The sequence below is a fragment of the Lentzea sp. genome, from assembly GCF_035525475.1.
In the GTDB taxonomy this organism is placed as follows: domain Bacteria; phylum Actinomycetota; class Actinomycetes; order Mycobacteriales; family Pseudonocardiaceae; genus Lentzea.
The window spans coordinates 1-55,938 of the sequence record NZ_DATLEC010000035.1; the positions used below are offsets into that span (position 1 = coordinate 1).

Genomic DNA, 55,938 nt, shown 5'->3' on the forward strand with positions numbered 1-55,938 from the left:
GACCCGGAGGAGGTGCTGGCGAACGCCGCCGACCACCTGGTCCGGCTGCACGCCGAGCAGTTCCCGGGACGCGTCCCGCTCGGCCTGGGCGTGGCCACCGGCGGCTGGGTCGACACCGAGCCGGGCGTGCTGGTCGAGCACACCTCGCTCGGCTGGCGCGACGTGCCCGTGCGCGACCTGCTCTCCGCCCGGACCGGGCTGCCGGTGCTGGTGGACAGCCACGCGCGGGCCCTGGCGCGGGCCGAGCAGCTGTTCGGCGCGGCCGGCCACCACGAGTCCCTGGTCCACCTGTTCGTCGGCAACGTGGTGGACGCCGCGATCATCACCGGCGGCGGCACGCACCGGGGCGCGCGCTCGGCGGCCGGCGGGGTGGCGCACCTGGCGCTGGGCGACCCGGCGATCCGCTGCCACTGCGGCCGGAACGGCTGCCTGGAGGCCACCGTGTCGGACCGCGCCTGGGCCTGGCGGGCCCACCGGGAGGGCGTGATCGACCGACCGTCCATCGTGGACCTGACCGACGCCGCCGTCGGCGGTGACGAGGCGGCCACCGCGCTGCTGGTCGAACGCGCCAAGGTCGTCGCCCGCGCGGCGGCGGCGCTGGTCGACATCATCAACCCGGACGTCGTCGTGGTCACCGAACTGGGCGTCATCCAGCTGCCCGAGTGCGCCGCCGCCCTGCGCGCGGAGGTGGCCGCGACCTCACGGGTGTGCCCCTCGGCGTCGGCCGTGCTGGCGAGCAGCTTCGGCACGGACGTGCTGGGCGTGGCGGCGGGCGCCGTGCAGCTGGACGCCGTGTACGCCGACCCCCTGAACATCCGCAACCCGATCCGATTGGGAGTCTGAAGTTGTCCGCACGCGAACTGCACCTCAACGCGTTCCTCATGGGCGTCGGCCACCACGAGGCGGCCTGGCGGCACCCGCGCACCGACCCCCGCGCGCTCGACGACGTGGCGCACTTCCAGAACCTGGCGCGGATCGCCGAGCGCGGCACGTTCGACTCGGTGTTCCTCGCCGACGGGGTGCAGATCTGGGGCGACGTGCGGCACAGCACGGCCAACCGGTTCGAGCCGATCACGCTGCTGACCGCGCTCGCCCAGGCCACCGAGCGGATCGGGCTGATCGCGACCGCCTCCACCGGGTTCAGCGAGCCGTACAACCTCGCGCGGCTGTTCTCCTCGCTCGACCACATCAGCGGCGGCCGCGCGGGCTGGAACATCGTCACCACCGCCCAGGACCGGTCGGCGCAGAACTTCAACCGCGAGGTCAACACCGAGCACGCCGAGCGCTACCGGCGTGCCGGTGAGTTCCTCGACGTCGTCACGGCGCTGTGGGACTCGTGGGAGGACGACGCCCTGGTCGTCGACCGGGAGTCCGGCGTCTTCGCCGACGAGACCAAGGTGCACGAGATCGGCCACAAAGGACAGTTCTTCTCGGTGCGCGGCCCGCTCAACGCCGTGCGCAGCCCGCAGGGACATCCGCTGCTCGTGCAGGCGGGGTCGAGCGAGGACGGCAAGGCGTTCGCCGCCGCGTGGGCCGAGGCCGTGTTCACCGCGCAGCAGACCCACGGCGAGGCCACCGCGTTCTACGCGGACCTCAAGCGCCGTGTGGCCGAGGCCGGACGACCGGCGGAGGGCCTCCAGGTGCTGCCCGGCATCGTCCCCGTGCTCGGCGGCACGGAGGCCGAGGCCGCCGCGCTCGCCGCCGAGCTGGACGACCTGATCATCCCCGCCCGCGCGGTGCGGCAGCTGACCGAGCTGATCGGCATCGACCTCACCGATCACCCGCTCGACCAGCGGCTGCCGCCGTTCCCGCCGGTCAGCCGCGTCAACGGCGCCAAGAGCCGGTTCGAGCTGGTCCGCGACCTGGCCGAACGGGAGCGGCTGACGTTGCGGCAGCTGCTCGGCAGGCTCGGCGGCGGCCGCGGGCACCAGGTCGTGGCCGGCACGCCCGAGCAGATCGCCGACCACATCGAGCTGTGGTTCACCACCGGCGCGGCCGACGGGTTCAACGTCATGGCGCCGCTGCTGCCGTCCGGGCTGGAGGACTTCGTCGACCACGTCGTGCCGCTGCTGCGGGCGCGCGGCCTGTTCCGCACCGAGTACACCGGCCGCACGCTGCGCGACCACTACGGCCTGCCCCGCCCGGCGAGCCGCTACAGCAGGGTCAGCGTCTGATCACCACCGGAACCCGGCGGGGCCGCGCACGGTCTCCGCGGCCAGGCGCTCGACCTCGGCCGCGGACACCGGCACCCCCGGCGCGGACTGGACCCAGGCGACCCACTCGGCCGGGGTGAGATCAGCCGTCGGCGCGCCCACGTAGGGCGTGGCGTACAGGGGTGTGCCGGGCTCGCTGCGCCAGCTCTCGGCCAGCGGGCCCAGGTCCACCGCGTCGAAGCCGAGCACGTCGAGGAGATCGGCGACCTCCTTCTTGGCCACGGCGTCGTCACCGGAGATCGGCAGCGCGCTGCGGTCGGCGGCGCCCTTGTCGCGGAAGAGCTGGGCGATCTGCGGAGAGCCGATCGAGTGGAACGCCTTCACGACCTTCGAGCCGGAGAGGTGCCGCTGGACGAGCTCGCTGGACGTCAGCTCGTCGCCGTCCAGCTCCGGCCTGCGCCAGGCGTCGGTCACCACGTAGTTCATCGGGTCGATGACGATCTTCCCGGCGAGCTCCTCGCGGGAAAGGCTTTCGTGCACGCCGAACGGCACGGCGGCGAGGATCACCTCGGTCGCGCGCGCGACTTCGGCAGGTGTGGCGGCACGGGCGTGGGAGCCCAACGACTCGACGAGGCCGGTGAGCGTCTCCGGGCCGCGCGAGTTGCTCAGCACGACGTCGAGGCCCGCGTCGACGGCGCGCCGCGCGACTCCGGCTCCGACGGTTCCGGTGCCGATGATGCCCAGGGTGGAGGTGGTCATGTCAGTTCTCCGTTCGGTGTTCTGCCTCCATCCCACCGGCGCCGGCCAGGACGAACAACGATCAAGCGGAGAACGCAGCGATCACATCGTGTGATAGATCTGGGAGCGTGGAGCTCAGAACGCTGCAGTACTTCGTGACGGTCGCCGAGGAGCTGCACTTCGGCAACGCGGCGAAGCGGCTGCGGATCGTGCAGTCCGCGGTCAGCCAGCAGATCGCCCGGTTCGAACGCGAGCTGGGCGTGCGGCTGCTGGACCGCACGTCCCGGACCGTGCGGCTGACCCCCGCGGGCGAACGGGTCCTCGCCGCGGCGAGGGACACTCTGTCGGCGGCGGCCAGGGTGCGGCTGGTGGCCGGTGAGCTGGACGCGAGCCTGCGGATCGGCGTGGCCTCCTGCGTCACGCCCCGCCTCGACCGCGCCCTCGCCCGGCTGCGCGAGGGCGACCGCGTCCTCGAACCGCACCTCGTCACCCTCCCGGTCAGCGCGCGCGTCGACGCCGTCCGCGCCGGGGAACTGGACGTCGCGCTCGTCCGCGGGGCGTTCAGCAGCACCACCGTGACGGCGGCGCACGCGTGGTCCGAACCGCTGCACGTCGTGGTGTCGCGCAAGCACCCCGCCGCCGGCGACGCGGCCGTCAGGCTCTGCGACCTGGACCCGGACGGTCTGCGCTTGCCCGCCCGCGAGGTCGACCCACCGCTGTTCGACGCGATCGTCGCCGCCCTTCCCCTGGCACCGGAACGGCTGCCGTCCGGTGACCTCCTCGCCGTGCTGTTCGAGGTCGGCAGCGACCCGCGCGGCTGGACGCTGATGCCCGCCGAACAGCTCGGCGGCGACTCGCCCCGGTTGCGGCAACTGCCGCTCGATCCCCCGCTGGAGGTCGACGGCCACGTCGTGACATCACTCGCCACACCCGAGGCATGTGTGGCGTCGTACGTCGCCGCGTTCGCCGACTGGCACTGACCCTTGATCGCCTGGCTTGAGGTCGGCGCCGCCGGGGTACTGAAGGGACGCCGTACACGCGCGTGTACGCACTGGAAGGCCCGCCTTCGGACGGGCGGCCGGCATCGGCGCGGGATGTTGAACACTCCAGCACCCCGTCGCCGGTGCCGGTTCTCACACCGGTTTACGCCCGCCGCTGTCCGGGTCGGAGTGGCCGGTGCCTTTAGTATGCGCTGTGCGAGCGTCAAGAAGTCGGCGTCGTGGACTCCACCGATGACTGAGGAGCACGGCGGTATGGCCGACTACGTGCAGACAGGTTCCGTGCGATCGCTGGACGGCGACCGCCCCGATCCGTTGGCACGCCTCGATGAGACAACCGAGGCACTGACGCACCTGCACGAAGCCGTCACCGGCGAGGAGTCGCTCGACGACGCCCTGACGCGGGTCGCGGAGACCGCGGCCAGAGCCATGCCCGACGCCGACGCGGTGACGGTGTCCGTCGTGACGTCCGAACACCCGCGCACCGCCGCGGCGACGGACCCGGACCTCGTCAAGCTCGTCGAGGTGCAGTACGAGGCCGGCCGCGGACCGTCCCTGGAGTCGGCGCGCGAGCTCGTCCCCGTGCGAGCGGTGATCGGCGAGCACCGCGAGCAGTGGCCCGAGTTCGAGGCCGCGGCCCTCGCCGCCGGCGTCTGCGCGTACCTGTCGGTGCCGGTGGTCCTCCCGGAGTCGAACGACGCCGAGGTCCGCCACATCGGAACCCTCACCGTCTACAGCTACACCGCGACGGCGTTCGACCCGTTCGACGAGGGACTCATGCGCCTCCTGACCTCGGCGGCGTCCGCGACGATCACCAACGCACAGCGCTGGGCGCACTCACGCGACAAGGTCAAGCACCTGGAGCGGGCCATCGAGTCGCGCGCCGTGATCGACCAGGCCAAGGGGGTGCTGATGGCGGTGCACGCCTGCAGCGCGGACGAGGCGTTCAGAACGCTGGTGGAACAGTCACAACGGGCGAACACCAAACTCCGCGACGTGGCGGCACAGCTGCTGAAGTCAGTCGCGAAGTCCTGAGACCACACAACGAGAACCTCGTCACACACCCTCCGACTCGCGCCGCGTGAGCACCACGGGCCCGTCGTCGGTGATGGCCACGGTGTGCTCGGAATGAGCAGTGCGCGACCCGTCGGCAGACCGGATGGTCCACCCGTCCTCGTCGTAGACGATCCGGTCGGTCGTGCGGCAGAACCAGGGCTCGAGCGCGAGGGTCAGCCCAGTCCTGAGCACGAGACCACGCCCGGCCTTCCCCTTGTTGGACACGTGCACGTCCTCGTGCATGGTGCGCCCGATGCCGTGCCCACCGAACTCGGTGCTGACGGGATACCCGTAGTCCTGCGCCACAGCCCAGATCGCCGCAGAGATGTCACCGACACGGTTACCGGGCCGCGCGGCACCGATCGCCGCCTCCAACGCCTCCTCGGTGGCACGGATGAGCCGAAGATCCTCCTCGGCGGCACCCCCGACGACGAACGTCCGCGCCGAGTCGGCGGCCCACCCGTCGATCATGACCGCGAAGTCCGCGGACAACACGTCCCCGTCCCGCAACGAGTAGTCGTGCGGCAACCCGTGCAGCACGGCATCGTTGACGGACAAGCAGATGACGTTGCGGAACGGACCTTCACCGAACGAGGGCGCGTAGTCCCAGTAACACGACACGGCCCCGCGACGCTCGATCATGCCGCGCACGTGGTGCTCCAGGTCGAGCAGGTTGACCCCCACGTCGGCGATCCGGTGGACCTCGGTGAGCACCTCGGCCACGAAGCGCCCGGTCACGCGCATGCGCTCGATCTCGGCGGGCGACTTCAGTTCGATCACTTCGTACCTCACATCGGCGGAACCGGTATTTTTATACCGGCACCCTAGCTGGAGCGGTATAGAAATACCAGTCGGGTCTGCTTGCGGTGGCTGGCGTGGGTCGGCATGCCGTGGCTGGCACAGGTTTTAGCGGAGGGGTCACCGGCCGTGCGAGTGGTCGCCTTGCGTGGGTGGTCCCTCGGGCAGTGTCGACGAGTGGGTGTTCATCGCCGCCGCGCGACGATCCGCGATTGGGGCTTGACTTTGGGTGCGAGGTGCCACCTTGCCGGGATCGGGCGGGCGCGGAGCGTCCGACCTTGTCCGCCCGATGAAGCGCCTCGCAAGGGCCCCGAAGTCAAGCCCCACTCGCTATCGACGCGAAGCGGCGATGACCAACCCGGCGTCGACACTGCCCACGCAACCACGCTGGAACGCGACGAGTCACGACAAATGGCGACCCCTCCGCTGGAACCGACGCCAGCCGACCCACGCCAGCCACACACCAGCCCACGGTCCCGAGTGATCAAAACCTCCTCTCACCTCGACGGCCGAAGATTGACGATCTTGATCCGGGGGAACACGGCAGATAGCTGATCGACGACCGGAAGGCCACCATGCCCGCCCAAGACCTCGTGCTCGCGGACCGGTACGAGCTCGCCGACGTACTGGGCACAGGCGGCATGGCCGAGGTCCGCCGCGCCTGGGACAAGCGTTTGCACCGCCACGTCGCGGTCAAGCTGTTCCAAGCGGGGACGGAACTCTCGCACGAGCGCCGGTTCGACAACGAGATCAAGACGCTCGCCTCGCTCTCGCACCCGCGTCTGGTGCAGGTGCACGACGCCGGGACCAGTGACGGCACGCCGTTCGTCGTCCTGCAGCTCGTCGAGGGGTGCACGTTGCGCGACCGGATCGTCGAAGGTCCTCTCGGGGTCGACGACGTGAAGCGGATCGGTGCGGATCTCGCCGACGCGCTCGCCTACGTGCACGCGATGGGTGTCGTGCACCGCGACGTCAAGCCGTCCAACGTGCTGCTGGACCAGGACGACAACACGCACCTCGCCGACTTCGGGCTCGCCAGGGTCGTCGACACCACTCGCCTCACCCGGCCTGACCAGGTGGTCGGCACGGCCGCGTACCTCTCGCCGGAGCAGGTGCGCGGCGAGGAGCTCACGGGTGCGGTGGACGTCTACGCGCTCGGTCTGGTGTTGCTGGAATGCCTCACCGGGCACCGCGAGTACCAGGGCAGCGAGATCGAGGCCGCGGTCGCGCGCCTGCACCGCCGGCCCGCGATTCCCGCCGACCTGCCCGCGAACCTCCACCGGCTGCTGACCCTGATGACGTCGCTGTCGGCGCGCCGCCGCCCCTCCGCCGCCGAGTGCGCGCGGGCTCTGCGCGAGCCGAGCGAGTCGAGCGAGCCGCCCACGCGCGCCGTCGCGATCGCGCGCCGGCATCGTGCGGTGGTCGGCCCGATCGTGGTGGCGCTGTTCGCCGCCGTGGGCATCGCCGCCGTCGTGCTGCCCTCGCCACCACCCGCCGAGTCCGCGCCGACGCCGGCCGCGCCCGTCACTACGGGGGCTCCCGTCACGACGGGGGCTCCCGTCGTGAACTCACCGCAGACGCAGACCCAGGTCCAAGTCCAGGTCGAGACCCAGACGCAGGTCGTCACCGTGCCCGTCGAGGCCGTGAAGAAGGACGACGCCAGTCCGGAGATCGCGACGCCGAAGGACGAGAAGCAGAAGAACCCGAACAAGGGGCAGGGACCCGCGAAGGCGCCGGGCAAGGGATCGCACTAGGGCGACGACGGCTGACGTACGGGAGCGCGGCGAGTCCTTCGCCGAGGATGCGCCGGGCCACGTCGCGTCGGCGCACTCCCCACGCCACCAGCAGTCGCTCCAGCAGCATCGTGCCGCCGAAGCACGCCATGGCCACGACAACCGGCCACGCGACGTGCTCCAGCGCCGCGAGCGCGCTGTGCACCACCGCGATGGTCAGGAACAGAACCGCCAGACACCGGACCCGGACTGGCTCTTCCCACTCGACCTGCACTGCCCGTCGCCCCATACACAACGGATCGTGACGATCCCTCACATCGTTACCACGCCTGAAACCAGAATGAATTCAGTTTCGGAACGGTTCTGATTTAAAGTGTCGTCATGGCACCGGGGCGGCGCGACCGCAAGAAGGCGATGACGCGGAAGGCACTGGCCGACGCGGCCTTGGAGCTCTTCCTCGCCCGCGGCTACGACAACGTGACGGTGAAGGAGATCGCCGAGGCCGCCGACACCGCGGTCGCGACGCTGTTCGCGCACTTCCCCAACGGCAAGGAAGCCCTGGTCCTCGACGACAGCACCGAACGGGCGGCCTCTCTGACCACGGCGGTCCGCGAGCGCGCCGGCGGTGTCTCGGCCCTGGACGCACTGCACGCGTTCTTCGCGGCACGAGCCCCGTTCGCCGACGACCTTCCCGCCGAGTACCGGCGGCGCATGGACCTGATCATGGGAACTCCCGCCCTCCGGGCCTACGCGCGCACGGTCTGGATCGCCTGCCAGGACACCCTGGCGGTCCTGCTCGCCGAGGCCGCCGGGCGTGCGGAACCGGACGACTCCCTGCACGTGCTGGCCCGCTACGTCCTGGAGACGCCGGACCTCGCCTCCGCCAGACCCGACCGCCAAGCCGCGCTCGCGGAGGCGTTCGAGCACCTGAAGAAGGGATGGCCAGGGCTGTGAACGTCCTCGTGACCGGCGGCAACGCCGGAATCGGCTACTTCGTCGCCGAACAGCTCGCCGCGGCCGGCGCCACCGTCGCCCTGGGCTCTCGTGACGCGGCGAAAGCCGCGGCCGCCCGTGCCGCGATCCTCGCCGGCACGCCGGACGCGACCGTGCGGCACGTGCCGCTGGACCTCGCGGACCTGTCGTCGCTGAAGTCCTCGGCGGACGCCGTCGGGCTCGACCACCTCGACGCCGTGGTGCTCAACGCGGGCATCGCGCTCGACACACCGCCGCGCCGCGAGAGCGTCGACGGCCACGAGCTGATGTTCGCCACCAACCACCTCGGCCACTTCGCCCTCACGCACTGGCTGGCGCCGCTGCTCACCGGCGCGCGCATCATCACGACGGGCAGCTTCGCGGCGCGGTCGGAGCGCCTCGACCTCGACGACCTCCAGTCGATGGACGCCTACGACCCGAAGCGCACCTACGGCCGTTCCAAGCTCGCCCAGATGAGCTTCGGGTTCGAGCTGGACCGCCGCCTGCGCGCCGCGGGCAGCACCTGCCGCAGCATCGTGGTCCACCCCGGCGGCGCACTGGACTCGTTGACCCCGTCCCGCCCCGGCGTGCACTCGCGCTCCGCCGCGACGCGGTTGCTCGGCCTGCCCGCGGGACTTCTGCTGCACGGCAAGGACGCCGGAGCCCGGCCCGCGGTCCGCGCGGTCCTCGACCCCGGCGTCGAAGGCGGCCAGCTCCTGGGTCCACGGCAGTTCGGGCTGCGTGGCGCTCCCCGCGTCGAACAGCCGCACACGCACATGACGGACCCGCGGACGGGCGCGGCGCTGTGGGAGGCGAGCCGCGAGCTGACCGGGGTGGAACCGGTCCTGTCCTGAAGGGACGGATACTGGCGGGTATGACGATCCACGACACGGCCTGGCGGGCCTTCGCGAGCGACAACTACGCGGGCGTGCTGCCCGAGGCGATGGCCGCGATCGCCGCCGCGAACGGTGGCCACCAGGTCTCCTACGGCGAGGACGTGTACACCGCCCGTCTGCAGGAGGTCGTGCGCGAGCACTTCGGCGAGCGCGCCGAGGTCTTCCCCGTCTTCAACGGCACCGGCGCGAACGTCCTGTCGCTGACCAGCGTGCTGCCGCGCTGGGGCGCCGTCGTCGCGGCGTCGACCGCGCACGTCCACGTCGACGAGGGCGGCGCGCCGGAGCGGATGACCGGCCTCAAGCTGCTGCCGGTGCCGAGCCCGGACGGCAAGCTGACGCCGGACCTCGTCGCGCGCGAGGCGTGGGGCTGGGGCAACGAGCACCGCGCCCAGCCGCTGGCCGTGACGATCTCGCAGACCACCGAGATGGGCACGCTCTACACACCGGACGAGATCCGCGCGCTCGCCGAGTTCGCCCACGAGCGCGGGATGGCCCTGCACGTCGACGGCTCCCGGCTGTGGAACGCCGCCGCCGCGCTCGGCGTGCCGTTCCGCGAGTTCACCACCGGCGCGGGTGTGGACGTCCTCAGCCTCGGCGGCACCAAGATCGGCCTGCTCGGCGCGGAGGCGGTCGTGGTGCTCGACCCGGACCGCGCCACCGGTCTGCGGTACCTGCGCAAGGCCACCATGCAGCTCGCCAGCAAGATGCGGTTCGCCTCCGCGCAGCTGCTGTCGCTGTTCGAGGACGACCTGGGCGTGCGCACGGCCGCCCACGCGAACGCGATGGCCGCCCGGTTGCGCGCGGCCCTGGAGGCCGGGATCGCCGACGGGTCGCTGCCCGGACTCGCCTTCACCCAGGACACCGCCGCGAACGCGATCTTCGCGACGGTGCCGCCGGACGCCGCCGAGCGCATCCGCAAGCAGGTCCGCTTCTACGACTGGGACACCGCCAGGGGCGAGGTGCGGTGGATGACCTCGTGGGACACCACCGAGTCCGATGTGGACGGCTTCGCCGCCGTGATCCGCGAGGAGCTGGCAGGGCGCTAGCGGTGTGGCCCGGAACGTTGCCGGGTGAGTTCGCCAACGGGCCGGGTCGCCCAACTAGAGCTGGTTCTCGCCGCCGTCGACGTAGAGGTTGGCGCCGACGATGAAGCTGCTCTGGTCCGAGGCGAGGAACGCCACGGCGTCGGCGACCTCCTCCGCCGTCCCCACCCGCCCGATCGGCACCCCCGCCGCGAAGCCCGCCCTGGCCTCCTCGGACACGCCGGCGAGCGCGGGGGTGTCGATCGTGCCGGGTGAGATGGCGTTGACGCGGACGCCCCTGCCCTTGAGCTCGTTGGCCCAGGTGCGGACGTACGAGCGCAGCGCGGCCTTGGTCGCGGCGTACGTGCCGAACTCCGCGACGCCGTCGTCGGCGCGGACCGAGCAGTTCACGATCACCGCGGCACCCTCGTTGAGCAGCGGCAACGCCTTCTGCACGCTGAACAGCGTGCCGCGCACGTTGATGCCGAAGATCTGGTCGAAGTGCTCCTCGGTGGTCTCCTCCAGCGAGGCGAACCCGCCGATCCCCGCGTTCGCGAAGAGCGCGTCCACTCCCCTGCCCCTGGCGCGGACCGCGTCGTAGAGCCGGTCCAGGTCCGCCGGGTCGGCGATGTCTCCCCGCACGGCCGTGGCATCGCCGATGAGCTCCACCGCCGCGTCCAGCTCGCCCTGGCGCCTGCCGGTGATGAACACGTGCGCGCCCTCGGCGGCGAACCGCCGGGCGGCCGCCAGACCGATACCGCTGCTCCCACCGGTCACGACCGCCGTCTTGCCCTCGAACTGAGCCATTACCCCTCCACCTCTTCCGTACCGATCGGTACTGAAATCGACCGTAGCACTTCCAGACCGATCGGTACCGAAGGGGTAGACTGGGGGCGTGACGGCGATCGGCAGACCCAGGGGCTTCGACGCGGACGAGGCGTTGCAGGCCGCCATGCTGGTGTTCTGGCGACAGGGTTACGAAGGCGCGAGCCTCGCCGACCTCACCGACGCCATGGGCATCACCAAGACGAGCATGTACGCGGCGTTCGGCAACAAGGAGCAGCTCTTCCGCAAAGCGCTCGCACGCTACGACGAAGGCCCCGCCTCCTACGCGTTGCGCGCGGTCGAGAAACCGACCGCGCGCGAGGTGGCGACGGCGTTCCTCAACGGCGCGGTGCGCACGACGACCCAGCCGGACGGTCCGCCTGGATGCTTCGGCGTGCAGGCGTCGTTGGCGGCGGGCGAGTCCGGGGAGCCCGCGCGCGAGATCCTGTCGGAGTGGCGGAACAACGGCCGCCGGCTCCTCGAGACGCGGTTCCGGCGCGCTGTCGACGAGGGCGACCTGCCGCCGGAGACCGACGCGGGCGGGCTCGCGCTGTACGTCATGACGGTCGCGTTCGGCATCGCGGTCCAGGCCGCCAGCGGCGTGAGCCGTGCCGACCTCCAGGGGATCGCCGACACCGCTTTGCGCAACTGGCCGGCCTGACCAAAGGCCGCGTCCGCTCGACATGACCTCCTTGCCGGGATGACGTGACCCGGCCCACCAGCCGGACCGCGATAAAACGGGGTAGAGTCCGCTTATGAAAGCGGGGTACGGTCCGATTACCTCGCGGCCCGGCAAAGGACTGAGGACATGACGCACATCGGGATCATCATCGGCAGCACCCGCCCCGGCCGGAACGGCGAGCAGGTGGCCAGGTGGGTCCTCCAGCACGCGGAACAGCGCACGGACGCCACGTTCGAACTGGTCGACCTGAAGGACTTCCCGCTCCCCCACCTCGACGAGCCGATGCCGCCGATGATGCAGCAGTACCAGCACGACCACACCAAGGAGTGGTCGGCGAAGATCGCGGGCTTCGACGGGTTCGTCATGGTCACGCCCGAGTACAACCACTCGACGTCGGGCGTGCTCAAGAACGCGATCGACTACCTCTTCGCGGAGTGGAACAACAAGGCGGTCGGCTTCGTGTCCTACGGCGGTGTCGGCGGGGCGCGGGCCGTGGAGCACCTCCGGCTGATCGCGGGTGAGCTCAAGCTCGCCGACGTGCGCACCAGCGTGTCGCTGTCGATGCACCACGACTTCGAGGGCTACACCACGCTCACGCCGTCCGACGCCCAGGTGGCCACGCTGTCCACCCTGTTCGACGAGCTCATCGCGTGGAGCACCGCGCTCGCGCCGTTGCGGGGACGTCAGCTCGCGCCGCAGTCCTGAACCGTGGTGACCAGCGGGTAGCGTTCAGCCCGTGGACCCCGTCGCGCTGCCGCTGCACCCACCGCGTGAGGAGCGGGCCGACGCCGCGCGCAACCGCGCCCACCTGCTCGACGTGGCCAGGCAGATGGTCGAGGAGCTCGGCGTCGACAAGGTCACCATGGACGGCCTCGCCGAACGGGCCGGGCTGGGCAAGGGAACCGTCTTCCGCCGCTTCCGCACGCGTGCGGGCATCTTCTTCGCGCTCTTCGACGAGGAGGAGAAGCGGTTCCAGGAACAGCTGCTGAGCGGGCCTCCGCCGCTCGGCCCCGGCGCGCCGGCGGTCGAGCGGCTGGTCGCGTTCGGGCGGGCGCGGCTCGAGTTCCTCGTGGAGCGCACCGCCCTGGCCCGCGCCACGCTCGACCCGGCCCAGCCCACGCCGATCGAGCGCAGCCCGTCGCTGTTCCACGTGCAGATGCTGCTGAGCGAGGCGGTTCCGGACGCGGCGGCGAGCGGAACGCTGGCGTTGCAGCTGGTCGCGGCACTGGAAGGGCCGATCCTGCTGTACCTGCGGGCACCGGAGGACTCGGGAACGACCCATCCCGGCACCGTCGTGGAGGACCTGGTCGCGAGCTGGCGTGACCTGGTCGAGCGAGTCTGCGGCTGAGAATCGCGGGTATCCGCCTGGCATGGCGACTTACACGCACACGGCGGAAGCCGACATCCCGGCCGACACGCTGTTCGGTTTCCTGGCCGACCCGACGAACCTGCCCCGCTACTTCCCGCAGATGACCGCGGCCGAGCCCGGGGGCGGCGAGCAGGTGCACGTGGAGGCCGAGGTGCACGGCCACCACGTCGAGGGCGAGGCGTGGGTGCGGCCGGACACCGAGCGGCGCACGCTCGAGTGGGGCGCGGAGGGCCCCGACGACTACCACGGTGAGCTGCAGATCGAGGAGGTGGCGCCGGGGCGTTCGCGCATCACGGTGAGCCTGCACAGCGTGCGGGAGGCGTCGGGCGACGAGGTGCAGCGGGGGCTGGAGCAGACCGTCGCCGTGCTCACCCAGACGGCGGCCGCGGACGACCGCCACACCGGCTGAGCGTTCGGAGCAGGTCGGCCAGCAGGGCCGCCGCGCGGGAGCCGATCTCTTCGGCGACAGCGGCGGCCAGGACCTCGCGGCCGACGACGTCGTCCCAGGTCGTCTGCCTGCCGCAGTGAGAGCACCCGCCATCGCGCCGGTTGATCGCGTGCATGTCCACGCCGTCCCGGCGCTCCCGCCGGGTCAGGTCACCGGTCCCGGCGCCACCGTCCGCCGCGGCTCGCGGCGCAGGTCGTCGAGCCCCGCCTGGACGTCGTCGATCGCGATCCGTTCCGCGGCCACCAGGTCGCCCGCGCGCAGGGCTCGCACGAGCGCGCGGTGGGAGGCGTAGCGCTCTAGGTTGCGCTCGTGGTTCGCGAGGACGCGTTCGAGGGTCCTGGTCCTGCGCTCCGCCCTGGTGAACACCCTGGTCTGGTCGAGCAGCCTGACCAGGACGGCGTTGCCCGCGCACGCCGCGACCGCGTCGTTGAAGCGCTGCATCACGTCGAGCAGGCCGTTCAGGTGCTTCTCGACGGGACGGTCCTCGGCGGCGCGCTGCTTGATGACGATCAGCAGGTCGTCGGCCTCGTCGAGGATCGCGTCCAGTTCGTCGAGCTGGGCCGGGGTGGCGTGCCGGGCGGCGAACCGGGCGATGAGACCGCGCAGCGCGACCTCCACCTCGGCGAGGTCCTCGACGGCGGTGGCGCCGATGTCGGCGACCACGACCGTGCGCGGGCCGATCCGCTTGATCATGCCGTCCTGCTCCAGGCGGCGGATGGCCTCGCGGACCGGGGTCGGGCTCATCGACAGCCGCTCGGCGAGGCCCCGTTCGGTGATCTTCTCGTTGGGGGCGAGCTCACCCGCGGTGATCGCCTCCTGGACCGAGCGGTACGCCCGGCCGGCCAGCGTCTCACGGGGGTCCTCGTCGGCCGTCACGAGTCCGGATACTACGTCAGACCACCAGGCTATTGCTTGACCGTTTTGCTATAGCATCTTAGGGTGAGGGCGCCCACAGGCCAACGGAGGCTTATGTGTCCACACTCGCCACGCCGGCGGACCGGCGCACCACCCGGCGCATCACGTTCTACGTCGCGCTCGCCGTCTTCGCGCAGGAAGCCACCTGGGACTTCTACGACGCCCAGGTGCCGCCGCTGCTGCGCGAGCACATCGCCAGCACGGCGATCGTCGGCCTGCTCATGGGGATGGACAACCTGCTCGGCATCTTCGTCCAGCCCTGGATCGCCAACCGCTCCGACAACACCCGCACGCGGTGGGGGCGCCGGATCCCCTACCTCGCGGTCGGCATGCCGCTCGCGGCGGTGCTGTTCACGCTGATCCCGCTGGCGACCGCGTTGCCGGCGCTGATCGCGGTGATCTTCGTGTACTCGTTGGCGGGCAACAGCTTCAAGCCGATCGCGCAGGCACTGCTGCCCGACTTCATCGAGCCGGAACGGCGCGGCAGGGCCAACGCGTTCGTCAAGATCGCCTCCGGGCTCACCGTGCTGGTGTCCGCTCTCATCAGCGCGTTCCTCGTGGACGACCACCCGAAGCTCTCGTTCACCGTCCCGGCCGCGCTCATGCTGGTGTGCACGGCGGTGCTCGTCTCACGGGTGCGGGACAACAGGTCGCGGGGGTACCAGGCCGCGCTCGCCGAGGACACCGCCACGGGCGAACCGGAGGTCCGGCTCCTCGACCTGCTCAAGGACATCGTCCGCGATCCGGACCGCAGCCGGCTGCTCGTCATCGGCGTGGTCCTGCTGTTCGGGTCCGCCTGGTTCTCCTCACGCGCCCTGCTCACGCCCTACGGCATGGAGACGCTCGGCCTGACCCGCGGCGAGGCCGGCTCGCTGACGTTCCCCAGCGGCATCGCGTTCCTCGCCGCCGCCTACCCCGCGGCACTGCTCGCCGAACGCGTCGGACGCATCCGGACGATCACCATCGGCATCGTGGTCTTCGGCGTCTCACTCGCCTTCGGCGCGCTGGCGCCAAGTCCCACCACCACCGTGATCGCGTTCTGCGCCGGTGCCGTCGGCGCGGCCGGGTTCGTGATCAACGCCGCCGTGGTGCTGTGGAACCTCGCGCCGTCCGCCCGCGTGATCGGCGTGTACACGACGCTGTACACGGTCAGCTGGGCGACCGGCGGGTTCATCGGACCCGGCCTGGTCGGCGCGATGATCGACGTGACCGGGTGGCGCTACATGCTCCTCGACATCGCCCTGCTCTGCGCGCTGGCCACCGCGGTGGTCCTGCGCGTCGCCGTCGTGAACCGCCGGCACGCCACCTCTCTGTGACCATCGGAAGGACAACCGCTCATGAAATCCGTCCGCGTGCTGACGCCCACGGGCATGCTCGGCGCCGGGTTCGCGCAGTCCACAATGGACCGCGGGCTCGAGCTCGGCGCCGACGTCATCTCCGTCGACGCGGGCTCGACCGACTCGGGCCCGTACTACCTGGGATCGGGTACGGCCAAGACGACCGCCGCGGCCGTCAAGCGCGACCTGCGGATCATGCTCAGGGCCTCGGCCACGGCCCGCATCCCGCTCGTCATCGGGTCGTGCGGCACCAGCGGCACCGACTCGGGCGTCGAGTGGATCGCCGGGATCGTCGACGACCTCCTGGTGGAGGAGGAACTCGACCTCTCCGTCACCACGATCTTCAGCGAGCAGGACGCCGCGTTCGTCAAGGAACGGCTGCGCTCCGGCGCCGTGCACCCGCTGGCACCGGCCGGTGAGCTGGACGAGGCCACTGTGGACAGTTGCACTCACATCGTCGGCATGATGGGCCACGAGCCGATCGAGGAAGCCCTGCGCGCGGGAGCCGACGTGGTGCTCGCGGGCCGTGCGACCGACACCGCCGTCGCGGCGGCGTTCCCGCTGATGCACGGCATGCCGCCCGGCCCGGCGTGGCACGCGGCGAAGATCGTCGAATGCGGCGGCCAGTGCACGACGAACCCCCGCACGGGCGGAGTGCTCGCCACGATCGACCAGACCGGTTTCACCATCGAGCCGCTGGACCCCGACGCCGCGTGCACGCCGATCTCCGTAGCGGCGCACATGCTCTACGAGACGGTGAACCCGTTCCGGATGCGCGAGCCCGCCGGCGAGCTCGACGTCACCGACGCCACCTACACGGCGCTCGACGACCGGCGCGTCCGCGTCGAGGGCTCCCGGTTCCACCAGGCCGACCAGCACACGGTCAAGCTCGAGGGCGCCAGGATCACCGGCTACGAGACGATGTCGTTCACCGCCATCCGCGACGAGCACATCCTGGCGAACATCGAGGCCTGGGCGGACTTCTTCGTCGAGGTCTTCACCACACGCGTCACGCAGACCCTCGGCCTCGACGGCACCGAATACTCCTTCGACCTGCGCCGCTACGGCTACGACGCCGTGCTGGGCAACCTCGACCCCGCGACCCGCCCGCCCCGCGAGATCGGCGTCATGCTGCTGGTCCGCGCGGCGACCCAGGAGCTCGCCACCGCCGTCGCCAAGGTCGCGAACCCGCTGATGCTGCACCTGCCGACACCGGACATGGCCTACCTGCCCAGCCTGGCGTTCGCGACCTCCCCCGCCGAGACCGAACGCGGCGCGGTCTACGAGTTCGTGCTCCAGCACGTCGTCGACACCCGCTCCCCCACCGAGATGTTCCGCACCGACCACCGGAAGGCCCCGACCCATGACTGACCCCACGTTCGCGGATCTGGCGCTGGAGGTCCGGTCGAAGAACGCCGGTCCGTTCTGGGTCACGATGGAGCTGTTCATGCGCGACGAGGCGGGCTACGCGCTGGCCGCCGCACCCGAGATCATCGACGAGCGGGTCGTCGCCCGGCTCTACGGCGTGCGGGCGGAGGACGTGCAGATCTTCCGGATCCCGTCGCTGAACGTCGTCAAGATCTCGTTCCCCCGGCCGGTCTCCCAGGGAGGGCTGCGGGACCGCGACGTCCACGCGGGGCAGCACCACGTGCCGCTGGCGTCGCTGCGGGCGGTGCTACCGGGCTGACGCGGCAAGAGCGCGTGTGGAGTCGGCCTTGTGGTGCCACCGGGCCGGCTCGGCCTCTGCCGGAGGAACAGGCCGCCAAGATCGTGTCCCACTCCAGGCCGTGCGGGTTGTGCCGGTAGAAGAAGTGGTAGAGGCCGTTGGCGAACACCAGCCCGTTGGGGTCGTTCATCCACCCCGCCTGCGAGCTGAGGTGGAACCGGCCGCGGAACGGTTCCGAGTACGTCGTCGCCGGGTACGGGAACTCCGGGTGGTCCGGCACGGTGCCCGCGCGTGCGGGACCGCCGGGCACGAGCAGCGCCAAGGCGATGACGACCACGACCAGCACCGCGCGAACTCAACGTCTCACGAGACCTCCCGACATCGTTGTCGAGCGTCACCGTTCCGCAGATCCCTCCTGGACGCAGCCGCTCTCCAGGTGAGAGCGTTCCCACCGTTCACACGTCGAGGATGACTTCCGTCAGCGGGGCGCTGGTGCACGTGCGGACCCGGCCGCCGGGTTCCTCCTGGGTCACCTCGCCCGCGCGGAGCTTCACCACGCAGTCGCCGCAGCTGCCGACCGTGCAGGAGTACGGCAGCGGCAGGCCGGCCGCGAGCCCGGCGTCGAGCAACGTCTGACCCGGTTCGACGACCGCTGCGCCAATGGTTTCTCCTCTGCTTTCGACGAGCATCCGTTGCGGTGTGGTGGACCCCGTTGAGGTGAGCACGGTGGTGTAGCGCTCCGCGTGGACGCGGTCGTTCGGGACGCCGAGCTCGTCCAGCGCCTGCCGTGCGGCGTCCATCAGCGGTTCCGGGCCGCAGAGGTAGAACCGCGCGTCCGGCAACGCGAGATCACCGGCCCACTCGCGGATGCCGGTGACGTCGAGCCGTCCGTCGCGGGACGTCACCACGTGCGTGACGGAGAGGCGGTCGGGGTGTTGCTCCTCCAACCGGGCCAGCTCGGCGTCGAAGATGGTCTCGTCGGCGCTGCGGTTGCTGTAGAGCAGGGCGACGCGGTGGTCCGGTCCTGCGAGCAGTGCGCGGATCATGCTCATCATCGGCGTCACGCCGCTGCCCGCCGCGATCATCACCACGTCGCTTCCGGGCCGCAGGTGGAAAGCGCCGGACGGGCCGCGCACCGACACCCGGTCGCCGACCGCGAGCGAGTGCACGTGGGCGGAGAACCGGCCGGCCTGCTTGACCGTGACCTCCAGCCGGCGGGAGCCCGGCGCGGACGACGCCGAGTAGGGCCTGCGCAGGTCGTCGCTCACCAGCGTGAAGAACTGGCCGGGCAGGAAGTCGAACGGCTCGCCGTCCTCCAGCACCAGCGTGACGGCGCTCGGCGTCTCCCGGCGCACCTCGGCGACGCGCACCTCCCGCAGCGGCTCCTCCCGCGTGGCGCGAGGAGCGGTGGTGGCGAGCTCGTAGCCCTCCTTGCGCAGGCCCGAGCGGTAGGCGACGTTCATCACCGCCCTCAGCCACCGCGACGGCACCAGCTTCCCCGCCTTGACCAGGAATCCGGCCAGTCCGCGCTTCGGGAGGTTCGCGGCCAGGTGCTGCCCGGCCAGCGCCATCAGGTCCGGTACGTCCGCCGGTACCGTGGTCCACAACCGGGACCGCGTGACGGCGTCGCTGGTGGTCAGCTCGGCGGACTCGACGTCCACCAGGAGCGCGGCGTGCGGCGGGATCCCCCGCAGCGCCAACGGTTCCAGCACGGCCGGGTCCACGGTGATCGTCGCCCTGCCCCGCAGGTGCAGGACGCCGGTGCGGCCGGGCACGAGCGCGGCCAGCGAGAGCCGGTCGTCCTGCACCAGGTTGTGCAGCGAGTCGGTGCGCTTGTTGCCCTTGCGGTCCGCGATCACGAGCGTGCGGCCGTCGAGAACCCGCGCGACGGCCCCCTGCTCGCCACGCGGGCTGGTGTCGCCGCCACCGCTCAAGTCCCATGTGGACAGAGCAAGGAACGGCGCGGTGGCGAGGAAGTCCGCGACTCCAGGCTGCGCGAGCGGACCGTCACCGACGACCTCGGGAGCCGTCCGCGCCGGCACGGGCGGCTGCCACAGCCCGGACCGCAGCACGGCCTGGGCGCAGTGGATGAACACCTCCTCGACGTCGAAGGCGTGCCGCCGCACGACCCCGTTGACCCGCAACGTCTCCCCCACGCCCGGCAGGAGGAACACCATCGACGCCGGCCCCTCGGCGTTCTCGTCCATCGGGAAGGAGATCCGCGACGGCGAGTGCACCCGCGCGAAGCCAGGCTTGCCACCGACGAACGTCGTCCTGCTCGTGCCGCGCGCGTCCCGGTAGCCGAAGGCCGCGACGGGGCTGCGGGCCAGCAGCTCCACGCACCCGGCGTCGAGCGCGCCGAGCTGTTTGAGCATGATCATCGAAGCGGGCCTGCCGACGATCTCCTCCACTTTGTCGGCGGTGTCGATTATGTTCGCGTTTTCCCAGCTCATGGCACTATTATGAGCTTTTGCTCAGGTCTTGGGTACTCGCTTTCGCCCCGCCCCGGAGAGGACGCCATGCCGTCGGCCAGCCGCCCTGTCGAACCACGTCGCAAGCCCCGCCAGGTCCGCGCGGAGCTCACCCGCGACCGCATCCTCACCGCGGCTGCTCACGTTTTCACCGAGCACGGGTACGCCGCGGGCACCACGAACCGCATCGCCGAGCAGGCCCGCGTCTCGATCGGCTCGCTGTACCAGTACTTCCCGAACAAGGACGCGATCCTCGCCGAGCTGATGGTGCGGCACATCGACCGCGGCGCCTGGCACCAGGCCGACGAACTGGACCTCTCGCCGGGAACCCTGGAGGCGGTGGTGCGCGCACTCGTCCGCGACGCGGTCGACAACCACCGCGACGACCCGCGGCTGCTCCGCATCATGCTCGAGGAGGGCCAGGTCTCCACCGAGCTGCGCGAGACGATCGTCCGGCACGGCGAGCGGCGCGTGGCCGAGGTGCGCGACCTGTTCGCCCGCCACCCGGACGTCCGGGTGCGGGACCTCGACGCCGCGGCCGAGCTGATCGTGTTCACCGTGGAGATCAACACCCACCGGCTCGCGGCGTTCCCGCAGGGGCTCGCGATCGAGACGGTGGAGAGCGAGCTGGTCGACATGGTGACGCGCTACCTGCGGGGTTGACGCAGCCGGTGTTCGCCGGACGCGAGAACACGCCGGACCACGGCGGCCGTCTGCTCCACGTCGTGACCGCCGCTGTCGATCACGTGGCGTTCGAGATCTCCGAGCTGGGCGAAAGCGCCGTGCAGACCGGTGATCGCATCGACGTCCTTCAGTTCGCCGACCCGTCCCCTCGCCCGCGCCAGCGTCGTGTCCAGATCGGGCCGGAGAACGATGTACGACACCGGCAGGCCCTGCTCCGCGAGCGCGCGGAAGTGCGACAGGAACCACGGTCCGATGACGCCGTCGACCACGACGTCGTAGCCGCCGCGGGCGAACGTCGCGGTGGTCCTGACGATCGCGTCGAGCACCACTTCGTTCTGCCGGAAGGCCTCCGGCAGGAACGGCAGGACGAAACCGGTGCGGATCGAGCGGTAGAACTGGTCTGTCACGAGGTGCACTGCCGGGTTGCCGGCGCCGGTGGTGAGGAGCCCGGCCACCGCGGTCTTGCCCGCGGCGGGCGGGCCTGCCAGGACTGTCACTTGTCCGTTCACGACGGCGAAAGCTAGTACTGAAAACTCTTCAGAGACAGACTGTTCTTTTGCGGGGCGCTCAGCCGTCACGGCTCAGGCGGCGTTCCTCCCTGGCCTGGTCGATGCGTTCCTCCAGCTCCTCGAACCACTGCCGCCCCTGCGCGCCGCAGCTGTCGCGGATCTCGTGCTTGAGCTCGGACGTGCCGGCGTTCAGATCGCGGACGACGCCCAGTCCCTCCTCGACCTGGACGCTGAGCTCTCCGTGCGAGCGGGCCAGGTGCGTTGCCACGGCGTGCATCTCGGCGCGGGCCCGGCTCGGCATGACGATGCGGTGCGGCGCGAGCCGTGCCCGGCGCACGAGGTACGACATCGTGTGCAGCGAGGTCTGCGCGGACCGGTAGGCCATGTGCGCGGTGTCGGCGCACTGGTAGGACTCGCGGTGGAAGACGCGCAGGGAGTGGAAGTCGATGTCGGACCGGCCGGTGTCGCGCCCGGCCTGCCTCGGCCGGCTCCGCGGGTGGCCGGGCGGGCCGCTCGCCCGCAGCTTCGTCACCCGTGCCCGCACCTGCTCCGCCTGGCGCCGCACGCGGTCGTTGGCGGCGCGGACCTGGCGCAGTGCGCGGTCGGCTTCCGCCGCGGCGGCACGGACCTCCTCGACCGTGACCCGCCTCGGGCGGCGGTCCCACAGCGACATCACGACCAGCGCGCCGACACCGGCGGCCGCCGTGACGAGCAGCGGGCCCATGCCGTCGTCGATGACGTGCTCGCCGGGGTTCAGCTTCACGAACGCGACGGCGTTCACCACACCGAGCAGCGTCAGGCTCCGCGTGAGGAAACCCAGCCAGCGCTTCGGTCTCGTCGTGGACCGGCCGCGCAGCCTGCCGTTCCTGCTCAACGCCACCCGCACCAGCAACGCGGCCAGGGGCAGCGTTGCGGCCGACATCCACCCCCACTCCGGGAGGTGGACGGCCTGCGCCTCCGACCCGGTGACGACGATGTGCGCGGCGACGGCGGGGGCGACGAGCAGCATCGTCAACGGCAGGCCGAAGAACAGGGCGACCAGCGAGAGCGCGCACCCGCCGCAGCCGTTGCGCCTATCGGCCACGGTTGCGCGACTTCCCCTGGCGGACGGTGTTCAGCGCCTGCGCGCCCGAGCCGTTGAGCACCTTGTCGATCACCTTCGCCACGCCGCCGGTGAGGTCGGAGTGGTGCTGCACGAGCGCGGTGGTGAAGTGCTGGGTCAGCTCGACGTACGCGCGGCGTTCGGCCAGCGGCAGACCGGGCTTGACGGTCTCGCGCTGCATGGTGACCATGCACTCGCGCAGTGCCCCGGCACTCGCGTCCGCCCGGCCCAGGTGCTTGCGCATCTGCCGCAGGGACGCGCTCGACTCGCGTCTGCGCTGGTCCAGCAGCTTGAGCGTGATCTCCTTGTCGTCGGCGGCGCGCGTCTCCCTCAGCTTCAGCCGCTGCATCTCCGCGTTCAGGGCGTACGACTCGGCGACGTGCCTTCCCGCTTCTCCGAGCGGGCTCAACGACTTCGCGATGCGCGAGACCGAGTCGGTGAACTGCACGGACTCACCGGTCACGCGGACCAAACCGTTCGACATGGCCGATAAATCCGCCCGGCCGCGTCCTGTGTTACAGATTTCTTTGCGCTGTATGGAAATCCACGCGACAACGCATCATCGATCCTCGTATCCCTCAGCCGTAGCGCAGGGGTTTCCTCGCAGGTGCCTCCAGAACACGCGACGCGAGCCACGCGAGGCCGTCGGCGGTGCCGGCGGGAGTTCCGGTCGGCTGGATCACGTGGCTGAGCACCGCGCGGGCGACGAGGTCGACGAGGACGCCGACCTGCTCGCCGGTCAGCCCCGTCCGGTAGGCCGCGACACGGGCGACGAGCATCGCCTCGACCTCGGCGAGCAGCGTGTCGGCCTGCGTGGTGAGCAACGGCAGCAGCTCGGTGTCCGCGCCGTGCGTCGCGGAGGCGATGGCGCGGACCAGCAGGTTGCCCCGGGCCAGCTCCAGCACGTTGCGGACGGCGTCGTGGATCGCCTCGACGAGGTCGTCGCCGTGGCGGTCGAACGCGTCGCCGACCGCCGTGAGGAACCGGCCCAGCTCGTGGGCGAGCATGGCGTCGGCGAGCGCGTTCTTCGAGCCGATCTCGTTGTAGACGGTCTGGCGGCTCACGCCGACCTGCTCGGCGAGCCTGCCCATGGTGACCGCGGCCCAGCCGTTGCGGGCGGTCATCTCGATCGCCGCCTCGATGATCGGCAGGCGGCGACCGCCCGCAGAGGCCGCAGTTGTCTCGCCCATGGACTTGATCCTAGGCGGACGCCACCCGTCCCGGCGCGACGAAGTCGATCTTCTCCCGCACCCCGCAGTCGGGACAGCACCACGAGTCCGGGATGGACGACCACGGCGTGCCCGCCGGGAAGCCCTCGCGCGGGTCGCCGGTCCTCTCGTCGTACACGTACCCGCAACCGGGGCACATCCCGCCGGCGGTCGCGTCGCCGTGCGTGTCCACCAGGACGTCCTCGCTCGTGCCCGTGCCGCCGTAGCGCGCGAGCACCGCCGCGCGCTTGCCCGGCTGGATGTTGGCGCGGCCGATGTCGCCGCCGAAGTGGGCGCGCACCCGCGGGTCCATCACGCGGCGCCACAGCGGCGGCACCAGTGCCAGCAGGATCATCCCGGCGTACCCGGTCGGCAGCACCGGCGACTCGGCGAAGTCGCGCAGCGTCTGGTAGCGCCGGGTCGGGTTGGCGTGGTGGTCGCTGTGCCGCTGCAGGTGGTAGAGCAGGACGTTCGTGGCGATGTTGTTGGAGTTCCAGCTGTGGCTCGGATCGACGCGCTCGTACCGGCGGCGTCCCGGCGCGCCGACCTTCCGCCGGAGCATCCCGTAGTGCTCCATGTAGTTCACGACCTCCAGCAGCGAGAAGCCGATCACGGCCTGGACCAGGAGGTACGGAACGATGCCTGCGCCGAGCCAGACGATCATCGCCGCCCACAGCACCGCCGACATCAGCCACGCGTTGAGCACGTCGTTGCCCAGCCGGTACGGGTGCTGGTCGCGGCGCGCGCACCGCTTGCGTTCGAGCCGCCACGCCGAGGCGACCGAACCGGCGACGGTGCGCGGCCAGAAGCGGTAGAAGCTCTCCCCCACCCTGCTGCTCGCCGGGTCCTCCGGCGTCGCGACCCGCACGTGGTGGCCGCGGTTGTGCTCGATGTAGAAGTGGCCGTAGAAGCTCTGCGCGAGCGCGATCTTCGACAGCCACCGTTCGTGGCTCTCCTTCTTGTGCCCCAGCTCGTGCGCGGTGTTGATGCCGATGCCGCCGATGCACCCGATCGACACGGCGAGCCCGATCTTGTCCACGACGGACAGGTCGCCGCGCGCGATCGTCCAGAACGCCACGGCGAAGCCGACGTACTGGATCGGCAGGTAGAGGTAGGTGATCCAGCGGTAGTAGCGGTCGTTCTCCAGCCGTTCGATGACGTCGTCGGGCGGGTTGCCGCGGTCGAGCCCGGCGATGAGGTCGATGGCCGGGACGACCACCAGGACCACGACCGGGCCGATCCAGAACCACACGCCCCAGCCCGTGGCGGCGTGCAGCCCGATCGCCAGGAACGCCAGGGACGGCACGACCAGCCCCAGCAGCCACAGGTAGCGCTTGCCGTCCCTCCACCGCTCGGTTGAGCCGACGGGCACCGTTGCCTTCTTGTCGCTCATGCCACACTCCTTCAGGAGGTTGACAGAACGGTAAGCGACGTAAAGTTGTTTTGACAATAGTGCGCTATTTGTAAACCTCAGACCAGTGCGAGAAGTACCCGCCCACGCCTGCGGTGGGCCACCGCCGTCACCGTCAGGCGCACGCCGCCGGCCATCGTGCCGAGCGCCGCCTCGAGGTCGCGGACCACCTGCTCGCGAGGGCTCCGGTGCCACAGCACGACCTCGGCGTGGATGTCGCCGTCGACCTCGATCTCGACGCTGTGGACCGCCGGGTGGCACAGCACGGACTGCTCGACGAGCGACAGCCGCTCGTCCTCGGTCAACGGCTTGCGCAGCTGGACGACGCGGTGGCCGGCTCTGGACAACGGGACTCCTCTCACAGGGGGCACTGGGCCTGGACGCACGGAAGGTCTCGCCTGTCACGGTCGTTCACCGGATCGGTCAGGACACCTCGCGATCGCGTTCCCGCGAGGCGGTGCGCAGGTCCGCGAGCACCGCGTGGGCGGCCCGGCGGCCCGAGTGCAACGCGCCCTGGAGCGAACTGGTGTCGCGGTGGTCGCCGCACACGTAACGCCTGTCGCCCGCGCGCACGGACTGCTTGAGCCGGTGCGGCGCGTCCATCTTCGGGAGCGCCTGCGCGATCTCGTACCTCTGGAGCACCTCCCATCGCGCGGTGTCGGTGCCGTACAAGCGGTTCAGGTGATCGCGGACGTCCTTTTCGGACGCCTCCCGAAGAACGGTCGCCTGCACGAGCGGGGCGTGCGGCGAGTAGGGCCGCGAGACCTCCGACATCACGGCCGTGTTCACCACCGGGCCGCCGTTCGCGTCGACCACCAGGCACCCGTCGCGCAACGGGGACCGCGGCGGCCGGAAGTACCAGGTGGTGACGCTGTTCCAGCGCGGTTCGACCAGGCCGGGCAGCAACCGGGCCGCCGTCGTGCCGTCCGTCGCCACCACGACGGCCTCGGCTCCGAGGCGTTCTCCGCCTTCGAGGTCGACGCCGTCGTCGTGCACGGCGTGCACAGGGGTCTCCAGCCGCACGGTGCCCTCGGGCAGCTTCGCCGCCAGCGCCTTCGGCAGCTCGCCCATGCCGAGCGCGGGCACGGCCGCACCGCCGCGGGCGAAGCTGCGCCACACCAGGTGGAAGAACCGCGACGACGTCCTCAGTTCGCTCTCCAGGAACACGCCGGAGAGGAACGGCCGGAACACCGCCTCCACCGCGCGGTCGGTGACGCCGAGGCCGCGCAGTTCTTCTCGCGTCGTGCGGTCCGGCGCGGTGAGCAACGGCCTGGCGGGCCCGAGAACGTCCCGTGCGGAGAACCCGGACAGCGCGGCGAGGTCGCGCGCGCCCAGGACGTGCTGGCGCAGCAGCCCGTCCCACGCGGACGGTCCGCTCCGCGGGTCGGCGAGCAGGTCGTGCCGGCCGTCGTCGTGCACGAACACGCCGGATCGCAGGTGCCGCAACGGGAACGGCCCCAGGTCGAGCCGTTCCAGCTCGGGGTAGGCGGGCAGCATGATCTGGAAGCCCCGGTCGAACCGCACGCCGTCGACGACGTCCGTCCGCACGCGGCCGCCCACCTCGTCGGCCGCCTCCAGCACGACGACCTCGACGCCCGCCGCGGTCAGCTCCAGCGCGGCGCTCAGACCCGCCAGTCCCGCTCCCACCACCACGATCACCAGTCGACCGTATGGGCCCTCCCGGCCCTCCGCACGACGAGCACCGCCGGTCGAAGCCGGGCGCGATCGGCAAGCAGCTGGTCGATCGCCGTACGATGCGCATGGACGCGCGCCAAGAGGCCGGCGCCGTGGACTCCACCGACTCGCAGAGGAGCGCCGCGGTGCAGCCAGCGATCACCGCCCTCGTGGACGACCTGCCCGTGGTCGTCTGGCAGGGCGAGTCGCGTGGCCGCGTGGTCACCTTCCTCTCCGGCGCCGTCGAACGCGTGCTCGGCCACCCGCCCGGCCGCTGGCTCTCCGACCCCGGTTTCTGGGCGGAGATCACCCATCCCGACGACCGCGAGGACAGCCAGCGGCTGCGCTGGGGCGCGGACGACTACGAGATCGTCTACCGCGTGCGCAGCGCCGCGGGCAACCTCGTGTGGCTGCTGGAGACGACACGGGTGAACGGCACCGTTCGCAGCGGTGTGCTGGTCGACGTCACCGCGCAGCGCGCGGCGGCCGAACGGCGGCAGTTCCTCGACCTGCTCGACCGCGAGTCGCAACGGCTCGACGACGCCGAGGACCTCATGGCGCTCGCGACCCGGCTGCTCGGCGAGCACATGGCCGTGGACCGGTGTGCCTACGCGCGCACGGAGGCGGACGAGAACCACTTCGTCATGAGCGGCGACTACGCCACGGGCCTGCCGCCGTTGCCGGGCCGGTTCGCGATGCGGGAGTTCGGCAACGGCGCGCTGACGGCGATGCGCGCGGGCGAACCGTGGGTGGTCAACGACTCGTTGAACGACCCACGGCTCGACGACGAGGATCTCGCCGCCTATCGCGTGACAGGTATTCGTGCCGTGATCTGCCTGCCGTTGTTGCGCGGCGGGCGGTTCGTCGCCGCGATGGCCGTCCATCAGGCCAGTGTCCGGAACTGGACGCGTGACGAGATCGAACTCGTGTCCGTCGTGGTGAACCGGTGCTGGGAGTCGTTGCAGCGCGTACATGCGGACCGTGCGTTGCGCGACAGCGAGAAGCTCCACCGCCAGCTCGTGGAACGCGCGACGGACGCGATCTGGATGCTGGACCGGGAGACGCGGTTCGTCTCCGTCAACCCCGCGACCGGCCACCTGCTCGGCTACCGGGCCGACCAGCTGATCGGCACCGCGATCGCCGACCTGCTCGTGGACGGCCTGCCGGCCGACCTCTCCACCTCCCAGGTCGTCTCGCTGCGGCGCGCCGACGGCACGACGATCGCCCTGGAGCTGAACGTCCAGCCCACCCCGACGGGGCTGCAGGCGATCGGCCGTGACGTCACCGAGCGGCAACGCGCCGAGGCCGAACGCGAACTGCTGCTGCAACGCGAGCACGAGATCGCGGCGGCGCTGCAGGAAAGCCTGCTCCCGCGAGAGCTGCCGTCGCTGCCGAGGCTCGCGACCGCCGCGCGCTACCTTCCGGCCGCCGAGCACTCCCAGATCGGCGGCGACTGGTACGAGGTCGTCCCCCTCGGCGAGACCAGGGTCGGCCTGACGGTCGGCGACGTCGTGGGCAAGGGACCGGCCGCCGCCGCGGTGATGGGCCAGCTGCGCAGCGCGCTGACCGGTTACCTGCTCGACGGCCACTCCCCCGCGGAGTCGTTGCGGCGCCTGAACGTCTTCGCCCTGCGCGTGAACGGCGCGGTGGGCAGCACCTGCGCGTGCATCGTCTTCGACCCGGACATCGGCGAGCTCTGCTGGGCGTCGGCGGGCCACCCGTCACCCCTGGTGGTCGACGCGACGGGCGCACGCACGCTCGGCGAGGAGATCGGCCCGGTGCTCGGCGCCGCCGAATTCGTCATGCCCCCGCAGCACGCGACACCGCTGCCGCCCGGCGCCTCCGTCGTCCTCTACACCGACGGGCTGGTGGAACGCCGCGGCGAGGTGCTCGACGAGGGCATGCGGCGACTGGTCGCAGCGGTGGACGCGGCGTCGAGGCTGGCTCCCGCCTTCCTGGTGCAGCACATCGTCGACCGGGTGCTGACCGGCGGCCAGGCCGACGACGTCGCCCTCGTGGTGGCCCGCCACCTGCCCGCCCCGCTGCACCGCAGCCTGCCCGCCGAACCGCAGCAGCTCTCCGCACTCCGCCGCACCGCCACGACCTGGGCGGGCGCCGCGGGCCTGTCGGAAGACGCGGTCTACGACCTGGAACTGGCACTGGGCGAGGCCGCCGCGAACGTCGTGGACCACGCCTACCCGTCGGGCGGCGGCACGTTCGACACGTCGCTGGAGTGGACGGGCCGTGGCGTGCGGGTGACGGTGGCCGACCAGGGCCGCTGGCGCCCGGCCCCCGCCGACAAGGGCGACCGCGGCCGCGGCCTGGCGATGATCCGCGCGCTGAGCGACTCCGCCGACCTGGTGGCGAACGACGAGGGCACGACCATCCGCTTCCACGTCCCCTTCTCCTCGGACGCCGCGGCCACTCCGCCGCCGGAGCGGGGGCGTGCCGTGGAGGCGGTCACCGGCTTGACCGACGGGGGCGACGACCGCGTGCAGCGCGTCCTGCTGACGGGTGAGCTCGACATCGCCACGGTCGAGAACCTGAGCGAGGCGCTCCTGAGCCGGGTCGACGTGGCGGACGAGCGGCCGGTCGAGGTGGACCTGACGGGACTCGACTACCTCAGCAGCTCCGGCATCGCCCTGCTGCTGCAGGCTTTGAAGCGCGCGGAGGAACGCGAGCGCCCGATGTCGCTGGTGGCGGCGGAGGGGTCGGCGCCGGCGCGCATCCTGGACCTGTCCGGGTTGGCGCACACCACGCGCTGAGGGCGGCGGAGCGCGGCAGCTTCACAACGATCCGCCACGGCGAAGGCGGGGCCGAGAAGGGTCCTCGACCTCTCTGGCGCACGACACGCTGAGCGAGCTGGCGGGAGCACAACAACGCAAGCGGACTGCGGCGTCAGCCCGTCCGCGGCAATCCCCGTCCAGACGCCGGACAGGCACCCGGTCCGCACGCCGTCACCCGGTGCAGTCCACCACCGCGAACACCGTCTTCCCGTCCTCCCCGCGAGCCCGGCATCCCCACTCGCGCGAGATGTTGTCCACCACCACGATCCCGCGGCCCCGGTGCTCCCCCAGCCGAGACCGCCCGTACACCGGCGCCGACGGCGAGGCGTCGTCCACCTCGACCACCACCTGGCACGGGTTCGCCGAGCGCAGGACCCGCAGGCGGCCGGTGCCGGGCGTGTGGTCCAGCACGTTCGCCACCAGCTCGGTCACCACGAGCTGCACGTCGTAGAGGTGGTCCTCGCCGAGCGAGGCCAGGGCCGTGGTCACGGAGCGCCGCAACGCCGACATCGACACGCCCCGCGCCACGGGCATGTCCACGACAGGCGGGGTCACGAGAGCCGTCGCAGCACGAGGAGGGCGATGTCGTCCTGCTTGCCCTGGCCGAGCTCGGCCAGCAGGCGGTCGGCCAGCTCGTCCATGTCGTCGGTGTGCGACACGGCGGCGCGCAGCTTCTCCATGCCCTCGTCGAGGTCGACGCCGGGGCGTTCGACCAGGCCGTCGGTGGTCAGCAGCACCATCGTGCCGGGTGGGAGCGGGACCGTGGTGGCTTCCGGGTGTTCCAGGCCGATGCCGAGCAGCGGGCCCTGGACGGGGGCGTAGCGCGCTCCGGAGGAGTCGGCGAACAGCGGGGGGACGTGGCCTGCGTTCGCCACGTCCACGGTGCCCGACTCCAGGTCGACCAGCAGCAGGCACATCGTGGTGAGGCCGCCGGTCGGGTGGAAGCGCTCGAGGAGGATGTCGGTGCGGCGCAGGATCTCGACCGGGCTGTGGCCCTCGACGGCGTAGGCGCGCAGGGTGTGGCGGACCTCGCCCATGATCGTCGCGGCCCCGATGGAGTGGCCGCACACGTCTCCGATGGCGATCAGCAGCAGGCCGTCGAGCTCGATCACGTCGTAGAAGTCGCCGCCGATCTCGGCGTTGCTCTGCGCGGGCACGTACCGGGCGGTCATCGGGAGCTCCGGGCGGTGCGGCAGCTCCCGGGGCAGGAGGCTGCGCTGCAACGTGAGCGCCAGCGAGTGCTCCTCGGCGAACGTGTGCAGGCCCTCCGCCGCCAGCGCCGTCGCCTGGGCGAGCTGGCACAGCAGGTTGCGGTCGTCCTCACTGCTCACGGACTCGGGCGACACCGCGATGCAGATCGGCGACCTGCGGAGCTTGGTGCGGGCCACCGCGGCCACGGCGGACCACGCGTCGGACTCGACCACGGCCACGCCGACACCGACGCCGGGGTTCAGCGACGACATCCACCGCTCGACGTCGGCGTCGTCCGGGCGCGGCGGTCCCTGCGGCGGCCGGAAGCCCGCCCCGGCCACGCGGACGGCGCCGGACGGGGTGCCGAGCACGGCCGTCGCCTCGGTGTCGAACATGTCGGCCGCGCCGATCGCCGCGGCCTCCACCAGCGCGTCGAACGTGGTGGCGGCGTTGATGGCGAACGTGGCGGTGGTCAGGCGGGTGAGCCGGGCGGCGAGGTGCTCGGCGAGGGCACGGGCGCGGTGGTAGCGCAGAGCGGCTTCGACGTTGGCCAGCAGCTCGGCGGGGTCGACCGGTTCGGTGAGGTAGGCGTCGGCGCCGCGGGTGAGGCCGATGACCTTGTCCTCTGGCTCGATGTAGGTGGCCGAGAGCATCACGACGGGGATGGAGCTGGTGCGCGGGTCGGCCTTGATCCGCTCGGTGACGTCGTAGCCGCTCATGTCGGGCAGGTGCACGTCGAGCAGGACGAGGTCGAACGACTGGCTCTCCAGCGCCGTGAGCGCCTCGGCCGCCGTGATCGCCTCGACGACGGTGTGGCCGCTGCGGCGCAACCAGCTGCACGCGATGAACCGGCTGGCTTCCAGGTCGTCGACCACGAGGACCCTCGCCGGTCCGCCCCCCATCGCCGTCGGGTTCATCGGCCCTCCGTCCTGCGCGCGGTGAACTGTGCGTCCCTGATCGCGCGGGTCATCGTCTCCGTGGTGATCCCCGCCTCGTGCAGCAGCGCGGCGCCGAGGCTGTGCACGCTGCGGGCGAGACCGCCGGGGTCGTCGCCGGACACGATGACGACCGGCACCGTCTTCAGCTCCGGGTCGAGGCGCAGCACCGACAGCACCGCGCTGCCACTCATCAGCGGCGTGTTCGCGCCCACCAGGACGAGGTCGGGACGCCGGGACTTCGCGAGGTTCAGGGCGCTGCGGCCGTCATCGGTCTCGACCACCTCGGCCGCGATGCCGGCCAGCGCCTCCCGCAGCTGCCCGCGGACCTTCTCGTCGCTGTCCGCGATCAGCGCGCACGCCACGGGCGCGGGCCGGGTGAACTCGTCCCTGCCCGTCGGAAGGGTCAGCACGACCTCGGTGCCGACGCCCGGCGTGCTGCTCAGCGTCAGGCTGCCGCCGAGGATCTCGGCGAGCTTGCGCGCGTAGGACAGGCCGAGGCCGGTGCCGCTCGCGCCCACCTGCAGGGCGTTCGGCACCTGGTAGAACTCCTCGAAGACCTTGTCCTGCTCGGCCGGCGGGATGCCGATGCCGGTGTCCACGACCACGAAGCGGATCTCGTCCTGTCCCGGCCCCGGCTGGGCGGTGAAGCGGATCTCGCCGTGCGGGGTGAACTTGACGGCGTTCGACAGCACGTTGCGCAGGATCCGCACGAGCATCGTCTCGTCGGTCACGAGCGTCGGCAGCTCGGGGACCGCCTCCTCCACGACCAGCCGCACGTCGCCCGTGCGCAGCAGCGGGCGCAACGACGACCGCAGCTGCGTGATCACGTAGTCGAGCGCGACCGGCGCCCTCCGCGGCTGCAGGCTGCCCGACTCGGCCTTGGCGGTGTCGAGCAGCTCGTTCACCAGCGCCAGCAACGTCGCCGCGGACTCGTTGATCAGGTCGACGTGGTGGCGCTGGTCGTCGGTCATCGGGTCGCCACCGGGAGCGCTGAGCAGGCGCGTCAGGCCGACCACGGAGTTGATGGGCGCGCGCAGCTCGTGGCTGATGTTCGACCAGAACCGGATGCGCGCGGCGGCCGCCTCCCGCAGCTCGGCGGACTTCGCCTCCAGCTCGGCGTAGAGCGCGACCACGCCCTGGTTCGTCTGCTCCAGCTCGTCGGACAGCTCCTGGTAGAGCGCCACGACGCCGCGGTTGGTCTCCTCCAGCTCCTCGTTGAGCCTCTCCAGCTCGGCGCTCTTGGCCTCCAGGTGCTCGAGCGTCTCGAGCAGCTCCTGGTTCTGGGCCCGCAGCTCGTCGAGCGCGGTGGCGCCCGCGGTCTCGCGCAGCTCCCGCAGCAGGCCCTCGTCGACCGCGACCGAGAGGTGCACGCTCTTCACCAGCGTCACGCCCCTGGACGTCAGGACCAGCTCGTCCATCAACCTGCGCGCGGTGTCCCAGCCGGGGCCGGACCCGGCCACCTCCGAGGCGTGCCACACCAGCTCGACCAGCAGCGCGGGGGCCGGGCCGGGCCGCAGCCGGAAGACAGCGGTGGCGACGACGTCCTGCCGCACCAGCTCCCGGCCGACGTCGCTCAGCGCCGTCGCCACCCGGATCTGGTTCTGACCGTCCAGCCCGACGGCGGCCGCGACCTGCCGTCCGCGCTGGCGGAGGAGGAAGACGTCGCGCTCGTCGCCGACCGACAGGCGCAGCAGTTCGGTCGTGGTCATGCCGGTCGGGCCACCAGGACGCTCGCGTCGTCGTTGCGCACTCCGGCTTCGCGCAGCAGCGTCGTCGCGATCAGGACCGGCTCGTCCTGGACGAGGTCGGCGCCGAAGTCGACGCCCCAGCGCTCGGTCAGGCCGTCGGAGTGCAGCGCCACCACGGCGCGGTCCGGCAGCGGGTAGTCGAACGCCCGGATCGTGCGCGCCTGGTGTCCCGCCACGCCGGGCACGGAGATCATGCCCTGCTTGCGGTCGCCGGCGAGGACGGCTCCGGCGATGTTGCCCAGCCCGCAGTAGCGCACGGTCCTGGCGACGAGGTCGATGTCGGCGACCGCCACCGCGCCGCCGCGCGTGCCGCGCAGCGCCTGGTGCAGGCGCGTGACCAGCTGGTCCGGCGGCATCGGGGCCAGGTCGCGGAACAGCCGCACCGCGGTGTCGGACGCGGCGGCCGCCAGCGGTCCGTGCCCGGAGCCGTCGCACATCATCAGCGTCATCCTGTCCGCGCCGCGGCAGAACGCGTAGGCGTCACCGCAGACTTCCTCGCCGTTGATGGGCCTGGTGATCCCGGCGGCGCTCTCCACGCCCCACTCGGGGGTCCAGACCTTCGTCGGCGCGAACCGCGCCACCAGTGCGGTGCCCGAGCCGAGGCGCGAGGTCATGGAGCAGGAGGTGGCGAGCCGGGCCACCGCGCCCAGTCCGACGCCGAGCGTACCGGTGGTGGACTGCCCGTCCTGCCACGCCAGCGCGATGTCGCCGATGCCGGGTCCGCGGTCCACCGCGACGACCTCCACGGCCGCGTCCCGCTCGCCGCGCACCGTGCGGATCAGCACGACGCCCTGCCGGGCGTGCTTGTGCAGGTTCGTCCCGATCTCGGTGACGGCGAGGCCCACCTCCGCCGTGCGGTTCGCGGTGAACCCGAGCCGTTGGGTCAGTGCCGTGGCCGTGCGGCGGATCCTGCCCACGTGGGCGGTCTCCTCCACCGGCAGCCAGGCCTCGTCGCGCACCAGCGGCAGGCAGGTGGTCGCGGCCGTCACCTCTTCCACTTGACCACCGTCACGACGGTGCCGCGGCCGACCTCGGTGTCGAGGTCGAACTGGTCCACCAGGCGCTTGGCGCCGCTGAGCCCGAGGCCCAGACCGCTGCCGCTGCTCCAGCCGTCGGCGAGCGCCAGCGTCAGGTCGGGGATGCCCGGTCCCTCGTCGTGGAACGAGGCGCGGACCCCGGCCCGGTGGCCGTCACTGACCTCCTCGACGCGGGCGAAGCCCCCGCCGCCGTAGATGAGCGTGTTGCGGGCGAGCTCGCTTGCCGCTGTGACCAGTTTGGTCTGGTCGACCAGCGAGAGCTTGGTCTGCTGCGCATAGGTGCGCACGAGCTGACGCACACGCACGACGTCGTCGTCAGCGCTGATGGCTACCTCCTCCGGCCCTTCGGACCGGGGCGGCATCAGGCGTCCCGCGCGAACTCGCCGGGGTGCGCGAGCACACCCCGGCGCTGACGACCCAGCTGCCCGAGGATCTTCATGCCTCGTTCGAGGTCCAGCGCCGTGCGGACGCCGCCCAGCGTGAGCCCGAGCTCCACCAGGGTGATCGCCACGGCGGGACGCATGCCCACCACGACGGTGTCGGCGTCGAACAGCCGGGAGATGGACGCGATCGTGGCGAACATCCGCCCGATGAAGGAGTCGACGATCTCCACCGCGGAGATGTCGATGACCACGCCGTGGGCGCCGGTGGCGCTGATCTTCTCCGCCAGGTCCTCCTGCAGCGCCAGCACGCTCTGGTCCTGCAGGTCGATCTGGATGGAGACCAGCAGGACGCCGCCGATCTTCAGAATCGGGACGCGTTCCATCAGCCGACCTCGTTGCGCACGACTTCGACGCCTTCCCGGCGCAGCGCGTGCCGCAGGGCGTCGGCGAGCGAGGCCTTGGTCACGATGTCGCCGAACTCGATGCCCAGCGCCACGATCGTCTGCGCGATCTGCGGGCGGATGCCGGACACGATGCACTCCGCGCCCATCAGCCGTGCCGCGACCACCGTCTTGAGCAGGTGCTGCGCGACCTGGGTGTCGACCGCGAAGACACCGGTGATGTCGATGATGGCGTGCTCGGAGCCGGTGTCGACCAGCATCTCCAGCAGCTTCTCCATGACGACCTGGGTCCGCGCGGAGTCGAGCGTGCCCACCAGCGGCACCGCCAGCACTCCCTCCCAGATCTTGACCACGGGCGTGGTCAGCTCGAGCAGCTGCTCGGACTGCTCGCGGATGATCCCCTCGCGGGCGCGCGAGTAGGCCTCGAAGGTCAGCAGGCCGAGCGCGTCGAGCAGCCGGGAGAACGCGAGCACCTCGCGGAACAGCTCCGGGTCGGTGTCGTCCGCGGTGAGCTCGAAGACGGGCTGCTTGAGCGAGAACACGCTCGCCGCGGTCTCCGACGGCGTGAAGCCCGCCCGGACCCTGGCGCGGGAGTACTCGTCGAGCAGGGACCGCATCTCGGTGAACTCCGGTCCGCCGACGTCGGAGCTGTCGTGGTCGGCGAGCGGCAGCAGCGCCGCGAAGAACTCCCGGAAGTCGGTCTCCAGCTCCGCCCTGGTCGACCTGCCGCGCAACAGGGCCGCCGCGTCGCCCACCCACTTGTCGATCAAGGGCTCGGCGTTCGTCCGCAGCAGCTCGGTCAAACGCCGGGCGTGCCCTGCATCTGCAGTCACTCAATGCCTCCTCAGGCGGTCAATACCCGCAGACACTAGCTGTGAACCAACGGAAGACCCGACAGATGGTCAACGCGTTTAGCGTGTTCGCGCTGGAGGTACGTTCACGCAGCACACCAGTGACAGAAAGGCACCTTCTTGGCTGTCGGAGGCGAGCCCCCTGGTACCCCGCTCGTGCTGGAGCTGAACGACGATGTGATCGACATCGCGGAGGTCCGCCGGTGGGCGGGTTCGGCGTTGCCGCGGCTGCACGAGGACGACCTGCTCGACGTGCAGCTGATCGTGACCGAACTCGTGTCGAACGTGTACGACCACGGGAAGTTCCCCGCGCGGCTGCTGTTGGAGGTGCAGCCGGAGGGCGTCCGGATCGTGGTCGAGGACGCTTCGCCCATCCCGCCTGTGCTGAAGCCGTCGTCGCCGCACTCCGCGCGGGGCCGCGGTCTCGTGCTCGTGGACCAGCTGGCCGGGGAATGGGGCGTGACGGAGCAACCGCCCGGCAAGGCCGTGTGGGCGGTCGTGCCGTGCACGGCCGGGGCGTGAGAGGTGTCAGCGCTGCCTGGGCGGCGGAACGGCCCGGAGGGCGTTGAACGCGTCGGGCAGGCTCGGGTACAGCGTGAGCAGCACGTCCACGCCGGAGATCGCGAGCGGCATGAGCACCGGGCGCTTGCCCGCGACGACGGCGAGCGGCACGGCCGAGGCCTCCGCCTGCTGCCACACGGCGGCGAGCATGTTGACACCGGCGGATCCGAAGAAGGTCACGCCGTTGAGGTCGACGACGACACCCGCGGGAAGTCTTCGCACCGCGTCGGCGGCCTTGAGAAGGGGTGAGTCCGGCGTCATCCGGTCGACCTCACCCGCGACGGTCACGACGACTATTCCGTCGTGCTCAGCGATGTGAGCGGTCAGCACCTCGACCGCTCCGTTGGACTGCTGGCCCATAAGCCTCGCTCCCATCGGCAAACCGTGTGAAGCGCCGACGCGAGCCGCTGCCCAACCCGGAGAACCTGTAGACGACCTCACGTTGATGATTCCACGTTCAGACACTGCTCCCCACGCTAAGCCCCTTTGTGGTGAGACACAACCGGGGGGTCCGTGTTCGGCCGAGCCTCCGACGGGTAACCGCACGTCATGACCGATCCGCTGAACCCAGAGGCCCCGCACTCGCCGGGCACACCCGACCTGAACGACGTCGAGGAACCCCGCGTTCCCGAGGAGGCCCCCGCCAAGCGGGTGATCAACGACGAGGGCCCGGACGGCCAGGAACCGCCGGACTAGCACCCGACGCCCGCCGAGGGCCTGCCCGATGATCGATCGCGGGCAGGCCCTCGGCGTCGTTCACACTCCGAAGTGATCCGTCAGCTCGTGCGGGCGGACGGAGCCGTTCAGCGCCAGAACTTCCGGCGGCGCTCCTCCCGCGGGGCGGGTTCTCCCGCGAACTCCCGGAGCACCTGCCGAGCCCGTGCCCAGAGCTGGTCGACGTCCCCGTCCGCGGTGAGCTCCCCGACCAGGCGCCGCAGCGCCTCGTACTCCTCGCCCCGCCGGCCCGCGACGAGGATGCCGAGCCTGCTGGCGAGGTCGGCGAGCAGGTCGCGGCGTTCCCAGGCGGGCTTCGCCGCCGCCTCCTCCAGGCGCCGCACCTCCACCTCGACGATCTGGCGCAGCTCGGCCCTGTCGTCGGTGGCGGGAGCGGGCGCGGAGGCGCGCATCCAGGTCGGCGTCGGACCGGGCCGGCCACCACCGCCGGCGCGGCCGGAGGACTGCGGTGCGGGAGGGGGCGGCGGCGCGCCGAACCCGTCCGGTGCCCCGCGGAAGCGCCCCATCGGCGCGGCGCCACCCGGTGCGAAACCGCCCGGCGCGGCGATCATCGGGGCGGCGGCCATCGGCGCCGCGGCGAACTTCGGCGCGGCGAACTCCCAGCCCGCCGGCTGTTCGACCGGCTGCACCACGCGGTGCACCTCGCCGTCGGACACGACCCGGTCGTCCACCGCGACGAACGCCGTGAAGCGGCACAGCACGCCGTATTCCAACGAGGTCCGCACGATCTCCTGCTCCACCGCGCGGTCGCCCGTCGCGTACCGGTCCTCCAGGTCGCGCAGCGCGGCACGGGCCCACTGCGCGCGGACCGCCTGCTCGGTGTGCCGCCGCACGGTCAGGGTCTCCCGCCACTCGGCGCCGTCCCTGGTGCGGCCGCGCACGGTGACCGTCTCCGGAACCTCGCCGCGGTACCGGCCGAACGCGACCAGCGGCACGCCGGGGTAGATGGCCGACGGCGGCTTCGGCAGGCCGGACTCGGGCGACACGACCACGTCGGTGATCAGCGGCGCGCCGATCCGGCGCTGGATGTGGGTCATCGCCTCGTCCAGCCGGTCCTCGCTCTCGACGAGCTCGCACCGGCCCGCGCCCGCGGCGGCCAGCCTTCCGAGGAAGCCCGCGTTGACGGCCGTGTCGATGCCGACGGCGTGCACCCTCGTCCGGTTGATGAGCGGCGCGATGTCGCGCAGGATCTGGTCCTCGTTGCCGACCTGCCCGTCCGTGACCAGCACGAGGACCGGGTCGCGTTCCTCGTTCGCCTTCGCGAGCAGCGTCAGGCCCTCCCGCAGCGGCTCGAACATCTCCGTGCCGCCGCGCGCCTGCACCTTCGCCAGGTGCTCGACGGCGCGGAAGCGGTGGCGGTCGGTGCCGGACACGAGTCCCCCGCCGAGATCGGGACGTTCCAGGCGGTCGTCGAAGGTGATCACGGAGAACGTGTCGTCCGAGGTCAGTGTGTCGACGATGCGGGCGGCGGCGCGCCGGGCCGCGACCATCTTCCAGCCGGACATGCTGCCGGAGCGGTCGAGCAGCAGGACGACGTCACGCGGACGGACCGGGGTGTCGAGGTCGGGCGGCAGGACCGTGACCTGGTAGGTGCCGCCGTCGTCGTCCTCGTCGGGCACGAAGACGGCCGCGGAGCCGGCACCCGAGTACGCCAGGCGCAGGACGAAGTCGCGGTCGACCCGCTCCCCTGGTGCGACCGTCACGGTGGTGCCCTCGGTCTCGACGGTGTGCAGGCTCGACCGGACCTCACCGAGCTCCAGTCCGGCCGGGTCGATCTCCACGCCGATCCGCAGCTCGACCGGGTTCGGGAAGCCGGGCAGCAGCACCGGCGGCGTGATGCGCGACGCGTCCGGCACGGCGTCCGTGTCGGCGGCGTGCCCGTCGCCGGCGGACGGGCCCTCCAGGGGCTCACCCGGGATGTACCGCGGCGCCACCACCAGCGGGAACCGGAACGTCGCCGCGCCGTCCTCGAACACCAGCGGCCCGACGAGGGTCAGCTCGACGGTGACCCGTTCGCCCGGCGGGATGTTGCCGACCCGCATGGTGAAGACGTCGGGCCGTTCCTCCTCGACGATGGACGCTCTCCTGCCCGCCGCGATCGCGTCGTCGTAGGCCTGCCGCGCGGCGGCGCGTTCCTGCAGCTCCGCCTCGACGGTGCGGTCGGCGGCGGTCATCTTCATGCCGGTGACGGCGGCGCGGTCCGGCAGGGGGAACACGTACGTGGCCTCGAGGGCGGTGTCGTGGGTGTTCACGAACCCGGTCGTCAGCACGGTCCTGCCGACGAGGCCGGTCACCGTCGCCCGGACGTCGAGGCGCTCCAGGGGCAGGTTGCCGCGTTCGGTCTTCAACGCGCCGATGCCCGCGTCCTCGGTCGTCCAGCCGATGCGGTCCCCCTCGGCGGCCTTCATCGGGGCGACGGAGATGGTCATGACGGTTCCCTTTCGTTCGTGAGCAGGCCACGGGCGGCGAGCAGGTCGAGCAGCGGTCGCGCGGCGGCCGCGATGTCCGCGACGTCGGCGGCGGTGGGCGTGCCCGGCACCAGCACGACGGCTCCCCCGCCGAGCGCGACGCCGTTCAGCGCGACCGCCTGGTCCTGCGTCCTGGGCGCCGCTGCCGCGACGGGTTCGGCCCAGAAACGGGGCCGGACCTGCTGCGGCGACACAGCGTCATCGGCGGTGAGCAGTTCTTCGGGAACGCGGGCGATGGCGGCGAGCGTCGGGTCGTCGGCGCCCGCCAGCTCCGCCTGGACATCGGCCAGCGTCCTCCCCTCCGACTGCAGCCGCTTCACGGCCACGAGCTGGAGCAGGTGACGCCTCTCGTACAACGCGGTCCGCCCGCGCATGGCCGACGGTCTGTCGACCAGCCCGGTCGTCGCGTACCAGCGGACGGCCCGCCGGTCGGGAACGTCCCGGACACGCCCGTTGGGCGCGCCCGAGTACTCCGCCGTCAACGCGGCGGAGACGCGGTCCAGCAACTCGTCGAGCGTCCACACCCCTCCACAATGACACTGCAACAGTGACAGTGTCAACGTTCTCGGGCGATGACCTTCACGCCCCGTAGCGGCGGTAGGGTTCCGCCGGGTCCGCGTGTCCCTGCGCATCCACGTTTAGGACGGAGAGCACGAGTGACCACGGACGAGGTCGGCCAGATCACCGGCCACGACGCCGAGTTGGCCAAGCTGACGACGCACAAAGAGCGGGTTCGGTACGCGCTGGAGCACCTGCCGCGCGGCTGCACGGTGGAAGACGTGCGCCGCTGGCTCGGCAAGCAGGGCCAGGCCGTGCCCAGCAGGTCCCACGCCGCGCCGATCGTGAACGACTGGCGGGCCCGCAACGGCCTGACCGACACGTCGGGCCACGTGCTGCTGACGCCGGAACTGCTGGCGAAGCTGGACGAGATGGACAAGGGCGTCGCCGCCCATCTGGCACCTGCGGCACCGGCCACTAGCCCCGCATCCGCTCATGCGGTCACCGCGCCCGCTCCCCCGATCACCGCACCCGTGGCCGAGGTCGTCACCCCCGCCGCGGCGTCCGAGCCCCACAAGACGCCCAAGCCCCACGGCGCCGCCGGCTTCTACGCCGTCGCCCTCCTGAGCATCGGTGTCAGCGTCGACACCTCGTGGCGCTTCTTCGAACAGCGCCTCGGCATCACCGACACCTGGGAGCGGGTCGCGCTCTTCTCCGTCATGGAGGCGGCGCTCGTCGCGTGCGGCTGGGCCATGCGCGGAGGCGTCCGCCAGAACGGCCGCCCCGGCCCCGCCCGGCTCGTGGCGTGGGCGCTGACGGCGTTCGCCGCGTTCGCCGCCCTCAGCCTGTCCGGACCGGTCGCGGGCACCGCCCGCGTCCTGCTCGGACCGGTGCTCGGCCTGGTGATGCTGCACCTCGCGCTCGGCATCGAGATCCGCGCCGCACGCCAGCGCACCACCACGTGGGCGCGCGTCGGCCGTGAGCTGCGGGAGCGCCTGCTGTCGTTGCTCGGCCTGGGCGACGACCACCGGGACGCCCTGGCGCGCACCCGTGACAGGGCGGCGTTGCGGGCCGCCAAGCTCGCCCTCGCGAGCCGGTGGACGCCGTGGCGGAAGGCGCGCCTGCGCAAGGCGTTGCACGCCTCGCACGTCGCGCACGACCCGGCCCAGCGCGACCGGATGCTGCGCGAGCTCGGTGTGCTGCAGCACGCGGACAAGCTCGCCGCGACCACCCAGCCGGCGCCGTGGTGACGGTGGGCTTCGTCTCCGACGTGAGCCTCGCGCCGGAGATCACCGGTCTCGTGAACCGCGTCTACGCCGACGCCGAGAAGGGTCTGTGGGCCGAGGGAGCCGCCCGGACCACCGAGGCCGAGGTCGCGGACCTCATCCGGACCGGGCAGATCGCGGTGGCGCGCTCCGGCGACCGCGTCGTGGGCGCCGTCCGGATCCAGCAGCTCGGCGACGACCTGGGCGAGTTCGGCATGCTGGTCGCCGCCCCGGAGGAGCGCGGTACCGGCATCGGCCGCGACCTCGTGTCGTTCGCCGAGACCTGGGCGCGGGACCGCGGCCTGCCGCGCATGCAGCTGGAGCTGCTCGTGCCGCGGGAGTGGGAGCACCCGGTCAAGGAGTTCCTGCGCGGCTGGTACACCCGCATCGGCTACCGGGTCGTGCACCAGGGCGACTTCGCCGTGGACCACCCGGCGCTCGTGCCGCACCTGGCCTGCCCGTGCGACTTCCTCGTGTTCCACAAGGACCTCGTTCCCAGTAGTTGAACGCTTGACCGGTCGGGGAGCGGCTCGGGGTACCGTCCGCTCCTCGAACCGAGCAAGAGGGAGATCGACCGTGCGCCGTCCCACACGTGGCACAGCCGTTGCCGCGATCGCGCTGACCCTGGTGGTGAGCGCCTGCGCCAAGGACTCCGGTGGCGGCACCACCGGGTCGACCACCGCCGCGGGCGGGGGGTGCGAGTTCTCGGCGGCGCCGAGCGCGCCCGCCACGTCGAGCACCAGCGCCGCCGCCGGTGAGCGCGTCGACGGCAGCGCGTTGAAGATCGGCCTGGCCTACGACATCGGCGGCAGGGGCGACGCGTCGTTCAACGACCTCGCCGCCGCCGGGTTCGACCAGGCGATCAAGGACATGGGCGTCGAGAAGGAGAACACCCGCGAGCTCTCCGCGGCGCCGAACGAGGACGAGGCGGCCAAGCAGACCCGGCTGCGCCAGCTCGCGTCCGAGGGCTTCAACCCGATCGTCGGCGTCGGCTTCGCCTACACCGAGTCGCTCAAGGTCGTGGCGCCGGAGTTCCCGAACGTCGAGTTCGGCCTGGTCGACTCGGCGGTCGAGGGCGCGGCCAACGTGACGCCGCTGGTCTTCGCCGAGCAGGAGGGCGCGTTCCTCGCGGGCGTCGTCGCCGCCTACCAGAGCAAGAAGTGCCACGTCGGCTTCGTCGGCGGCGTGGACATCCCGCTGATCCAGAAGTTCGAGGCGGGCTACGTCCAGGGCGCGAAGACCGCGGCCCCGAAGGTCCAGTTCGACAAGAAGTACATCACCCCCGCCGGTGACTTCACCGGCTTCCAGGACCCGCCCAAGGGCCAGGAGGCCGCGAAGGGCCTGATCGACAAGGGCGCGGACGTCGTCTACCCGGCCGCCGGCGCGTCCGGCCTCGGCGTCTTCGCCGCCGTGAAGCAGGCCGGCGTGCTGGCGATCGGCTGCGACGCCGACCAGTACAACCAGCCGGCGGTCGCGGCCAACAAGGACGTCATCGTCGCGTCGAGCCTCAAGCGCGTCGACGTCGCCGTGTACGACTTCTTCCGCGCCGCCGCCAAGAACGACCTCGCGTCGTTGCCGAAGGTGTTCGACCTGAAGGTGGACGGCGTGGGCTACGCGACGTCCGGCGGCAAGGTGGACGCGAAGCTGCAGGGCATCCTCGAGGGCTACAAGGCGCAGATCATCGAGGGCAAGATCAAGGTGTCCGACAAGCCGTAGGTCAGCTCCCGCGCAGCCGGACCAGTTCCGCCCGCGCGTGCTCGACGCCGCCGGTCTCCTGCCCACGTCCGCGAGCCAGTTCGTGGGCGAGATCGGCGGCGGCCTCGAGCAGGTGCCTCGCCTTGCGGCGGTCGCGCGTCTGCTTGCGGTACTTCCGGCGGTCCCGCCGCAACCCGCTGACCGCGTCGAGCAACGGCGCGTCCAGCACACCGTTCTCCACCTCCGGCTCCAGCACGGCGCGGATCCAGGCCTGCTCCTGCCGCGCCGCGTGGCGCAGCACGGAGAACAACGCCGTCAGCTCGACGGCCGCGATCACGAACGGCAGCAGCACCGCGACGATCCCGATGCCGCCGCTGAGGCCGCCCATGTCGTCCCACGCGAAGTGGAACACCATCGCGGCGAGCATCGTCAGGACGCCGCGCGGCACGTCGCGCTCCCCCGGTGTCCTGCCCAGCACCCACATCAGCCCGGCGCAGAAGATCGCGCTGAACAACGCGTGCGGCACGATCCCGCTCACGCCCCGGAGCAGGAAGATCTGCACGGACGCGCCGAGCTGACCGACTCCGAAGGTCTGCGTGGCGCCGTTGTAGACGTAGAGCACGTCCTCGAACACCTGGAAGCCCAGTCCGGTGAACGCGCCGATGATGAACCCGTCGTACGCGCTGCGCACCAGCCGCGGGGCGAGGCCGATCAGCAGGACGAGGCCGAGCGCCTTGGCCGGTTCCTCGGTGATCGGCGCGGTCAGCCCCGCCGCCCAGTTCTGCGCGAAGACCGTGCCTCCGGCCTTGGCCCAGATCTCCAGCAGAGCGGTGTTCGCGGGCAGCGCGACGAAGAACGTCGCCGCGACCCCGCCCCAGACGAACGCCGCCGCCAGCAGCGAGCCGGGCTGCGCGGTGTAGCGGTTGTGGCGGCGCAGGAGCAGCAGCCACGGGATCAGGTACAGCCCGAACAGCAGCACACCGCCGGTCAGCGCCGGGCCGTAGAAGCGGGCACCGGGGCCGAAGTAGCGGAACATCGCCAGCGCGCCGCCGCCCACACCCAGCGCGTACACCCAGAACGCGAGGTCGTGCGGCTGGACCAGGCGGAACGGCAGTCCCCACCCCGACCGCTCGATGGCGTCGAGCTGCGCGGACTTCGCGGCGGTCATCGGTTCGCCCCCGGCGTGATGCTCCGCAGGAGCTCGCCCACGCCGTCCTGGTACCGCTCGAACTGTCCGGGCGCGGTGCGCACCACCACCAGCAACGCGGGCGCGGTCTCGGCCGGGCCGGGCGCCATCTTGAACGCGGCGTCCACCTGGTCGCCACCGGGCGCCGTGGCGCTCTGCACCACCCCCACGAGCCCGGACGTGGTCGTCAGGGTGCCGCGTGACCCTTCGACGCCCTGAGCGCCCTCCGCCCGCAGCACCTGGTCGAGGAACGCGTCCGCCGTCCCGGTGAACGACGCGCCGCGCAGGGCGATCGTCGCGCCACCCGTGGCCAGCCGCACGTCCGGGCTCGCCGGGGACACCGAGCCGGAGCCGGCGAGCGTGCCGCTCTCGAGCTGCCACCCGACCGGCGGCACCGCTGTCGCCCCGTCGCCGAGGTCCAGCACGTCACCGGCTTTGATCTCGTTGTGCCACGGGATCGCCGCGTTGAGCGCGGGCAGCCCGTACGCCAGGACGAGCGCGACGGCCAGTGCGATCAGCGCCGGTCTGAACGTGCGCCGGTCGAGCCCCGCGAACCTGTGCTCGACGGCGATCCACTCCGGCGGTGCGCTCATGTCCTCAACCTGACCACAGCACGCGGTTTTCAGCTCGTCGAGCTTCTCGCGTGAGCCGTGCCGCGGCTCGCTACCGGACTGCTGCCGCTGTTTCCCGGACCCCTGTGGCCGGTTCGCCCGCACAGCAACAACAACAGCTCTCATCCGGGGCCGTCGACCCGCACCGGGGCGTGACCGCGACCGGTCCCTGCACACGGGCGAACGTGCTCTTGCCCGGCGTGCGCTGTCCTGAGCAACGCTCCTGACCGGGACAGCTGCGCAGCAGCGTCACGGCGGGCGCCTCGGTGATCACGGACGGCCTGCTCGCGGCGCCGCCCGGCCACTGGACGGAGATCGAGATCGACGAGGAGTTGTTGTCGTAGCCCGACTCCACGAGGGTGCGGTTGGAGTTCACCGTGTTCACCACGTCGTAGGTGCCGGACGCGACGCCGGTGAGGTCGAGCCACTGGAAGTCGACGTCGTAGCGGTAGTCGTCGCCGCTGCCGGCGGAGATGCCCTCGAACATCTCGGTGACGCCGGGGTCGCGGTACCCGCACCGGTTCTGCCCGAGCCGCTCGGCCAGCCGGTCCTCCGGGCTGCCGGGAACGTGCGCCGCGCCGGGAAGCGCCCCGGCGTCGGCGGTGCGGTACCGGTCGCCGAGGCAGAACCCGTTCTTGCGGTCGGCGGCCACGGTCTCGCCGCCGGGCGTGCGCAGCTGCATCCGCACGAAGTTCATGAGGTGCCAGTGCCGGTGCGCCTTGGCGGGCTCGTAGTACATCGAGGTGGTGGTGGCGCGCTCGGCCTCGTCGAAGGTGGCGGGGATCGGCGCGCCCCTGGCGGCCTGGAAGCCCTGGCGCACCTCCATCTGGTCGCCGCTCGCGCCGGAACGGCGGCCGTACATCAGCAACGGCCCCGCGCCGACGTTGTCCTCGGCGGTGGTGAACCGCAACCGGACCGCCCTGATGGCACCGGACGTCACGCAGTCGCCGCTGGGGTTCCTGGGGTCGGTGACCATGCAGACGTCCCAGTCACGGCACAGCCCGGGGTCGCCGCCGTACCCGCCGGGGCACCCGACCGGCGCCTGGCGGAGGTCGGGCAGCAACGGCTGCCGCACGACGGCCTGCGCGGCCGGGACCGACGCCGCGATGATCACCAGCGCGGACGCCGCCGCGCTCAACACCCTGCCGAACCCCATGGCGCACAACGCTAGTGCGCGCCATGCGACTTCCCCCGTTCCTGGCAGAAGGTGTACCCGGCCGAGTGAACCAGGGGCGCGATGCGTTGAACGCCGCGACCGTGTTCCGGAGTCGAGACACACGGTGGTGTGCAACGGCCGCCCGCGAGCCGGGTGGTCCGGTCAGCGACGCAGACCGGTGAGGCGCGCGACGGCCTCGAACCCGTCGTCCGTCCCCGGCCAGTGCGCCCGCACGGCGTCGAGCCCCGCCCGCCGCACGACACCGCGCAGCACTGCGGTCACGATGATCGCGTCGTCGGCGTACCCGAGCACGGGGACGAAGTCGGGGACCAGGTCGATCGGCATCGCCAGGTAGACCACCAGCAGCCAGAGCCTGACCCGGACCCCGCGCGGCAACGACCTGTCCGCGGCGAGCCGGCGGACCAGGCGCAGCACGTCGGGCAGCAGGCGCAGCGCCTCGCGCAGCAATCCGCCGCGCGGCCGGACCACGACCAGCGCGACGACCAGCGCCGCCCACGCCACCAGCAGGGCCGCCGCGACACCGATCGCCACGTCCCACCAGAACGAGCCCGTCATCTCCAGAAGGCCCGGCGCAACAACCTGTGCGTCCGCCTGACCGCCGCCAGCCGCTCGTCGCCGTTCATCGCGAGGGCCCGCACGACCGGGTCCTCGGGGCCTCGCCGCTGCCGGATCTCGGCCAGCCTGCCCTGCACCGTCGTCGGCTGCCCGTCCGGGCCGGTGGACATGTCGGAGTACCACAGGGCGTCGCGCAGCCGTCCCCGGTTGTCGGGGAACTCCGCGAGCTCGCCGGCGAGCCCGACGAGCTCCGCGACGGCCGCCGCGCCCGAGTGGTGCGCCACGAGGGAGCACACGCGTTCGGAGACGCCCGCCCGGCGCAGGTAGCGCGCCCCGTCGAGCGAGTGCAGACCGGTGTCCTTCAGCTCGGAGGCGTAGCCGATGTCGTGCAGCCAGGCCGCGGCGACCAGCAGCTCGCGGTCCTCGGCGGGCAGCACGCGCGCCACGTGCCCGGCGCGGCGGGCCACCCCGGCCGTGTGCTCCCACCTGCGGGGCAGCTCGTCCGCGAGCAGCCGCCGGGCCGTGTTGCGCGCCCAGCTCGTCAGGAACGTCCCGGACATCTCCGGCACGTCGACGGGGAACTCCCGCGCGGACGCCCGCACCGCCCGTGCCACGAGCAACGGCACGTAGTCCTGCACTCTCGCGCCACCGAAGCGCGCCCGCGCGCGTTCGATCCACTCGTGCACCAGGCTCGGCGGCACCTCGACGTGCTCGCGGACCAGCCGGGCCTCCAGGCGCCGGATGCGCTCGTCCGCCTGGCTCACGGCCTCAGACGTGGTCGTCACCCCTCCACCGTATGCCGCGACCCGCCGGATCGGAGAGGGCCGATCGACCTGATCACATCGACCGGTGCCCATGACATCTGTCATGCCCAGGTCGTGACGCTCGAACCCCTCGCGTCAAGCCTCCCGCACCGAGCATCGAGGACATGACGGAGACAACTGTGCGGGCAGGCGCCGCAGTGGCGCTGAGCGGCGTGAGGAAGCGGTTCGGCGAGGTCAGGGCGGTCGACGGGGTCGACCTCGTGATCTCCCCCGGCGAGGTGGTCGCGCTGCTCGGCCCGAACGGTGCCGGCAAGTCCACGACGGTCGACCTGCTGCTCGGGCTGTCCACCCCGGACAGCGGGGAGATCAGCGTGTTCGGCAGGTCGCCGCGCGAGGCCGTGGTGGAGGGTCAGATCTCGGCGATGCTGCAGAGCGGCGCCCTGCTGGAGGACGCGACGGTCGCCGAGGCCGTGGGGCTGATCGCGGCGCTGCACCGCAGGCCGATGCCGGTCTCTCGGGCGTTGCGGCAGGCGGGAATCGCCGACCTGGCCGACCGCAGGTGCACGAAGCTCTCCGGCGGGCAGAAGCAACGGGTGCGGTTCGCGCTGGCGCTGGTGTGCGAGCCGGACCTGCTGGTGCTCGACGAGCCCACCGTCGCGATGGACGTCGAGACGCGGCGGGCGTTCTGGCAGCAGATGCGCGCCTACACCGACACCGGCCGGACGGTGCTGTTCGCGACGCACTACCTCGACGAGGCCGAGGAGTACGCCGACCGCGTGGTGCTGATGCGGTCAGGGCGGATCGTGGCCGACGGCTCGGTGGCGCAGGTGCGCGCCGCGGTGTCCGGTCGCACGCTTCGCGCGGTCGTGCCGGGAGCGGCGGACCTCGACCTGCCGGGTGTGCGCTCGACCGGACGGCGGGGCGACCAGATCACGTTGACCTGCACCGACTCCGACGCCGCAGTGCGTGCGCTGCTGGCGCGATACCCGCAAGCCCACGACATCGAGATCACCGCGCTCGGGCTCGAGGACGCGTTCCTCGCGCTCACCGGGGAGGAGGACCGATGAACACCCGTTTCCTGGCACTGGAGCTCAAGCGAGCGGTGCGCAACGGCCGGTACCTGATCTTCACCGTGGTGGTGCCGGCGGTGATGCTGGTGCTGTTCGTCAACCTCTACGGGGGCGGAGAGGGCACGTTCCCCAACGGACTGCCGGTCGCCACCTCGCTGATGATGAACATGGCGTTGTTCGGCGTGATGGCCGGCCCGTTGACGATCGGCGCGCGCATCGCCGTCGAACGCGGGCTGGGCTGGCAGCGGCAGCTGCGGCTGACCCCGTTGAGCGGCTCGGGCTACCTGATGGCCAAGGGCGCGCTGGCCATGCTGGTCGGTCTGCCGGGGATCCTGCTGGTGTGCGTGGTCGGCGTGGTCGAGGGCGTGCGGATGGACGCGCCGCACTGGGCGGGCGTGCTCGCGACGCTGTGGCTGGGCGCGATCCCGTTCGTGCTGCTCGGGATCGTGATCGGGCTGGTCGCGACCCCGGACGGCATGCAGGCGATCACGGGTCTGGCGTCGATGCTGTTCGGCCTGCTGGGCGGGATCTGGATCCCCGCGGACGTGGCGCCGGACTGGCTCGCGACCGTGATGAAGATCCTTCCGACGTACTGGGTGAAGCAGCTGACGCAGGCGCCGTTCGTCTCGGGCGTGGACGTCAAGACGGCGTTGCTGGTCATCGTCGCGTGGGTCGCTGTGCTTTCGTTGATCGCGGTGCGCCGCTATCGCACGCAGAGCTAGGTTCGTCCTCGTGCGTTCTCGCGACGGCAACGGCAAGTGGTTCCTGTTCGGACTCGTGTTCGTCCTTCTCTACGTGCCGGCCGTGATCTACGACGTGGTCGTCAGCGACCGGAGCGTGCTGGAGCGGTCCGCGCTGGTGCTGTTGCTCGTCTCCTACGGGCTGGGCTGGCTCCTGGCGCCGAAGTGGTTGTGGTCGAGCGGCAGCGAGAACGTCAACACGCTGATCTGCCTGGCGCTGACCGTCCTGGGCCTGGTCGTCGTGTTCTGGATGGGCATGTCGACCGCGGGGCTGATGGTCTACATCATGTCGACGGTCGCGATCGTGCTGACGCCGTGGCGTGCGATCGCCATCGACGGGTCGGTGCTCGTGGCGCTGGCGTCCACGATGTACCTCCAGCGGGACCTGGGGATCGACGGCGGCCAGCTCGGCACGTTGCTGTCGATCTCGCTGGGAATGCTCGCGATGGGCAGGATGATCCGGGCGAACCAGGCGCTGTCCCTGGCGCAGGAGGAGATCGCGGCGCTCGCGCGGACCGAGGAGCGCAACCGGCTGGCCCGCGACCTGCACGACGTCCTGGGGCACAGCCTCACCACGATCACGCTGAAGGCCGGGGTCGCCAGGCGGTTGCTGGAGAGCTCGTCGGCCGACCGGGCGCTGGAGGAGATCCGCGAGGTAGAGCACCTGACCCGCCAGGCGCTGAGCGACGTGCGCGCGACCGTCTCGGGGTACCGGGAGGTGTCGCTGTCGGCGGAGGTCGTCGGCGCGCGGGCGGCCCTGCGCGCCGCCGGGGTGGAGGCGGACCTGCCGCACGCGGTGGACAACGTGCGACCCGAGCTGCAGGGGGTGTTCGGGTACGTGTTGCGCGAGGCGATCACCAACGTGCTGCGCCACGCGGCGGCGACCCGGTGTTCGGTGCGGCTGGGCGACACCTGGCTCGAGGTGCGGGACGACGGGCGCGGCGCCGGCGTCGGCATCCCGGGAACGGGTCTGCGGGGCCTGACCGAACGCCTGGCCCCGCACGGCGGGACCGTCCAGGCCGGACCGCTCGCCGAAGGCGGCTACCGCCTGCGCGCGGAGGTGGCGTGACAAGATCAGTCCGGGAGGTCGCGTGATCAGGGTGTTGCTGGCGGACGACCAGGCGCTGGTGCTGGGCGCGTTCGCCGCGATGCTGGGCCTGGAGCCCGACGTCGAGGTGGTCGCCAAGGTGAGCACCGGCGACGAGGTCGTCGCGGCCGCCCTGCGCACCTCCCCCGACGTGGCGCTGCTCGACGTGCAGATGCCGGGCAAGGACGGCCTGACCGCCGCCGCGGACCTCCGCGAGGCGCTGCCGTCGTGCCGCGTGATCGTCTGCACGACGTTCGGGCGGCCGGGCTACCTGGCGCGGGCGATGGCGGCGGGCGCGGCGGGGTTCGTGGTGAAGGACGCGAGCCCGGAACAGCTCGTCGACGCCGTCCGCCGCGTACACGCAGGACTGCGCGTCGTGGACCCCGTGCTGGCGGCCGAGTCGCTGGCCACCGGCCGGAGCCCCCTGACCGACCGTGAACGCGACGTGCTCGCCGTGGCCCGCGACGGCGGCACGGTGGCGGACCTGGCGCGGGCGCTGCACCTGTCGGAAGGCACCGTCCGCAACCACCTCAGCTCCGCGATCGGCAAGACCGGCGCGCGCACCCGTGCCGAAGCGGTGAAGGTGGCCGAAAGCAGCGGCTGGCTGTAGATACGCTGACGCGGTGCGAGGATTCAGCCAGGTCGACGTGTTCACCGACGAGTTCCTGTACGGCAACCCGGTGGCGGTGGTGCACGACGCGGACGGCCTGACCGACGAGGAGATGGCGGCGTTCGCCCGGTGGACGAACCTCGCCGAGACGACGTTCCTGCTCCGGCCCACCACTCCCGATGCCGACTACCGGCTGCGCATCTTCACGATCAGCCGCGAACTGCCCTTCGCCGGCCACCCCACGCTCGGCTCGGCCCGCGCCTGGCTGGCCCGTGGCGGCGTGCCGCGCGTTCCGGGCCGCCTGGTGCAGGAGTGCGGCGCCGGGCTGGTCACCGTCCGGGCGGACGGCGCACGGCTCGCGTTCGCCGCGCCGCCGTTGGTGCGCAGCGGTCCGGTGACGCTGTCGGACCTCCTGGCGGTGGCTTCCGCGTTGCGGGTCAGGCCGGAGGACATCGTCGACGCGCAGTGGGCGGACAACGGCCCCGGCTGGGTCGCGGTGCTGCTCGCCTCCGCTGACGCGGTGCTGGCCGTGGAGCCGGACTACGCGAACTTCGGCGGATTCTCGAGCGTGGGTGTGGTGGGGCCGCATCCCGCCGGTGGGGACGCGGCGTTCGAGGTGCGGGCGTTCGTCGACGAGGGCAGCAGGTTCGACGAGGACCCGGTGACGGGCAGCCTCAACGCCGCGATCGCCCAGTGGCTGATCCCGGCCGGTCTGGCCGGCTCGTCCTACGTCGCGGCGCAGGGGACGGCGATCGGGCGGCGGGGGCGGGTGCACCTGTCGCGGGCCGACGGGGAGATCTGGGTGGGCGGGGACACGGTGTTGGGGGTCACCGGGCAGCTGGCGCTCTGACCGCCATCTCCAGGCGGCTGGTCCGGAGCCGCGAAGCCCGCGGCTCCGCGGCCACCACAACGGCGCGCCACCGTGATCTCTCCCCGAGCGGAGCGGCAGCCTCTTCCCCTACGCCACCACGACCTCGACCCCGGCAGCCCTCAGCTTCTCCAGCTCCTCCACCGGCGCGGAGGCGTCCGTGATCACCACGTGCACGGCGGTGATGTCGGCGATGCGCGAGAACGCCCGCTTCCCCACCTTCGACCCGTCGGCCAGCACCACCACGCGGTCGGCCGTGCGCAGCAGGCAGTGGTCGGTGTTCGCCTCGACCTCGTCGTGCGTGGTGATGCCGCCGCGCGCGTCGATGCCGTCCACGCCGAGGAAGACCAGGTCCAGGCTGATGCCGGCGAGGGCGCGGTCGGCGAGCGGGCCCACCAGCTCGTAGCTCTCCGGGCGCACGCCGCCGCCGGTCACGACCAGGTCGATCGTGGGACGCGGGCACAGGTCCGAGGCGATGTTGAGCGCGTTCGTCACGACCTTCAGCGACCGGGTCACCGCCAGCAGGCGGGCCAGCTCGGTCGTGGTCGTGCCGCCGTTGAGGCCCACCGAGTGGACGGACTCCGTCACGAGACGCGCGGCCGCCTCGGCGATCTGGCGCTTCTCCTCGCGGCGGCCCACCCGGTAGCGCAGCGGCAGCTCGTAGATGACCTCGACGGCCACCGCGCCGCCGTGGGTGCGCTTGAGCAGCTTCTGCTCCTCCAGCGACTGGAGGTCGCGCCGGATCGACGCGACGGACGTGCCCAGGTCCTCCGCGAGCCCGGTCACGGTCACCGAGCCCGCGTCCGCGAGCCTGCCGAGGATGGCAGCGAGCCGCTGCTCTTGACGCATCCGATCACTATAACGCACGAATACTGCTCGAATTGGCACGAATAACGCGATAACCACGCAATCGAGTTGAGCGTTATCGGAGAGCAGCGGGCAGCAGATCACCGTGCGCGGCCGTCAGAGCGGCCACCAGCGAGTCGATCTGGCCGACCGTCAGGGCTGCGGCCGTGGCCGGGTCGCACAGGGCCGCGTGCCGGACGTGGTCCGGGTTGCCCTCGACCGCCGCGGCCACCGTCAGGTCGACGACGTTCAGGAAGCTCCGGTTCAGGGCGGCGAGCTGGCGGGGCAGGGCACCGACGACGTGCGGGTGAACGCCTAGCCGGTCGAGCGTCGCGGGCACCTCCACGGCGGCGCCGGACGGCAGGTTCGAGATCAGGCCGTCGTTCGCGACGTTCACCTGGATCGTGCGCTGACGGCCGGTCACCAGGCTGTGGATCACCTGCGGCGCGTACTCCACCGCTTCGTCCTCCAGCGGAGGCGGCTGGTCTCCCGCGGCCAGCGCGTCGCGCGTCTTCTCGTACGTGGCGACGTTCTCGGCGCTGATCGACGCGTAGTCGCGGACCGGGATCCGCAAACGGTCCACTTCGGACTGATGCTTCAGGTACCACGGCACGTACTCGGAGGAGTGCTCGCTCGTCTCCGTCGGGTAGAAGCCGAACCTGCGGTACACGTCGACGCGCACCCGCCGCGCCAGCTCGGGGTCGGCGGCGATGGCGGCGTCCAGGGCCGGGTACAGCGAGCGGCCCCCGTGTTCCCACCGCAGGATCCACGCCTGGTGGTTCACGCCGGCGGAGAGGAAGTCGACCTCCTCGTGCGGCACGCCGACCAGCGCGCTCAGGTCGTGGATCGTCCAGTGCACCGAGTGGCACAGGCCGACCGCCTTCAACCGCGGCGCGACGGTCGCCAGGTACTGGATGTTCATCGCCATCGGGTTGGTGTAGTTCAACAGCCACGCTTCCGGGCACACGGCGAGCATGTCCGCCGCGAGCCCGTCCAGGAACGGGAACGTGCGCAGGCCACGGAAGATGCCGCCGATGCCGAGCGTGTCGCCGATGGTCTGGCGCAGGCCGAACGACTCCGGCACGTCGAAGTCGCGCAACGTCGCCGCGTGGCCGCCGATCGCGACCATGTTGACCACGAAGTCCGCGCCCTCCAGCGCCTCGCGGCGCGACAGCGAGGTGCGGACCCGCACCTGCGAAGAGGTCAGGCGGGCGAGTGCGGCCGCCACCTCCAGGCGTTCGGAGTCGATGTCGTGCAACGAGATGGTGGCGTCGGCCAGCTCGGGAAACGACAGGATGTCGCGGAGGAGCTGGCGGGTGAACTCGACGGAACCGGCGCCGACGAACGCGATGGTCACCATTGGTCAGCCTTCCAGCAGCGGGGCGTCGAGGATCACGGAGCGGGTGAGGTTGCGCGGGGTGTCGGGGTCGAGGCCCCGCAGCAGCGCCACCTCCACGGCGAGGCGGTGCACCGCGACGAGCTCGGCGAGCGGGTCGCGGTCGCGGGCGACCCACCGGCCGCCGGCCGCGGCGACGTCGGCGTCGAGGCCCTCCGGGGCGGTGCCGAACACCCACACCAGCGAGCTCTCGTCGGTGATCGCGATCGGCCCGTGCCGGTACTCGGTCGCCGGGTAGGACTCGGTCCAGCTCAGCGACGCCTCGCGCATCTTCAGCGCCGCCTCGGCCGCGAGGCCGGTGGTCCAGGGCGCGCCGCCGAGGAACGTGAACTGGTTGTGCTCGACCAGGTCGGCGGGCAGCGGTTCGGCCAGCGCCTGTTCCGCGTCGAGGACCGCGCGGTCGAGCCGTTCGCCGAGGTGCGCGCGCAGCAGCACGAGCGCTGTCGTGGCGAACCGCGTCTGCACCACCGAGCGTTCATCGGCGAACGGCAGCGCGACCACCTGGTCGGCCAGCTCGGTCACGGGCGTGCCGGGAGTCCCGACGACGGCCGTCGTCGGGACGCGCGAACGCAGCCGGCGCAGCACGTCGACCACCTCGGTGGTCGTGCCGGACCGGGTCAGCGCCACCACGCGGTCGTAGGTCCGGCCGAACGGGAACTCGGACGCGGCGAACGCGTCGGTCTCCCCCAGCCCCTCGTCCTCCCGCCGCCGGGCGTAGGACTGGGCCATGAACCACGACGTGCCGCAGCCGAGCACCGCGACGCGTTCGCCCGGCGCGGGCAGGGCCGCCGCGACCCCGGGATCGGCGGCGAGCGCGATCGCCCGGCGCCAGCAGGCGGGCTGCGAGTCGATCTCGGCGGTGGTGTGCAGCTCCGCGGCGGACCTGATGTGCATGGGGCAATCCTCCGGTTGGTCGGTCACTTGATGCCCGCGGCGGCCACCGACCGCACGAAGAACCGTTGAGCGAAGAAGAAGACGAGCAGCACGGGCAGCTGGCTCAGCACGGTACCGGCCATGAGCTTGGGCCAGTTCGTGGTGTGAGCGCCCTGGAAGCTCTGCAGTCCTAGTTGGACGGTCATCACCCCGGGGCTCTGCACGGCGATCAGCGGCCACAGGAAGTCGTTCCACGTCTGCAGGAACGTGAGCACCGCGAGGGTCGCGAGGGTCGGCCGCATCAACGGCAGCAAAACCTGGAACAAGGTCCGCAGCCTGCTCGCGCCGTCGATCCGCGCGGCCTCCTCCAGCTCGCGGGGCAGCGTGGTGAAGAACTGCCGCATCAGGAACACCCCGAACGCGGTGGCGAGGTTCGGCGCGATCAGCGCGCCGAGGGTGTCGACGAGCCCCAGCTCCCGCATCATGATCAGCAACGGCAGCATGACGATCTGGAACGGCACCATCAGCGTCGCGAGCATCAGCACGAACGCGACCTTGCTCCCGATGAACCGGATGCGCGCGAACGCGTACCCCGCCAGCGAGCAGAGCAGCAGGTTGCCGGCCACGCAGACGACGGACACGACGAAGCTGTTGCCCAGCCACGTCCCCAGCGGCGCGTCCCGCACCGCCGCGGCGTAGTTCTCCCACTCGACCCCGCTCGGCAGGCCGGGCGGGAACCGCCGCGACTCCTCCTGGGTGGAGATCGACACCAGCACCATCCAGACCAGCGGTGTCACCATCACCAGCGACAGCGGGAACAGGATCAGGTGCAGCGCACTGGGCCTCGTCATCGCGCCTCGTAGTGGGACGTGCGGCGGTTGAACCGCAGCTGGGCGAGGGTGAACGCGCCGATCACCAGGAACACCGCGCA

Annotated in this window: 60 protein-coding genes (1 of these 60 only partly in view); 27 read left to right on the plus strand and 33 right to left on the minus strand. The window is 71.7% G+C overall.

The window, feature by feature from the left end; translation table 11 throughout:
* Together VM306_RS04945 and VM306_RS04950 are read left to right on the plus strand one after the other, a co-directional pair.
* On the plus strand, positions 1–843 hold an 843-nt coding region (locus tag VM306_RS04945), incomplete at its 5' end, for an ROK family protein (RefSeq protein ID WP_325511333.1).
* A 2-nt stretch (positions 844–845) separates the two neighbouring features.
* A complete protein-coding gene (locus tag VM306_RS04950; protein WP_325511336.1) occupies positions 846–2,174 on the plus strand; it encodes an LLM class flavin-dependent oxidoreductase in 1,329 nt (442 codons plus the stop codon).
* Here the strand turns inward: VM306_RS04950 and VM306_RS04955 are convergent, their stop codons facing one another.
* Complete coding sequence (locus tag VM306_RS04955) at positions 2,175–2,948, minus strand: NADPH-dependent F420 reductase (protein WP_325511338.1); 774 nt, start codon at positions 2,946–2,948, stop codon at positions 2,175–2,177.
* Positions 2,949–3,019: 71 nt separating this feature from the next.
* On the opposite strand from VM306_RS04955, the gene VM306_RS04960 reads away from it, so the two are divergent.
* Both VM306_RS04960 and VM306_RS04965 read left to right on the plus strand, forming a co-directional pair.
* A complete protein-coding gene (locus VM306_RS04960; RefSeq protein ID WP_325511340.1) occupies positions 3,020–3,871 on the plus strand; it encodes a LysR family transcriptional regulator in 852 nt (283 codons plus the stop codon).
* Positions 3,872–4,123: 252 nt separating this feature from the next.
* Entirely contained in the window at positions 4,124–4,924 is an 801-nt protein-coding gene (locus VM306_RS04965; protein WP_325511342.1) for a GAF and ANTAR domain-containing protein, read from the plus strand.
* A gap of 21 nt (positions 4,925–4,945) precedes the next feature.
* On the opposite strand, the gene map is transcribed toward VM306_RS04965, so the two are convergent.
* Entirely contained in the window at positions 4,946–5,725 is a 780-nt protein-coding gene (map, locus tag VM306_RS04970) for a type I methionyl aminopeptidase (protein WP_325511344.1), read from the minus strand.
* A 593-nt stretch (positions 5,726–6,318) separates the two neighbouring features.
* Here map and VM306_RS04975 point away from each other — a divergent pair.
* The 4 genes from VM306_RS04975 to VM306_RS04990 all read left to right on the plus strand — a co-directional run bounded on the left by VM306_RS04975 (position 6,319) and on the right by VM306_RS04990 (position 10,390).
* Entirely contained in the window at positions 6,319–7,497 is a 1,179-nt protein-coding gene (locus VM306_RS04975) for a serine/threonine-protein kinase (RefSeq protein WP_325511346.1), read from the plus strand.
* A gap of 360 nt (positions 7,498–7,857) precedes the next feature.
* Entirely contained in the window at positions 7,858–8,430 is a 573-nt protein-coding gene (locus tag VM306_RS04980) for a helix-turn-helix domain-containing protein (protein ID WP_325511348.1), read from the plus strand.
* On the plus strand, positions 8,415–9,302 hold the full coding sequence (locus tag VM306_RS04985) for an SDR family NAD(P)-dependent oxidoreductase (RefSeq protein WP_325511350.1): 888 nt from the start codon (positions 8,415–8,417) through the stop codon (positions 9,300–9,302). The genes VM306_RS04980 and VM306_RS04985 overlap by 16 nt, the downstream gene beginning before the upstream one ends.
* Positions 9,303–9,322: 20 nt before the next feature.
* Complete coding sequence (locus VM306_RS04990; protein WP_325511352.1) at positions 9,323–10,390, plus strand: threonine aldolase family protein; 1,068 nt, start codon at positions 9,323–9,325, stop codon at positions 10,388–10,390.
* Between the two features lie 54 nt (positions 10,391–10,444).
* Here the strand turns inward: VM306_RS04990 and VM306_RS04995 are convergent, their stop codons facing one another.
* Positions 10,445–11,173, minus strand: coding sequence for an SDR family oxidoreductase (locus VM306_RS04995; RefSeq protein WP_325511354.1), 729 nt, complete (start codon positions 11,171–11,173; stop codon positions 10,445–10,447).
* 88 nt (positions 11,174–11,261) lie between these two features.
* Between VM306_RS04995 and VM306_RS05000 the strand changes: the two genes are divergently transcribed.
* The 4 genes from VM306_RS05000 to VM306_RS05015 all read left to right on the plus strand — a co-directional run bounded on the left by VM306_RS05000 (position 11,262) and on the right by VM306_RS05015 (position 13,651).
* Positions 11,262–11,852: a TetR/AcrR family transcriptional regulator gene (locus VM306_RS05000; RefSeq protein ID WP_325511356.1), complete on the plus strand. Its 591-nt coding sequence runs from the start codon at positions 11,262–11,264 to the stop codon at positions 11,850–11,852.
* Positions 11,853–11,999: 147 nt separating this feature from the next.
* Complete coding sequence (locus VM306_RS05005; RefSeq protein ID WP_325511358.1) at positions 12,000–12,578, plus strand: NAD(P)H-dependent oxidoreductase; 579 nt, start codon at positions 12,000–12,002, stop codon at positions 12,576–12,578.
* Between the two features lie 31 nt (positions 12,579–12,609).
* Positions 12,610–13,221, plus strand: a complete 612-nt coding sequence (locus VM306_RS05010) for a helix-turn-helix domain-containing protein (protein ID WP_325511360.1) — start codon at positions 12,610–12,612, stop codon at positions 13,219–13,221.
* Between the two features lie 22 nt (positions 13,222–13,243).
* Entirely contained in the window at positions 13,244–13,651 is a 408-nt protein-coding gene (locus tag VM306_RS05015) for an SRPBCC family protein (RefSeq protein WP_325511362.1), read from the plus strand.
* Positions 13,652–13,834: 183 nt separating this feature from the next.
* Here the strand turns inward: VM306_RS05015 and VM306_RS05020 are convergent, their stop codons facing one another.
* Positions 13,835–14,566 carry a GntR family transcriptional regulator gene (locus VM306_RS05020; protein ID WP_325511363.1) on the minus strand — a complete coding sequence of 244 codons (732 nt, stop codon included), beginning with the start codon at positions 14,564–14,566 and terminating at the stop codon, positions 13,835–13,837.
* 95 nt (positions 14,567–14,661) lie between these two features.
* Here VM306_RS05020 and VM306_RS05025 point away from each other — a divergent pair, with 95 nt between their 5' ends.
* Genes VM306_RS05025 through VM306_RS05035 form a run of 3 tightly spaced genes read left to right on the plus strand, consistent with a single transcriptional unit; the run spans position 14,662 to position 17,629 of the window.
* Positions 14,662–15,921, plus strand: coding sequence for an MFS transporter (locus VM306_RS05025; RefSeq protein WP_325511365.1), 1,260 nt, complete (start codon positions 14,662–14,664; stop codon positions 15,919–15,921).
* Positions 15,922–15,942: 21 nt separating this feature from the next.
* Positions 15,943–17,313: an acyclic terpene utilization AtuA family protein gene (locus tag VM306_RS05030; RefSeq protein ID WP_325511367.1), complete on the plus strand. Its 1,371-nt coding sequence runs from the start codon at positions 15,943–15,945 to the stop codon at positions 17,311–17,313.
* A complete protein-coding gene (locus tag VM306_RS05035) occupies positions 17,306–17,629 on the plus strand; it encodes a DUF4387 domain-containing protein (RefSeq protein WP_325511369.1) in 324 nt (107 codons plus the stop codon). Before VM306_RS05030 ends, VM306_RS05035 begins: the two co-directional genes overlap by 8 nt.
* On the opposite strand, the gene VM306_RS05040 is transcribed toward VM306_RS05035, so the two are convergent.
* Positions 17,517–17,954, minus strand: a complete 438-nt coding sequence (locus VM306_RS05040) for a hypothetical protein (protein WP_325511371.1) — start codon at positions 17,952–17,954, stop codon at positions 17,517–17,519. The genes VM306_RS05035 and VM306_RS05040 overlap by 113 nt on opposite strands.
* Positions 17,955–18,063: 109 nt before the next feature.
* Positions 18,064–20,061: a 2Fe-2S iron-sulfur cluster-binding protein gene (locus VM306_RS05045; protein WP_325511373.1), complete on the minus strand. Its 1,998-nt coding sequence runs from the start codon at positions 20,059–20,061 to the stop codon at positions 18,064–18,066.
* 66 nt (positions 20,062–20,127) lie between these two features.
* Between VM306_RS05045 and VM306_RS05050 the strand changes: the two genes are divergently transcribed.
* A complete protein-coding gene (locus VM306_RS05050; protein WP_325511375.1) occupies positions 20,128–20,742 on the plus strand; it encodes a TetR/AcrR family transcriptional regulator in 615 nt (204 codons plus the stop codon).
* Here the strand turns inward: VM306_RS05050 and VM306_RS05055 are convergent.
* The 7 genes from VM306_RS05055 to VM306_RS05085 all read right to left on the minus strand — a co-directional run bounded on the left by VM306_RS05055 (position 20,727) and on the right by VM306_RS05085 (position 26,652).
* On the minus strand, positions 20,727–21,272 hold the full coding sequence (locus tag VM306_RS05055) for an AAA family ATPase (protein WP_325511377.1): 546 nt from the start codon (positions 21,270–21,272) through the stop codon (positions 20,727–20,729). The two genes, VM306_RS05050 and VM306_RS05055, sit on opposite strands and share 16 nt — an antisense overlap.
* Before the next feature lie 58 nt (positions 21,273–21,330).
* A complete protein-coding gene (locus VM306_RS05060) occupies positions 21,331–22,356 on the minus strand; it encodes a hypothetical protein (protein ID WP_325511379.1) in 1,026 nt (341 codons plus the stop codon).
* Positions 22,346–22,858, minus strand: a complete 513-nt coding sequence (locus tag VM306_RS05065) for a hypothetical protein (RefSeq protein ID WP_325511381.1) — start codon at positions 22,856–22,858, stop codon at positions 22,346–22,348. Before VM306_RS05065 ends, VM306_RS05060 begins: the two co-directional genes overlap by 11 nt.
* Before the next feature lie 94 nt (positions 22,859–22,952).
* Positions 22,953–23,564: a TetR/AcrR family transcriptional regulator gene (locus tag VM306_RS05070; RefSeq protein ID WP_325511383.1), complete on the minus strand. Its 612-nt coding sequence runs from the start codon at positions 23,562–23,564 to the stop codon at positions 22,953–22,955.
* A 10-nt stretch (positions 23,565–23,574) separates the two neighbouring features.
* Entirely contained in the window at positions 23,575–24,975 is a 1,401-nt protein-coding gene (locus VM306_RS05075) for a fatty acid desaturase (RefSeq protein WP_325511385.1), read from the minus strand.
* Between the two features lie 77 nt (positions 24,976–25,052).
* A complete protein-coding gene (locus VM306_RS05080) occupies positions 25,053–25,340 on the minus strand; it encodes a hypothetical protein (protein WP_325511388.1) in 288 nt (95 codons plus the stop codon).
* Between the two features lie 76 nt (positions 25,341–25,416).
* Positions 25,417–26,652, minus strand: coding sequence for an NAD(P)/FAD-dependent oxidoreductase (locus tag VM306_RS05085; protein WP_325511390.1), 1,236 nt, complete (start codon positions 26,650–26,652; stop codon positions 25,417–25,419).
* Positions 26,653–26,753: 101 nt separating this feature from the next.
* Between VM306_RS05085 and VM306_RS05090 the strand changes: the two genes are divergently transcribed.
* Positions 26,754–29,432 carry a SpoIIE family protein phosphatase gene (locus VM306_RS05090; protein WP_325511392.1) on the plus strand — a complete coding sequence of 893 codons (2,679 nt, stop codon included), beginning with the start codon at positions 26,754–26,756 and terminating at the stop codon, positions 29,430–29,432.
* A 192-nt stretch (positions 29,433–29,624) separates the two neighbouring features.
* Here VM306_RS05090 and VM306_RS05095 read toward each other — a convergent pair whose 3' ends face one another.
* From VM306_RS05095 to VM306_RS05125, 7 genes are read right to left on the minus strand one after another with little or no spacing between them, the layout of a single operon-like run.
* Positions 29,625–30,008 carry an ATP-binding protein gene (locus tag VM306_RS05095; RefSeq protein WP_325511394.1) on the minus strand — a complete coding sequence of 128 codons (384 nt, stop codon included), beginning with the start codon at positions 30,006–30,008 and terminating at the stop codon, positions 29,625–29,627.
* The gene (locus tag VM306_RS05100) at positions 30,005–31,561 is read right to left on the minus strand and encodes a SpoIIE family protein phosphatase (protein ID WP_325511396.1); all 1,557 of its coding nucleotides are present in this window, start codon (positions 31,559–31,561) and stop codon (positions 30,005–30,007) included. The genes VM306_RS05095 and VM306_RS05100 overlap by 4 nt, the downstream gene beginning before the upstream one ends.
* Entirely contained in the window at positions 31,558–33,291 is a 1,734-nt protein-coding gene (locus tag VM306_RS05105; protein WP_325511398.1) for a hybrid sensor histidine kinase/response regulator, read from the minus strand. Before VM306_RS05105 ends, VM306_RS05100 begins: the two co-directional genes overlap by 4 nt.
* Entirely contained in the window at positions 33,288–34,328 is a 1,041-nt protein-coding gene (locus VM306_RS05110; RefSeq protein WP_325511401.1) for an ATP-binding SpoIIE family protein phosphatase, read from the minus strand. Before VM306_RS05110 ends, VM306_RS05105 begins: the two co-directional genes overlap by 4 nt.
* Entirely contained in the window at positions 34,316–34,729 is a 414-nt protein-coding gene (locus VM306_RS05115) for an ATP-binding protein (RefSeq protein WP_325511402.1), read from the minus strand. Before VM306_RS05115 ends, VM306_RS05110 begins: the two co-directional genes overlap by 13 nt.
* On the minus strand, positions 34,729–35,133 hold the full coding sequence (locus VM306_RS05120) for an STAS domain-containing protein (protein WP_325511404.1): 405 nt from the start codon (positions 35,131–35,133) through the stop codon (positions 34,729–34,731). The genes VM306_RS05115 and VM306_RS05120 overlap by 1 nt, the downstream gene beginning before the upstream one ends.
* Positions 35,133–35,984 carry an STAS domain-containing protein gene (locus VM306_RS05125; protein WP_325511406.1) on the minus strand — a complete coding sequence of 284 codons (852 nt, stop codon included), beginning with the start codon at positions 35,982–35,984 and terminating at the stop codon, positions 35,133–35,135. The genes VM306_RS05120 and VM306_RS05125 overlap by 1 nt, the downstream gene beginning before the upstream one ends.
* 138 nt (positions 35,985–36,122) lie before the next feature.
* Between VM306_RS05125 and VM306_RS05130 the strand changes: the two genes are divergently transcribed.
* Positions 36,123–36,524 carry an ATP-binding protein gene (locus tag VM306_RS05130; RefSeq protein WP_325511408.1) on the plus strand — a complete coding sequence of 134 codons (402 nt, stop codon included), beginning with the start codon at positions 36,123–36,125 and terminating at the stop codon, positions 36,522–36,524.
* A 6-nt stretch (positions 36,525–36,530) separates the two neighbouring features.
* Here VM306_RS05130 and VM306_RS05135 read toward each other — a convergent pair whose 3' ends face one another.
* Positions 36,531–36,938: an STAS domain-containing protein gene (locus VM306_RS05135; RefSeq protein ID WP_325511410.1), complete on the minus strand. Its 408-nt coding sequence runs from the start codon at positions 36,936–36,938 to the stop codon at positions 36,531–36,533.
* Positions 36,939–37,112: 174 nt separating this feature from the next.
* On the opposite strand from VM306_RS05135, the gene VM306_RS05140 reads away from it, so the two are divergent.
* Positions 37,113–37,259 (plus strand): hypothetical protein, encoded by a 147-nt coding sequence (locus VM306_RS05140; protein WP_325511412.1) that lies wholly within the window; start codon positions 37,113–37,115, stop codon positions 37,257–37,259.
* A gap of 107 nt (positions 37,260–37,366) precedes the next feature.
* On the opposite strand, the gene VM306_RS05145 is transcribed toward VM306_RS05140, so the two are convergent.
* Both VM306_RS05145 and VM306_RS05150 read right to left on the minus strand, forming a co-directional pair.
* A complete protein-coding gene (locus tag VM306_RS05145) occupies positions 37,367–39,727 on the minus strand; it encodes a VIT domain-containing protein (RefSeq protein WP_325511414.1) in 2,361 nt (786 codons plus the stop codon).
* A complete protein-coding gene (locus tag VM306_RS05150) occupies positions 39,724–40,290 on the minus strand; it encodes a MerR family transcriptional regulator (RefSeq protein WP_325511416.1) in 567 nt (188 codons plus the stop codon). Before VM306_RS05150 ends, VM306_RS05145 begins: the two co-directional genes overlap by 4 nt.
* 132 nt (positions 40,291–40,422) lie before the next feature.
* On the opposite strand from VM306_RS05150, the gene VM306_RS05155 reads away from it, so the two are divergent.
* The 3 genes from VM306_RS05155 (at position 40,423) to VM306_RS05165 (ending at position 43,245) form a co-directional block, all read left to right on the plus strand.
* Positions 40,423–41,514, plus strand: a complete 1,092-nt coding sequence (locus tag VM306_RS05155) for a hypothetical protein (RefSeq protein WP_325511418.1) — start codon at positions 40,423–40,425, stop codon at positions 41,512–41,514.
* A gap of 2 nt (positions 41,515–41,516) precedes the next feature.
* On the plus strand, positions 41,517–42,035 hold the full coding sequence (locus tag VM306_RS05160; RefSeq protein WP_325511420.1) for a GNAT family N-acetyltransferase: 519 nt from the start codon (positions 41,517–41,519) through the stop codon (positions 42,033–42,035).
* A 70-nt stretch (positions 42,036–42,105) separates the two neighbouring features.
* Positions 42,106–43,245, plus strand: coding sequence for a BMP family ABC transporter substrate-binding protein (locus VM306_RS05165; RefSeq protein WP_325511422.1), 1,140 nt, complete (start codon positions 42,106–42,108; stop codon positions 43,243–43,245).
* A gap of 1 nt (position 43,246) precedes the next feature.
* On the opposite strand, the gene VM306_RS05170 is transcribed toward VM306_RS05165, so the two are convergent.
* From VM306_RS05170 to VM306_RS05190, 5 genes are all read right to left on the minus strand, one after another.
* The gene (locus VM306_RS05170) at positions 43,247–44,392 is read right to left on the minus strand and encodes a PrsW family intramembrane metalloprotease (RefSeq protein ID WP_325511424.1); all 1,146 of its coding nucleotides are present in this window, start codon (positions 44,390–44,392) and stop codon (positions 43,247–43,249) included.
* Positions 44,389–45,003 carry a hypothetical protein gene (locus VM306_RS05175; RefSeq protein WP_325511426.1) on the minus strand — a complete coding sequence of 205 codons (615 nt, stop codon included), beginning with the start codon at positions 45,001–45,003 and terminating at the stop codon, positions 44,389–44,391. Before VM306_RS05175 ends, VM306_RS05170 begins: the two co-directional genes overlap by 4 nt.
* A 70-nt stretch (positions 45,004–45,073) precedes the next feature.
* Complete coding sequence (locus tag VM306_RS05180) at positions 45,074–46,177, minus strand: lysyl oxidase family protein (RefSeq protein ID WP_325511429.1); 1,104 nt, start codon at positions 46,175–46,177, stop codon at positions 45,074–45,076.
* Positions 46,178–46,339: 162 nt separating this feature from the next.
* On the minus strand, positions 46,340–46,753 hold the full coding sequence (locus VM306_RS05185) for a YkvA family protein (RefSeq protein ID WP_325511431.1): 414 nt from the start codon (positions 46,751–46,753) through the stop codon (positions 46,340–46,342).
* Entirely contained in the window at positions 46,750–47,538 is a 789-nt protein-coding gene (locus VM306_RS05190) for an HD domain-containing protein (protein ID WP_325511433.1), read from the minus strand. The genes VM306_RS05185 and VM306_RS05190 overlap by 4 nt, the downstream gene beginning before the upstream one ends.
* 143 nt (positions 47,539–47,681) lie before the next feature.
* Here VM306_RS05190 and VM306_RS05195 point away from each other — a divergent pair, with 143 nt between their 5' ends.
* Genes VM306_RS05195 through VM306_RS05215 form a run of 5 tightly spaced genes read left to right on the plus strand, consistent with a single transcriptional unit; the run spans position 47,682 to position 51,874 of the window.
* Entirely contained in the window at positions 47,682–48,584 is a 903-nt protein-coding gene (locus VM306_RS05195; RefSeq protein WP_325511435.1) for an ABC transporter ATP-binding protein, read from the plus strand.
* Positions 48,581–49,309 (plus strand): ABC transporter permease, encoded by a 729-nt coding sequence (locus VM306_RS05200; protein WP_325511437.1) that lies wholly within the window; start codon positions 48,581–48,583, stop codon positions 49,307–49,309. Before VM306_RS05195 ends, VM306_RS05200 begins: the two co-directional genes overlap by 4 nt.
* 10 nt (positions 49,310–49,319) lie before the next feature.
* Positions 49,320–50,396 carry a sensor histidine kinase gene (locus tag VM306_RS05205; protein WP_325511439.1) on the plus strand — a complete coding sequence of 359 codons (1,077 nt, stop codon included), beginning with the start codon at positions 49,320–49,322 and terminating at the stop codon, positions 50,394–50,396.
* A 22-nt stretch (positions 50,397–50,418) separates the two neighbouring features.
* Positions 50,419–51,024, plus strand: coding sequence for a response regulator transcription factor (locus VM306_RS05210; protein WP_325511441.1), 606 nt, complete (start codon positions 50,419–50,421; stop codon positions 51,022–51,024).
* A gap of 13 nt (positions 51,025–51,037) precedes the next feature.
* Complete coding sequence (locus tag VM306_RS05215; protein WP_325511443.1) at positions 51,038–51,874, plus strand: PhzF family phenazine biosynthesis protein; 837 nt, start codon at positions 51,038–51,040, stop codon at positions 51,872–51,874.
* 108 nt (positions 51,875–51,982) lie between these two features.
* On the opposite strand, the gene VM306_RS05220 is transcribed toward VM306_RS05215, so the two are convergent.
* From VM306_RS05220 to VM306_RS05240, 5 genes are all read right to left on the minus strand, one after another.
* The gene (locus VM306_RS05220) at positions 51,983–52,741 is read right to left on the minus strand and encodes a DeoR/GlpR family DNA-binding transcription regulator (RefSeq protein WP_325511445.1); all 759 of its coding nucleotides are present in this window, start codon (positions 52,739–52,741) and stop codon (positions 51,983–51,985) included.
* 73 nt (positions 52,742–52,814) lie between these two features.
* On the minus strand, positions 52,815–54,098 hold the full coding sequence (melA, locus tag VM306_RS05225; protein WP_325511447.1) for an alpha-galactosidase: 1,284 nt from the start codon (positions 54,096–54,098) through the stop codon (positions 52,815–52,817).
* A 3-nt stretch (positions 54,099–54,101) separates the two neighbouring features.
* Complete coding sequence (locus VM306_RS05230) at positions 54,102–55,028, minus strand: sugar isomerase (RefSeq protein WP_325511449.1); 927 nt, start codon at positions 55,026–55,028, stop codon at positions 54,102–54,104.
* Between the two features lie 23 nt (positions 55,029–55,051).
* Entirely contained in the window at positions 55,052–55,858 is an 807-nt protein-coding gene (locus VM306_RS05235) for a carbohydrate ABC transporter permease (protein ID WP_325511451.1), read from the minus strand.
* A protein-coding gene (locus VM306_RS05240) for a sugar ABC transporter permease (RefSeq protein WP_325511453.1) crosses the window boundary here: on the minus strand, positions 55,855–55,938 show its 3' portion. The gene runs 807 nt beyond the window's last position; only the last 84 of its 891 coding nucleotides appear in the window; its start codon lies beyond the right edge, outside the window; it ends in the stop codon at positions 55,855–55,857. Before VM306_RS05240 ends, VM306_RS05235 begins: the two co-directional genes overlap by 4 nt.

Bases quoted from the DNA above. Each gene is read 5' to 3' on its own strand.
- VM306_RS04965 (WP_325511342.1), top strand. From the start codon at position 4,124: ATGACTGAGGAGCACGGCGGTATGGCCGACTACGTGCAGACAGGTTCC.
- VM306_RS04975 (WP_325511346.1), top strand. From the start codon at position 6,319: ATGCCCGCCCAAGACCTCGTGCTCGCGGACCGGTACGAGCTCGCCGAC.
- VM306_RS04980 (WP_325511348.1), top strand. From the start codon at position 7,858: ATGGCACCGGGGCGGCGCGACCGCAAGAAGGCGATGACGCGGAAGGCA.
- VM306_RS04985 (WP_325511350.1), top strand. From the start codon at position 8,415: ATGGCCAGGGCTGTGAACGTCCTCGTGACCGGCGGCAACGCCGGAATC.
- VM306_RS04990 (WP_325511352.1), top strand. From the start codon at position 9,323: ATGACGATCCACGACACGGCCTGGCGGGCCTTCGCGAGCGACAACTAC.
- VM306_RS04995 (WP_325511354.1), bottom strand. From the start codon at position 11,173: ATGGCTCAGTTCGAGGGCAAGACGGCGGTCGTGACCGGTGGGAGCAGC.
- VM306_RS05005 (WP_325511358.1), top strand. From the start codon at position 12,000: ATGACGCACATCGGGATCATCATCGGCAGCACCCGCCCCGGCCGGAAC.
- VM306_RS05015 (WP_325511362.1), top strand. From the start codon at position 13,244: ATGGCGACTTACACGCACACGGCGGAAGCCGACATCCCGGCCGACACG.
- VM306_RS05030 (WP_325511367.1), top strand. From the start codon at position 15,943: ATGAAATCCGTCCGCGTGCTGACGCCCACGGGCATGCTCGGCGCCGGG.
- VM306_RS05035 (WP_325511369.1), top strand. From the start codon at position 17,306: ATGACTGACCCCACGTTCGCGGATCTGGCGCTGGAGGTCCGGTCGAAG.
- VM306_RS05045 (WP_325511373.1), bottom strand. From the start codon at position 20,061: ATGAGCTGGGAAAACGCGAACATAATCGACACCGCCGACAAAGTGGAG.
- VM306_RS05050 (WP_325511375.1), top strand. From the start codon at position 20,128: ATGCCGTCGGCCAGCCGCCCTGTCGAACCACGTCGCAAGCCCCGCCAG.
- VM306_RS05065 (WP_325511381.1), bottom strand. From the start codon at position 22,858: ATGTCGAACGGTTTGGTCCGCGTGACCGGTGAGTCCGTGCAGTTCACC.
- VM306_RS05070 (WP_325511383.1), bottom strand. From the start codon at position 23,564: ATGGGCGAGACAACTGCGGCCTCTGCGGGCGGTCGCCGCCTGCCGATC.
- VM306_RS05075 (WP_325511385.1), bottom strand. From the start codon at position 24,975: ATGAGCGACAAGAAGGCAACGGTGCCCGTCGGCTCAACCGAGCGGTGG.
- VM306_RS05090 (WP_325511392.1), top strand. From the start codon at position 26,754: ATGGACGCGCGCCAAGAGGCCGGCGCCGTGGACTCCACCGACTCGCAG.
- VM306_RS05100 (WP_325511396.1), bottom strand. From the start codon at position 31,561: ATGAACCCGACGGCGATGGGGGGCGGACCGGCGAGGGTCCTCGTGGTC.
- VM306_RS05105 (WP_325511398.1), bottom strand. From the start codon at position 33,291: ATGACCACGACCGAACTGCTGCGCCTGTCGGTCGGCGACGAGCGCGAC.
- VM306_RS05115 (WP_325511402.1), bottom strand. From the start codon at position 34,729: ATGCCGCCCCGGTCCGAAGGGCCGGAGGAGGTAGCCATCAGCGCTGAC.
- VM306_RS05120 (WP_325511404.1), bottom strand. From the start codon at position 35,133: ATGGAACGCGTCCCGATTCTGAAGATCGGCGGCGTCCTGCTGGTCTCC.
- VM306_RS05135 (WP_325511410.1), bottom strand. From the start codon at position 36,938: ATGGGAGCGAGGCTTATGGGCCAGCAGTCCAACGGAGCGGTCGAGGTG.
- VM306_RS05140 (WP_325511412.1), top strand. From the start codon at position 37,113: ATGACCGATCCGCTGAACCCAGAGGCCCCGCACTCGCCGGGCACACCC.
- VM306_RS05145 (WP_325511414.1), bottom strand. From the start codon at position 39,727: ATGACCATCTCCGTCGCCCCGATGAAGGCCGCCGAGGGGGACCGCATC.
- VM306_RS05170 (WP_325511424.1), bottom strand. From the start codon at position 44,392: ATGACCGCCGCGAAGTCCGCGCAGCTCGACGCCATCGAGCGGTCGGGG.
- VM306_RS05175 (WP_325511426.1), bottom strand. From the start codon at position 45,003: ATGAGCGCACCGCCGGAGTGGATCGCCGTCGAGCACAGGTTCGCGGGG.
- VM306_RS05180 (WP_325511429.1), bottom strand. From the start codon at position 46,177: ATGGGGTTCGGCAGGGTGTTGAGCGCGGCGGCGTCCGCGCTGGTGATC.
- VM306_RS05185 (WP_325511431.1), bottom strand. From the start codon at position 46,753: ATGACGGGCTCGTTCTGGTGGGACGTGGCGATCGGTGTCGCGGCGGCC.
- VM306_RS05195 (WP_325511435.1), top strand. From the start codon at position 47,682: ATGACGGAGACAACTGTGCGGGCAGGCGCCGCAGTGGCGCTGAGCGGC.
- VM306_RS05200 (WP_325511437.1), top strand. From the start codon at position 48,581: ATGAACACCCGTTTCCTGGCACTGGAGCTCAAGCGAGCGGTGCGCAAC.
- VM306_RS05220 (WP_325511445.1), bottom strand. From the start codon at position 52,741: ATGCGTCAAGAGCAGCGGCTCGCTGCCATCCTCGGCAGGCTCGCGGAC.
- melA (WP_325511447.1), bottom strand. From the start codon at position 54,098: ATGGTGACCATCGCGTTCGTCGGCGCCGGTTCCGTCGAGTTCACCCGC.
- VM306_RS05230 (WP_325511449.1), bottom strand. From the start codon at position 55,028: ATGCACATCAGGTCCGCCGCGGAGCTGCACACCACCGCCGAGATCGAC.
- VM306_RS05235 (WP_325511451.1), bottom strand. From the start codon at position 55,858: ATGACGAGGCCCAGTGCGCTGCACCTGATCCTGTTCCCGCTGTCGCTG.